Source organism: Christiangramia echinicola DSM 19838 (assembly GCF_000423065.1).
Classification (GTDB): domain Bacteria; phylum Bacteroidota; class Bacteroidia; order Flavobacteriales; family Flavobacteriaceae; genus Christiangramia; species Christiangramia echinicola.
Genome location: NZ_AUHG01000011.1, coordinates 403,700 through 461,370, shown reverse-complemented (window position 1 = coordinate 461,370; position 57,671 = coordinate 403,700). Strand labels below are relative to the sequence as shown.

Here is a 57,671-nt window from a genome sequence, read left to right as displayed (position 1 = left end):
ATAGGCACGCATGCACTTCTGGAAGACAAGGTGAAGTTTAAAAATCTTGGGCTGGCCGTGATCGATGAACAACACCGTTTTGGAGTGGCGCAAAGAGCCAAACTCTGGAAGAAAAATCATATTCCGCCTCATGTTCTGGTTATGACAGCTACTCCTATTCCCAGGACTCTTGCGATGAGTTTGTATGGAGATCTTGACATTTCGGTCATAGATGAATTACCACCGGGAAGAAAACCGGTTAAAACTGTGCATAGGTATGATAGCAACAGGCTCAAGGTATTTGCATTTATAAGAGACGAGATTAAAAAAGGAAGGCAGGTCTATGTGGTCTATCCACTTATCCAGGAATCAGAAAAAATGGACTATAAAGATCTTATGGATGGTTATGAAAGTATAGCTCGCGAATTTCCTGACGAACAGATCTCTATTGTTCACGGACAAATGAAGCCAGCAGATAAGGACTATGAAATGGACAGGTTTGTTCGCGCTGAAACCCAGATAATGGTCGCTACCACTGTCATTGAGGTTGGAGTAAATGTACCCAATGCCAGTGTAATGATCATTGAGAGTGCTGAAAGATTTGGTCTGTCCCAACTACACCAATTAAGAGGAAGAGTAGGCCGTGGAGCTGAACAGAGTTTTTGTATCCTGATGACCGGGCATAAACTTTCTAATGACAGCAAAACCAGGCTGGAAACTATGACTTCAACAAACGACGGTTTTGAGATCGCTGAAGTGGACCTCAAATTGAGGGGACCCGGTGACCTTATGGGAACTCAGCAAAGTGGAGTGCTTAACCTGAAAATTGCTGATATCGTAAAGGATAATTCCATACTCCAATCTGCCCGTTTTTACGCCTCTAAGATTCTTAAAGAGGATCCAAACCTTTCTGAAGATAAAAATCTGGTCATCAAAAATGCCTATTCCAGGCTGGTTAAGAACAATACCATCTGGAATTATATCAGCTAGCTAAAACACTTTCAGTCAGTAATATAAGTCCTACATCGTTGAAAGATATTCTTACATCGAAAAGTTGGATTAAAAAATAGGGGATATCCCCCATTTTCATAAATTCATCTTCCTAGTTTTTTAAAAACCAATTAATTATGAAGAAAATACTTTTCCCAATAATGCTAATTTTTGCATTTTATGGATGTAGCGTGGAATCACTAGAATCTAGTGAAGAAATTTTTACTGTTGATGCCAAAGGAAAAAATACTGTTCAGTCCGCAGATATTAATGAATTTGAGTATCCAACCGAAGATGTATGTGTAGATTCAGAAGCAACATTTACTTTTAACGTTCCCGTTGGTACAAATATTCAAATTCAGGAACTTATAAGTGGAGAATGGATACAGGTAACCCAGGATAATGGTACTACTACCAATCCTCAAATTTATACTATGAGTTGGAATGTACCAGGTGTACATTATTTTAGGTATAAAGCAGGCTCTGGAGGATTTACTGAAATTGCTCCTATTACGGTGGTTGACTGTTCTGAATGTGAAGAAAGTTTTAGCCATGAAACTAACCCGGACGGAAGTTATACATTTACATATATACCTGCTGATGACCTGGAAAATGCCGAAATTATATTCACTTTTGCTCAATCTGTAGTTACAAATTGGGTTGAAAGCAGTCATGAAACAGTATGGGATCATAGAGGAGTAACTGAACATGCCTTTTTAGATCTTGTTGCTTGTGAAACTTACCAATGGCAGGTTATTTTAGATAAAAATTGCAGTGGGAATTCTCCAAATAGTAATGTTTGGACAGACTTCAAAGTAAATGACGTCTCTAAAAAGACCGAAAATACTCCTAATCTTACTCAAAGCTGTAATTAATTAAGGTTAAACATTTTTATTTAAAGGGCTTCGGCCCTTTTTTTTATTTTTTGATTATCAGTCAGTTATAATTTTTATGTATCTTTAAGCTATCCGAAAAAAATAAATTACTTCCATGATTCCCGTCTTTATCAAAGATGAAAGGATAGTCATATTACACCCCAAATTTGATTGAACCTTATTTTATAAGAGGAATTTTGCAGTTTGAAACAACCAAATAATAACTATAAATCAATAACTATGGGTATTGTATTCCACAAATAAGATGATTAACATAAAGAATACCTGGTTACATACAAGGATATGAAAAAGAAGGATTAATATTTCTAACCAGCCTGAAAAAGGAGAAAGAAGCTTCTTTCTCCTTTTTTAAAATCACAAAAAAAAGTGATTTAAACTTATCGTTATCTAAATATTACTCCTTTAAAATTGAAAAATCTCCTACAGTTTAGCAATTTTAATTTCATTATTTGATATTTCAAAAAGTGCCCCGTTTAAAATTCGAACCAATTATTTAAATATTTATAAAAACGAAAATTATGGGTGCAATTATTAAACTTAGATGGAGTATTAGCTTATTATTAATATGTTTTACTACTTCCTTAATGGCTCAAAAAGGCGAGCAGGACATGACAGATAAACTTTATGAAGCCTATAAAGATAAAGGTGCGAAAGAAGCTCTGAAAGTTTATGAGAAGAACAATACAAATAAGGAATATGAAGGGATGGCTGAACCCTTAAATGTATTAGCTTACCGTTTAATGCAGGATGATAAGGATCTAAAAGCAGCAGAGGTTCTATTAAAAGCTCAAATTGAGGAGTATCCAAACGAAGCAAATCCTTACGATTCCTATTCAGATGTTTTACTGGAAATGGGTAAAAAAGAGGAAGCTAAAAAGCAAATTGAAAAATCCATGCAGCTAGCTTCTCAAAAGGATAATGAAGAAAACCAGTTGGTAATTCAGGCAGGGAAGGCAAAGATGGCCATGCTAGAAAACAAGGATAAGCAATTAAATTTCCTGGTAGGTAATTGGGAGAATGAAACCAAGACCTACCAAAACGGAGAGGAAGTTGATAGTTCTGTTAGTTCGAATAATGTAACCTTTGACTCCAGTGGCTCCATAATGATTGTAGATCATGATGATTCTGGGAAAGATCCATGCTGTAAGCGGGTTATGGTTTACAATCCTAACGAAGATGAATTTGATGTTTCTTATATGCGTAGAAACCAGCCTAACGGTATCTATAGCTCTAAAATGAAAGTTAAGGAAGTAGGCACAGATCATTTTGAATTAATGGAACAGTATACCAATGACGACAACGAAGAGGTGCAGGTTAAGCACGATATCGTTAAAAAGCCTAAAAATGTTGAGTGGACAACCTATGCATCTACAGATGGTAACTGGGAGAAGGTAAGGAGTATGACCTTAAAGAAAAAGGACTAAGTAATCGATATTTTTCGATCTATATAAAAGAGAGGTTTAATCACCTCTCTTTTTATTGTAATACAAACAGACAAAATTATTTTTGAGATTATGACAAAACCATTCGTAATACTATCTTTGCCAACTGAAAAAGATTATTCATGAAGATTTCCTATAACTGGCTGAAACAGTTCATTAAACTACCTGAAAACGCTGAAAAAACCGGCGAATTATTAACCGATCTTGGTCTTGAAGTAGAAGGTATCGCTAACTTTCAAAGTATAAAAGGCGGACTGGAAGGTATTGTGGTTGGCCACGTATTGAGTTGTGAACCTCATCCTAATGCAGACAGGCTTCAGCTTACCAAAATTAACCTTGGTAATGGTGAAGAGGTACAAATAGTTTGTGGAGCCCCAAATATTGGAGCAGGTCAGAAAATTCCCGTAGCAACAATTGGTACTGTACTTTATGATGAAAAAGGAGAATCCTGGGAGATCAAGAAAGGTAAGATTCGCGGGGAAGTTAGTTTTGGAATGATCTGTTCTGAGAAGGAACTTGGTTTAGGACAAAGCCACGAAGGTATCATGATCATGGATAATGAATTGGTCCCAGGAACGAAGGTAGCCGATATTTTTGAAGTTGAGAATGATGAAGTCTTCGAAATTGGTCTTACTCCTAACCGTGCAGATGCAATGAGCCATTGGGGAGTTGCAAGGGACCTGAAGGCTGGATACCAGCAACAGGGTCAGCAACTTGAACTTATCACACCTTCGGTAAGCAGTTTTCATGTTGATAATCGTAGTTTAAAAATTCAGATCAAGGTAGAAGAGTCTAACCTGGCGCCAAGATATTGCGGAGTTACTCTATCTGATGTAAAAGTTAGTGAATCTCCAAAATGGCTTCAGAATAGATTAAAAGCAATTGGTCTTACCCCAAAAAATAATATCGTTGATGCAACCAATTTTGTGATGCATGAGCTGGGACAACCTTTACATGCTTTTGATGCCGGAAAAATTGCCGGTAATGAGATAAATGTAAAAACTCTTAAGAAAGGAACTAAGTTTACTACACTTGATGACATAGAAAGAGAATTGCACGAGGAAGATCTTATGATCTGTGATGCTGAAAAACCTCTTTGTATAGCCGGAGTTTTTGGAGGAATTGGAAGTGGTGTGACTGATTCTACTACCAAGGTATTCCTGGAAAGCGCTTATTTTAATCCTGTAAGCGTTCGTAAAACAGCAAAAAGACATGCCATAAATACCGATGCTTCTTTCAGATTTGAAAGAGGAATCGATATTAACTCGGTAGAATATGCTTTAAAAAGAGCAGCGCTATTGATCAAGGAAATTTCTGGTGGAGAAATCACTAGTGATATAGATGATCTTTACTTTAAAAAGATCGAAGATTTCCAGGTTTTTCTAACCTTCAAGAAAGTAAATAAACTCATAGGTGAGAACCTGGAAGAAGAAACCATAAAATCTATTCTAGCCTCTCTGGAAATTCGTGTGAACAATGTTACCGAAACAGGAATGGGACTTACAATTCCTTCTTACCGTGTAGACGTTCAGCGAGAATCTGATGTGATCGAAGAGATCCTAAGAGTATATGGCTATAACAACATTAAGTTTGGAGATAAGCTTAGTCTTTCTGTAGCGAATTCTTCAAAATTTGAAGATTATAAGATCCAGAATCTAATTGCAGGACAACTAATTGGCCAGGGATTCTATGAGACGATGGCAAATTCTCTCACCTCAGCTAATTATAATAAGCTTAGCGAAGAACTTAAAGATGATTATCAGGTAGAGATGCTAAACCCATTGAGCCAGGATCTTTCAGTCCTTAGACAAACTATGCTTTTCTCTGGTCTGGAAGCGATTAGCTATAACATTAACAGGAAACGTAATAACATCAGGATCTTTGAATTCGGAAAAACTTACCATTCCTATGTTAGTGGAAGAGAGGAAAACAAGCATCTGAGTCTTTTTATAACTGGTGAAAAAACTGCAGAAAGCTGGAACAAGGCAGCTGGAAAAGGGAATTTCTTTTATCTGAAAGGTGTTATCAATTCAATATTTGAAAAACTAGGAATTAAAGATCTTAAAGTTAAATCTGGAAAGAGTGATCTATTTTCGGAAGGAATTTTATTAAGCTCTAAGAAAGCAAAGCTTGTTGAATTTGGTGTGGTTAAGAAATCTATTTTAAAGAAAATGGATATAGACCAGGAAGTGATCTATGCAGACTTTAATTGGGACGAAGTGATAGAAATGGCTAAGCAGCAAAAAACTAGCTTCACCTCTATTCCTAAATACCCGAGCGTGAGAAGAGATTTCGCGCTCTTACTGGACGAGTCTGTAACTTATGATGAAATAGAGCAGATTGCCAGACAAACAGAAAAGAAGGTGCTAACCAACATTAATCTTTTTGATGTTTACCAGGGTAAAAACCTACCTGAAGGTAAAAAAAGTTATGCGGTTAGTTTTATCTTTCAGGATGAACACAAGACCCTTACCGATAAACAGGTAGATAAAATGATGAATAAACTTCAGCATCGATTTGAAAAAGAGCTCAAAGCTGAATTGAGATAAACAAAAAAGCCGGGTGATATCACCCGGCTTTTTTATTTCAAATATTAATGACAGTTAAAACTGATCTTTAAATATCTCATCTATATATTCTCTAATTTCCCTATCTATTCTTTTAGTACCAATAGTTTCATTCGAAGTACCTCTCCATAAGATCTCATTGCTACGTCTGTCTATTAGATCAATAACAATAGATCTCTCACGGTATGGAACCTGATCTACTCTGGGACCGTTTAAACGTTGAATAGTAAAATAATTATCATACATTGCTTCCTGATAGTAAGGTCCTACATATAAGCCAGGACGATAGTACGCATAATTTGTATAGACGGGATTTGCATTCACTGCAACCTTTTCATCAAACATAGGATGATAATGTACTAATACATCTGGATTTCTTTTATCCATTATAAAACCATTCTCCTTCATATTAGCCTGTATAGTACTTACAATAACTTCCTGAATAGCGTCATTATCAAAATCACGGCTTATGATGGTATCCTTATTAGGTAAAAAAGCATACGATTCATAAGACTTTAATTTCTTATGATCATCCTTTGAAGTAGGTCCACTAGACCCGCAGGATGTAAGCAATATACTTACAAGAAAAAGGAAAGAACTTATTTTAATAATTTTCATAGCGATTGAATTTTTCATTTTTATCAAAGTAACCTGAATGTTTAGTCACTTCAAAAAACTGCCAGGTAATTTGACTTTTATTTAACTAGAAAAAGCGGCAAAAGGCCGCTTTTCATAAAATGTGTTTAAAAAACAAAACTATTTTGAAGGTAGCACCACCGTATCAATTACGTGGATAACTCCATTAGATTGATTCACATCTGCAATTGTAACGGTTGCTACGTTTCCACCAGCATCTTTCAATTTCACTTTATCACCGTCTAGCATAGCATATATTTCAGATCCATTAACGGTAGTAAAAGTTGCTTTTCCATTACCTTTCTTTATAGCAGCAACAATATCTGCAGCCTTATAATCTCCTGCAAGTACGTGGTATGTTAGAACAGACTGTAATTTCTTCTGATTTTCCTTCTTCAATAAGGTTTCTACAGTTCCAGCTGGTAAAGCTTCAAAAGCAGAATTTGTTGGAGCAAATACAGTGAAAGGACCTTCACTGGCAAGAACCTCAACTAGATCTGCAGCTTTTACTGCGGCAACTAAGGTTGTATGATCTTTAGAATTGATGGCGTTCTCAACAATATTTTTTGAAGGGTACATTTCTGCGCCACCTACCATTTTAGTTTCAGAATTACCGTTTTGAGCAATCGCATTTGTTCCAATAAAAAGGAACATACTTAATACAGTTAAAAGTCTTAGATTTTTCATAATTAAAAGTTTGATTATTTATATAGAAAATTACGAGGAAGGCCATTAGACGGTTTTAAAATTGGGCTCAATTAGTAAACAATTAACTTTTGTAGAGTTGTCTCCGGAAACTAAAAACACTGCTTTTGATAGTTTTTAGATTGTATTTCTAAGGTCAATTGTCTAATTTAGTGGAGTTAAAGAATAGAAAATGAAGCTGAAATTTCCCCGCACCAATATAGAACACCAATTACTTAAAGTTCGAAATAAAAAAACTACAGAAGACCAGATCCTGAACGAAGTGAATCTTATTCTGGCGGCTACCGAAAGAAAAGACGATCTGGTACTAAAGGAAATTCATCAGGGAAAAAGTATAAATAAAAACGAATTTGATCCTGAGCTTTTAGAGACCAACAGAATTTTTCATATTAATGACATCTATAGAATTTGTGTAGATTATCGTTTAAGATTCTTAGATTCTAAATTTTTCAAAGCTAAAATTCCTTACGAAGCATTGATGCAAATAAAAGCAATTGAAAGGGATCATGATACAACATTGAAAGGATTTAAAGTGGTGGCTCCATCTAAATTATTCAAATTAGAAAATGCCGATGATCCGCTTCTTTTTGCTCCTATCGGGAATGATTACTTCTATCTAATCCATAAATGGGGGAATGATCTACATCCTTTCAGGAAAATATTAATGTGGCCGTTCAAATCTCTTGAAAATTTTGTGTTGCTCCTTCTGGCTACCAGTTTTCTAACCGCGCTACTGATACCTGACGGACTTTTTTCCCAGCAACAAACCACGACCGAATTTTTTATGGTCTTCTTTTTTATTTTTAAGTGGTTTGCCGGGCTATCCATATTCTATGGTTTCAAAATGGGGAAAAATTTCAATACCGAGATCTGGAATAGTAAGTTCTACAACGCCTAGAAAGTTAATTTCCGACTAAAAAACTGAGAATACATCTTCCTAATTCGTAATTTAGAGTGATAAATTACAAATATGAGCGAAGAAGAAAATTATAAGAGGGTTTATACCGGTCCTGAAACCAATGTACAGTATCTCCAGGAGTTATTCGAGAAAGAGGGAATCCATTCCAGAGTTAGAAATGATTTCGATTCTGGTTTAAGAGCTGGGTTTGGCGGTGGTCTTCCAGGCCAGGTACTATTATTCGTCTGGGAAAACCAATATCAAAAAGCGGTAAAGATCGCCAGAGAAACCTTTCCCAAAGATTTCGAAAATGAATAACGAAGAAATAAGTACTCAGGAGGAAAAACCCAAAAGAAATATCTGGAACCTGGTTCTGGGTATAGTATTTATCGGGTATGGTAGTTTCAGACTATATCAAAAGATGCAAACTTCAGAGCCTGATTCTTTTGGACTGATTCTGGCCATAGGCTTTATTGCTTTTGGAATCTATGACCTCTGGAAATATTATAAAGGAGTATAAAAAAAGGCCCTCGAAAAAGGGCCTTTAAATTTTTACCATTTCATTATCACACTCCCCCAGGTAAACCCACTACCAAAAGCAGCGAGTACAACCACATCTCCTTCTTTCACCTTTCCTTCTTCCCAGGCTTCAGTTAAAGCGATTGGTATAGAAGCGGCCGTTGTATTACCGTATCTCTGAATATTATTATAAACCTGATCATCTTTCAACTTGAATTTCTGTTGAACAAATTGAGATATTCTAAGGTTTGCCTGGTGAGGAATAAGCATATCGATATCTGCTACCTCTAATCCATTTTCCTTTAAGCCTTCATTGATCACTTCAGAAAAACGTTGAATAGCATTTTTAAATACGAATTGTCCATTCATATATGGATAATATGGAATATCATCTCCCTGCGGATTCTCTGCAATGATCTCCGGAACCCAGTGATTTGTACTTGGTCCTTTTAAAGACAATTCTAATGCGTGTTTACCTTCAGAATGTAAATGAGTAGAAAGTATTCCCTGACCATTATGATCGCTTCGGGTTAATACTGCAGCTCCTGCGCCATCTCCAAAAATCACAGAAACCGAACGACCTCTGGTGGTAAAATCAAGACCTCCACTGTGATTCTCACTACCTATAACTAAAATATTCTCATACATTCCAGTTTTAATGAATTGATCTGCGACTGAAATTGCATAAACAAATCCACTACACTGGTTACGTACGTCTAATGCCGGACAGGTATCTATTTCAAGCATTTCCTGAACCTGCACGCCGCATCCAGGAAAATAATAATCTGGACTAAGGGTTGCGAAGACAATAAGATCTATATCATCTTTAGAGATCCCGGAACGTTCTATAGCAATTTTCGCTGCTTTAACCCCCATCGTGGCAGTTGTATTGCCATCCCCTTTCTTAATATGTCTACGTTCTTTGATCCCGGTACGCTCGGTGATCCATTCGTCATTAGTATCCATCTTTTTAGACAGATCATCATTCGTGACAACATTTTCCGGGACATATTTTCCTAATCCTGCAATTTTTGTTTGATACATGGACGATTTTTATGATATTAAAAATATTTCTTATTAAATTTAAGCAAATTGCTAAAAAACGGATGCGCAATATAAGAAACATTAACATTCCTTATATTGCTAGTTTCATTAAAATTTCAACTTAAAATTTATTTATGAACCGAATTATTTTGTGCCTTTCGGTGATATTCCTATTTGTCTCAGGAATGATCGCCCAGGAGAATTTAGATTATCAAAAACCACCGCAGGAAATCCTTGAACTTATAGATGTTCCATTGGCTCCCGCCACTATCATTGATAGTAATGCCGAAATGATGATCTTTCTTTATAGAGATCAATTTAAAAGCATTGCCGAGCTAAGCGAAAAGGAAATGAGATTGGGCGGACTAAGAATTAATCCTGTTACCAATATTAATAGCCGGGCCCGTTATTATAATGATCTAAAGGTAAAAACAATAGATGCTGAAAATGCTCAGGATATTAGTGGACTGCCGGAAGCTCCCAGACTAACAAATTTTAGCTGGTCACCAGATGAATCTATGATCGCCTTTACACATACTACTGAAACTGGAGTTGAACTTTGGGTTTTAGATATCAAAGCTGCCACTGCAAGAAAACTCACAGAAGGTAATTTAAATGCGAATATGGGGAGTACAATAAATTGGTTCAGAGATAATTCTGCCTTAATGGTTACAATGTTGCCAAAGGATAGAAAAGAATTAATAGATACAGAAACTTCAGTTCCAACGGGGCCAACCATATCTGTAAGCGATGGTAAGGAAGCTCAGAATAGAACCTATCAGGATCTTCTTAAAAACCCTAATGATGAGTATAATTTCGAACAACTCGCAAGATCTGAACTGGTTAAGGTTAGTTTAGATGGCACGCAAACCAGATGGATGGATGCGAAAATGTATAGCGATATTTCCTTCTCTCCAGATGGAAATTATGTGATGGTTACTAATATTAAAAAGCCATTTTCATACCTGGTACCCTATTACAGATTTCCCTCAGAAGTGAATATTTATGATGCTTCAGGAAACCTGGTTAGCATGATAAATGAAGTTCCATTGATCGAAGATCTGCCAAAAGGTTTTATGGCAGAACGTGAAGGTAAGAGAAATTTCGAATGGCGCTCAGATAAGCCGGCGAGCATGGTGTATACTATGGCCCTTGATAAAGGTGATCCTGAGGTTGAAGCCGATTACAGGGATGAATTTTTTCAATTAGAAGCTCCATTTAAAGGTGATGGTACTTCCTTACTTAAGGTAAAAAATCGTGGTAGCAGAATTCTTTGGGGAAATGACGAAATTGCTGTTGCAACCGACTACTGGTGGAATGACAGGAATACAAAGACCTATGTTTTTAATCCTTCAGATAATTCAGAAGAACCTGAGATCATCTTTGACAGAAACTATCAGGATGTGTATAGTGACCCGGGGAATTTCGTAACCAGGAAAAATGATTTTGGCAGGTATGTATTAAAATTAGATAATGAAAATGCATTTCTAATGGGATCTGGATATACAGAAGAAGGCCAATTCCCTTTTATAGACCAAATAGATCTGGAAGATGGTGATACTAGAAGACTCTATCAATCTAAATTGAAAGATAAAAAAGAGACTCTTGTTGAAGCACTGAATATTGAAAAAGGAGAGATCCTGGTAAGAATAGAATCTTCAACAGAATATCCAAATTACTTTATACGCGACATTGATTCTGAGGATGACCTAAACCAGATCACTTCCTTTGAAAATCCATTTAAAAGCCTGGAAGAAGTTAGTAAAGAGGTGATCACTTATAAAAGAGATGATGGCTTAGAATTGAACGCCACGCTTTATCTGCCGGCCGGATATGATACTGAAAATCCGGAGAAACTTCCAATGTTCATGTGGGCTTACCCTCGAGAATTTAAGGACAAGAATTCTGCTTCTCAAAATACTTCAAATGCAAATGATTTTACCTATCCATATTACGGATCTCCTATTTACTGGGTGAACCGAGGGTATGTAGTACTGGATGATGCGTCATTCCCAATCGTTGGTGAAGACGAAGAAGAACCAAACAATACCTTTAGAAAGCAACTGGTTGCTAATGCAAAGGCTGCGATAGATGCCGTTGATGAAATGGGTTATGTAGATAGAAATCGTGTAGCTGTTGGCGGTCATAGTTATGGTGCATTTATGACGGCAAACCTTCTATCTCATTCAGACCTTTTTGCTGCGGGAATTGCACGTAGCGGTGCCTACAACAGGACACTTACTCCGTTTGGTTTCCAAAGTGAAGAAAGAAGTTACTGGGAAGCGCCAGAGGTATATAATACCATGTCTCCATTTATGCATACAGATAAGATGAAGACTCCGCTCCTTCTTATTCATGGGGAGGCAGATAATAACTCTGGAACTTATCCTATGCAAAGTGAGCGTTACTTTAATGCTTTGAAAGGCCTCGGAGCAACTGCCAGATTGGTAATGCTTCCAAAAGAAAGTCATGGCTACAGCGCAAAAGAATCTGTGCTACATGTATTGTGGGAACAGGATCAATGGTTAGAAAAATATGTAAAGAATAGTAAGAACGAAGAAGAGGTCGAAGATAATTCTAAGGATGCTCCTGGAAACTAATCAATAATCTATATAAAAATAATATCCCCGGCATTTACCGGGGATTTTGCTTTAAATAAGGAAGCGCAACCGATTTGGATCGACCACGCTTCCTATCAACCTAACCAATAAATCAACCATTAGAGATACACTCTAAAATTTTGAATATCTACTTTCGCTTTAAGATCATGTAATAGATTGTAGAGGCCAAAAAAGGTCCTACTCATATAGAGAAAGTGTCTACTTCCCCTATTTCCGTTCATTCTTCGTAATTCAGGGTCTTTAGAATATTTTTCACTTAATTCAGTAAGATGCTTCCAGAATTTCTCGTCTGTAAAATCAAATCTTTCAGATTGATATGGGGTAGAAAACATCGTAAACATCTCATGAAACATTGCCGAAAAGAATTCTTTTTCTTTTTCAGAATCTTTTTTATTCAGAATTTCCAGCTCATAGAGCTTATCATAAAAGAATTCCTTATTGTTTAAATTTTCTCTATCTGTCAACGAGAAATATGGCTCGTAAAAATCTTCGGGAATCTGTTTAATACAACCGAAATCTATCGCAATTAGATTATTTTCTTTATCTACCAGGAAATTTCCAGGATGAGGATCTGCATGTACCTGTTTTAAACAATGGATCTGGAACATATAAAAATCCCACAAGGCCTGCCCTACTTTATTAGCCAGTTCTTCATCCTCATTTTGCTTCGCGAACTCACTTAAATGAATTCCCTCCATCCAATCCATAGAAATTATACGCTCACTTGAGAGATCTTCGTAATACTTCGGAAATCTAAGATTTGGAATATGTGCGCAAGCTTCAGAAATTTCCTTACTCTGTTTTACCTCCAGTATATAATCTGTTTCCTCTAATAACTTCCCTTCGACTTCCTTGAAATACTTTTCAGAATCTTTCGCCTGTAGATTGAACATTTTCAAAGCTATAGGTTTTACCATAGCAAGATCTGAACTGATACTGTCTGCAACCCCCGGATATTGGATTTTCACAGCAAGTTTTCTCCCTTCTTTTGTGGCCTTATGCACCTGTCCGATGCTAGCCGCATTTACCGATTGGGTTGCAAACGTATCATACAGTTCTTCAGGATATGCTCCGTTATATTTTTTAAATGTTTTTCTTACAAGTGGTGCCGACAGTGGGGGAACACTAAATTGTGCGAGACTAAATTTCTCTACGTAAGCTCCAGGTAAGAGGTTCTTTTCCATAGAAAGCATTTGAGCTACTTTCAACGCACTACCTTTCAGGCTTTTTAGACCATCATAAATATCTGTAGCATTATCTTCATCAAGCTCATCTCTTGTTAGCTCAGGATTAAAGGCTTTTTTACCGTAATACTTCAAGTAATTCCCACCAATTTTCACTCCGGTAGAAACCAGTTTTCCGGTTCTGCCTATTTTTCCCGTTGGTATTTTATCTATGGTTTTCATCTTTCTTTTTTTAGGCTTAAGCCATCCTTTCTTTCCACAGAAATTTTCCCAGATCCACTACTCTTTCTAAAGGAGTATTATCAAAAAGATCAAATACCGTGTTTACCGATTTCTCTATTGCTATATCTGTACTTTCAAATGCCGGAGAATTATCATCCATCCAGAATTTCAGGAGAAATAAGAATTGTACCCATACTCCTTCTGAAAAGATCATTTCATTTTGTTGAAATAATTTCATAGACTTTTCACTATTCCTGTCCTGTATTAAGGTCTTAGCATAGGACCTGATCCTCTTCCTTAAATTTTTCAACTGGTCTAAGCCTTTCAAAGATTGACCGTGCTCGTTAAGAGCATATAAAACGTAACTTCTGTTCGCAGTTAGAACTTCGAAAAAGGTGTAGAAAAATGTAAGCAGCTTTTCTCTATTTTCGAAAGAAGCATATTCATTAGATTTTTCCATAACGGTCATGCTATTCTCAAAAAATCTATCCCATATTGCCTTTCTCAATCCTTCGAAACTGCCAAAGTACTGATAGAAATCCTGCTCGGTCATATCATTCTCCTTAGCGAACTTATAAATGCTCTTTGGAGTTTTTTCATGCTCAAGAACGTAATCCATATATATAGCAATAAGCTTATCTGCATCTGGTTTCTTCTTCACTTTACTATTTTCTGTCTTCTTTGCCATAACTTTTAATTCTGATATAAATTTACAACTTTGTTTATGTTTTCAAGCAAAACTTTAAACAAAATATTGTTAAATATTTCCCTGCCTTCCAAACGACTGAATTTTAGACGGACTAAGAAAGGATTCATTACAAACCGTGTCAGTTTGACAGCAAATCACTAATGGTATTTTTTTTGAAAACAGAAGAGGGAATCAAAATTTAAAATAATAAATATGGCAACCGGAAAAATAAATGTATCTGTTGAAAACATTTTTCCGCTCATCAAGAAGTTTTTATACAGTGATCATGAAATCTTTTTGAGGGAGCTTATATCAAATGCAACCGATGCTACTCTTAAATTAAAACACCTTAGCAGTCTTGGCGAAGCCAACGTAGACTACGGTAATCCAGTTATTGAGGTAAAAGTCGACAAAGAGAACAAGACACTTCATATTACCGACCAGGGTATTGGGATGACCAAAGAAGAAGTTGAAAAGTACATTAATGAAGTAGCTTTCTCTGGCGCTGAAGAGTTTTTACATAAATATAAGGACTCCGCCAAAGACAGTGGAATAATCGGCCATTTTGGCCTTGGATTCTATTCTGCCTTTATGGTGGCTAATAAAGTTGAGATTCGTACAAAATCTCATACAGATGCTCCGACAGCACATTGGGTATGTGAAGGTACTACCGAGTTTACCCTGGAAGATGGAGATAAAAAAGAACATGGTACAGAGATCATACTTCATATAAATGAAGATGACAATGAATTCCTTGAAGAGAATCGTATTCAGGAATTATTGGTGAAGTATAACAAATTCATGCCTATCCCTATCAAATTCGGGACTAAGGAAGAAACGCTTCCTCTACCAGAAGATGCAAAGGAAGATGCAAAGCCAGAAACTCAAACCGTTGATAATATCATCAACAACCCGGAACCAGCGTGGACTAAGCAACCTACAGATCTTGAGGAGAAGGATTATAATGATTTCTATAGAGAATTGTATCCTATGCAATTCGAGGAGCCATTATTCCATATACACCTAAATGTGGATTATCCTTTCAACTTAACTGGGATTCTATATTTCCCGAGAATGGCTCAGGATATGAACATTCAGAAGGATAAAATTCAGCTTTATCAAAACCAGGTATTTGTTACTGATAATGTAGAAGGTATTGTTCCTGAGTTTTTAACTATGCTTAGAGGTGTTATAGATTCACCAGACATTCCTTTGAATGTTTCGAGATCCTACCTTCAGGCTGATGGTGCTGTGAAAAAGATCTCCAGCTACATATCCAGAAAGGTGGCCGATAAGTTAAAGAGTCTTTTCAATAACAACAGAGAAGATTTTGAAAAGAAATGGAACGATATTAAGATCGTTATCGAATATGGAATGCTAACCGAAGATAAATTCTTTGAGAAAGCTGACAAATTCGCTCTCTATCCGACTACTGAAGGCGACTACTACACCTATGAAGAGCTAGAGAAGGCTATTAAGGATACGCAAACCGATAAAGACGGTAATCTGGTGATCCTATATGCTTCTAATGAAAATGAACAGCATAGTTATATTGAGGCAGCTAAGGACAAAGGTTATAAAGTACTGCTTCTGGATTCACCAATCATTTCTCACCTGCTTCAAAAGCTTGAAACTTCAAAGGAAAAGATCTCATTTGTACGTGTAGATTCAGATCACGTAGATAATCTTATCAAGAAAGATGAAGAGAAGATCTCTAAACTTTCTGATGAAGAAAAAGAACAACTTAAAGGTGATTTTGAAAAGGTGATCCCTTCGGAAAAATATACTATTCAGATGGAAGCGATGGACAGCACTTCTGCGCCATTGATAATCACGCAGCCGGAATTTATGCGTAGAATGAAAGAAATGCAGCAAACCGGTGGCGGCGGTATGTTTGGGATGGGTAATATGCCAGAGATGTATAACCTGGTAGTAAATACAAATCACGATCTTATCAATACGATCTTGAATACCAAAACTGAGAAAAAACAACAGCGTTTAATAAAACAATCTTTAGACCTGGCTAGACTTTCTCAGAATCTTCTTAAAGGTGAGGAATTAACAGCCTTTATCAAGAGAAGTTTTGATATGGTAAAATAATTGAATTTCCATAATTAAAATTTGACCGCTTCCTCATTGGGAAGCGGTTTTTTATTGTAACCATTAATATTTGTACTTTTAAAAAAATCCCTGCTATGAAAAAATTGAGTTTATTATTCGCATTTCTCTTATTGATTTCCTGCAAACAGAATACCTCTGAAGAGAAAATTCCTGTAGAACCGGACAATGGAATTGGAGATGGTGCTACTCCCCCTCCTGTCTTTTCATTTTCAGAAAATATAGAAGAAGCGCACAACAAGACGGCCTTTATGAATAAAGAGGCTATTTCTTTTGATATAAACCTGAAGTTTGGAGGGAAAACCAGACTGGATGGGAAAGTAAGTATGATTACGAACTCATCTAAGGTAAGAGTCGATAAATCTGACGGAACATCTATAATTTACGACGGCAAAGAAGTTTTTATAACTCCAGAAACAGCCAGTAATGATGGGGCCAGATTTGACATTTTTACCTGGCAGTATTTTTTTGCTATGCCATTTAAACTAACAGATCCTGGTACAGTTTGGAAAAAAGAAAAAAACCGTATCCTGGACAGTATTCAATATGAAACCGCCAGGCTAAGTTTTGAATCCAATGTTGGTGACTCTCCAGATGACTGGTATGTTGTATATAAAGATACTGAGACTAATAGGTTGAAAGCGGCGGCATATATTGTCACTTTTGGTAAAGAACGCGATAAAGCAGAAGAAGACCCACACGCTATAGTTTACTCTGATTATAAGAATTTCGAGAATGTTGATCTGGCTACAACCTGGTCTTTCCATAACTGGAATGAAAAAGAAGGTTTTGGAGATAAGCTGGGAGAAGCTACCTTAACTAATTTCGAATTCTTCGAGCCAGAAGATGGATATTTTGAAGCTCCGAAAACGTCCAAAATAGTAAAGAAGTAAGTTTTAGGCTTTTTCTGTTAACCTTGAAAGACTTAGATTTTTATAGACGATCTGGTAAAATTGCTGTACATCATAAGGTTTTATAATAAACCCGCTCATACCAGCTCCCTGGATCTCCTCTCTTATCTCTTCAACCTCAACAGCGGTAAGAGCGAGAATTGGAATATCCTTATTAAACTTTCTTATTTCTTTCGAAGCCTCGAGTCCAGAAATTCCCGGCATGTTAACATCCATTAATACCAGGTCAAAACTTCCAGTTTTGACCTGCTCTATGGCTGAAAGACCATCGCCTGCTACTTCGCAATCAAAATCTTTCTTTTCCAGAATTCTTTTAGTGACCACCTGGTTAATTCTATTATCATCTACAATCAAGATCTTCTTCCTACCAATATAATCTGTAGCATAAGTTTCTACTTCAACCTTTTCAACTTCCTTAATAGTATTATCAACATTGAAATCTATTGAAAAACAAAAGACTGAGCCTTCCCCTTCCTTACTTTCAAGTTTGATCTTTGAATTAAATAACTTCAACAACTTTTTAACTATAGGAAGACCAAGGCCTGTTCCCTGATAATTATAATTCGAATTTTCAAGTTGTGAGAACTCCTCAAATATCACTTTCTTTTTACTTTCTGGTATTCCCGGGCCGTCATCTTTAATTTCAAAATAGATAGAGGATTTTCCTTCACTTGTATTTGTTTGTTTTGCCAGGATATGAATATTCCCCCTTTCAGTGAATTTCATGGCGTTACCTACAAGATTCATAAGAATTTGAGAAAGCCTTACAGAATCACCGATAAGAAAAGAAGGGATTTTTGGGTCAATATCCAGAACGATATTGTTTTTATTCTGGACTCGGGTAAATTCAAAACTGTTTACAATACTTTTCATTAAGTCCTTCAAACTGAAAACCACATTTTCCAGTTTCACCTCGTTGGACTCCATTTTATTCATTTGAAGAACATCATTGATAAGAGCTAATAAATAATCTGCAGAGAATTTTAAAGATTTAAGATCTCCTTTATGTTTATTAAGGCTCTTGTCTTCAAGTAGAAGTGAAGTTAAACCAATCACTCCGTATAAAGGAGTTCTAATTTCATGACTAACAGTGCTAAAAAACCTGGTTTTTAATAAAGATAATTTTTCGGCTTCAATTTTTGCATCTCTGTATTGAACGTTCTTAACTTTTAGCTTCTCAATTAAATTCTGCCTGTCACGGTTTACTTTATATAAAAACACGAGAATGAAGATCATTCCAACAGAAGAAAAGACCATGACAACCACTTTCTCTTTCGACTTTGAAATTATGTCATTCTGATACATCTGTTCCTTCTCGGCGATCAGCAGATTTTTTTTATACTGGTTGAGATTATATTTTGCATTAGCAATCTCTGTTTGCTTTAACTTCTCGCTTTCAAAGAACATAGACTTATAGTCAATGAATTTCTGTTGAGCTTTGTAGGCTGCTTCATAATCACCCTGCCTTGCCAGCATTTTAGAATACTCATCATAAGCTTCTGCTGCCTCAAAGATCAAACTATCATTTTCTGCTAACTGTATAGAGGTCTCAAAATAATTCTTAGCGGTATCAAATTGATTTTTATGAGAATAATACCTGCCGTGAAGCATATAAATTGGTGAATAGAAATAATCAATTTCTTTAAGATATTCTGGTTTCGCCTGAACCAGTGAATTCATTAATTCCAGGGAGCCATCGATATAAGGATATGCTTTTTCAAACTGACCGTCATCCATATAAGTCCAGCCGATATTTGTTTTAGGAGCAATAAGTTCTGAGGTGGCGCCAATTCTATTGGCTATATCAATTACTTTATTATAATAAGCAATTCCTTTTTCTTGTGTTTCAGGAATCTCAGAATAAATATTTCCCAGATTGTTATAAGAATGCATTAAAACCGTATCATTCTTACTTAACTGAGCATATTCCAGACCAAGTGTATAATTTTTACGAGCACGGGCACTATCTTCCTGATCAGTATATGCGTGACCTAAATAATTATACGCCTTAGTTACATAATAGAAATTCTCTTGCTGTTTTGCCAGACTTAAAAGGTTATGAGACTGCTCTATAGCTTGCTCATAGTGGTACTTCCCCATCTGGTCTGAAATATTTTCTGATATAACTCTGAGTGAATCTTCAGAAATCTCACGAGACGACTGTGCCTCGGAATAATTCCAGAGAAAAAAACACAATAAGAAGTAAAGAAAGTAATTTCCTTTCAAAAGTAGATGAGGTTAATAGTTAGATTTCGGGTGATGAAATTACTCTATTTAAAGTACTTACGCAACATTTATTTTTAGACCAGACAGTTTTAACAAATTTCGTTTGGTTATAATTTCTATTATCTTCATCGAAAATTACTCTATGACCTATCCCTGGCATCTTTATTTCATGTCTGCGATGTATATAATCGCAGGATTTTTTCATTTTATAAAACCAAAAATGTATATGCGTGTGATGCCGCGCTACCTCCCGGTTCATAAACCATTAGTTTACATAAGCGGTTTAGCAGAAATAGTTCTGGGTATTGGCCTTCTTCTGCCGGCTACAAAAGACCTGGCCATATATGGATTAATATTAATGTTATGCATATTTTTCCTGGTACACTTCTATATGCTTTCTTCCAAAAAGGCCGGAGCAGGCTTTCCGAAATGGATTTTAATTGTAAGAATAATCCTTCAATTTGTTTTGATCTGGTGGGCCTGGTATTATCTTAAATATTAGTGATGAAAAAACATACTATCCAATTAAAAAATGCTGAAATTGAATATTATCAGGGTTTTCTGAAAGAAATAAGAGCTAATGAATATCTCAAAAAGTTGCTACAGCTAAATAGCTGGCGGCATGAGAAAATAAAGCTTTTTGGTCGCGAAATATTTCAACCGCGTTTAACCACACTATTTGGAGAATCTGGAAAAAATTACACTTATTCCGGACTGGAAATGACACCTGAACCTTTTACACAGGAGCTAATTGAGATTAAAGATCTCTGCGAAGAAATTAGTAATACTAATTATAATGTATGCCTGGCCAATTTATATAGAGATGGTAAAGACAGTATGGGTTGGCACTCTGATGACGAAAAGGAATTGGGAAAGGAACCCGTAATAGCCTGCGTTAGTCTTGGAACAGAAAGAATATTTCATTTAAAGCACAAAAAAGACCAAACGGCTAGGTATAAAATAAAACTGCATCACGGCAGCCTTTTAGTTATGAAAGGGCCTACTCAGGAGTTTTGGAAACATCAACTTCCTAAAACCAAGCAAACAGTACGCCCCAGAATAAATCTTACTTTCAGAAAGATCTACTAAATCAAGATTTTTTCTCCCCGTAAATATCATTCAGGATCCTGGCCAGACGTAAACCGCCTTTTTGCAACTGGTCCAGAACAGCTGGCATATGCTTGTACATATAAGAATAACCCAATTTCTCACCATTTTCTACCCCTGCATATAGATCTTCTGCCATTGCTCTGGATTCATATACCCAATCCAGTAATTTCCCATTCTGGATATTCTTGATCTCCTTTTTAGAAAGTTCCTTTGTATTTAATGCAAGTTCTGTATAGCTCATCTGGTAGAAATCTATCATTTCACTATCCCACACCCGATGAATATTGGAACCGTCATTAAACCAACGAACCTGTATATCGTTTCCACCTTTATCTTCAGAATGCCCGGTATGAAAAGGCTGGTGAAGATCTCCAACGAAATGAACAAGCATTTTTAAATGAAATTCTTTATCTTCCTGTGGAGCTTTCTTATCTTTTAACACCTCGATACATTTTCTAATTGCCTGGACAAGATCACCTCTATCACTAGCTTCTTCTAAAACATACTCTTCAGCATCTGGTTCAATATTCACATAATGCCATGGCCCATATTGTCTAAATGCAGGATCACTCTTTATATCATCGGCATAATTGGCAACGAATGCCAAACCATAACCATTTAAAAGTTCATTAATAGCTTTTTTAGCCTTATCGCTCAAATGACCTTCGGCGATCTCAGCAGTAGCTCGATGACCGGTTTTACCCCAGTCACCGTTGGAAGCAGAAACAATATTCGTTGATAACATTATAACTGCGGCAATTAAGAAATTCTTCATTTATCTAGTATTTCCGGCAAATATAAAGAAGCCCGGAAAAAATAACTGTTAAGAATACAGAATATTAAAATTTAATATTATATATTTATGATATCATTTTAATATCATATTATTTTCAATCATGACACAGGAAAAATTAAGCAAGCCATTTAATGGCTACGTAATGTTATTTGCATTTCTAATATTATTAATAGGCAGTGTAATCGCAATTCTAACTACCGGTAATCCAATAATGGCCCTTGGAGTCTTAATTGCGTTTTTCATCCTGCCCGGGCTCATTCTTGTAAATCCCAATGAATCCAGAGTCTTATTATTATTTGGTGATTATAAAGGAACTGTAAAACAAAACGGATTATTCTGGGTGAATCCATTTTATACAAAAAAGAAGATCTCCTTAAGAGCAAGAAATTTTGACAGTGAACGTCTTAAGGTAAATGACAAGCTGGGGAATCCTGTCATGATTAGCACAATTCTCGTCTGGCGGGTAATGGACACCTTCAAAGCTTCTTTTGATGTGGACAATTTTGAAAATTTCGTGGTAGTACAAACCGATGCTGCCGTAAGAAAACTTGCCAGTCTTTACCCTTATGATAATTTTGCTGATGAAGGGCTGGATGAAGATATTACACTAAGATCCAGTGTTAATGAAGTTAGTGATGCCCTGGAGAAGGAATTGGAAGAACGCTTAAATATCGCTGGGATAGAAGTTCTTGAAGCCAGGATTGGATATTTAGCCTATGCAAATGAGATTGCCAGTGCAATGCTTAAGAGACAGCAGGCAACAGCCATAGTTGCTGCCAGACATAAAATCGTGGAAGGTGCAGTAAGTATGGTAGAAATGGCATTGGATGAATTAAGCAGGAAACAAGTTGTAGACCTTGATGGCGAAAGAAGAGCTGCGATGGTAAGTAATTTAATGGTTGTATTATGTGGAGATAAAGATGCTACACCGGTTGTAAATGCAGGGACACTAAATCATTAATGTATGCGTGTATTTTCTGAAATTCAGGCTTTCAAACAGTGGTGGCTTTGGGCACTCCTTGTTATCACACTTCTCATAAGCTCGATTCCCTTATTCAGTATCGGAGGATCTTTTAATAATATTCAATGGAATTTAATAGGATTTATCCCGGTACTCTTAATTATAGTTATGTTTCTGGTTCTTAAACTTGAAACCAGAATAGACAGGAACGGGATCACTGCAGAATTTACTCCTTTCAGAATATTCAAACGACATTATCACTGGAATGAAATTAGTAAATGTTACGTAAGAAAATATTCGGCAATCTCTGAATTTGGCGGCTGGGGTGTTAGAGGATTTGGCACAGCTAAGGCCTATAATGTCTCTGGAAACAAAGGCATACAAATTGTAACCAAAGATGACAAGAAATTTCTGATAGGAACTAATAAACCTGAAGAAGCGCAAAAGGTAATTAAACGCTACCAGGACAATAAAGATGAAATATGAAACAAATATTAATTGGAATTACATTCCTATTTATTAGCTATTATGGTTTTAACCAGGAGGTTAATTATAGTGAAAAAGAGATTTCTATCAGCAAATATACTGATGGAACGCTGACTCTTCCTAAATCTGGAGAAGCAGAAAGCCTTATCATTTTTATCCAGGGATCTGGTCCTACAGATAGAAACGGCAATCAATCCATGATGAAAAATGATGGGATGAAAAAGATGGCTCGTGAACTGGCAGCCAATGGAATTGCTTCATTTCGATATGATAAAAGAGTCCTTAAAATGGAGGAGTTAAAAATTAAAGAAGAGGACCTGAAATTTGATGATCTTATTATGGATGCAGTGAGTGTACTGAACTATTTTGAGGAAAAAGATGAATTTGACAATCTAATTTTTGCCGGCCACAGTCAGGGTTCTTTAGTTGGAATTCTTGCCGCTAAAGAAAACGCAGACGCCTATATTTCTCTTGCCGGTGCTGGTGAACCAATAGATAATATTATCGTAGATCAGGTTAACAAAATGGCTCCACAGTTGGGTGAAAATGCCAGGATTGCTTTTAATGAAATAAGAGAAAAGGGCAAAACGACCAATTACAACCCAATGCTGGAATCGTTATTCAGATCTAGCGCTCAACCTTATATGTACAACTGGATGCAATATGACCCGGCGAAAGAGATAGCAGATCTGGATATACCAATCTTGATAATAAACGGTTCAGCAGATATCCAGGTAGAGGTTGAACAAGCCCATATGCTTAAAACGGCTAATGAAGATGCACAATTGGTGATCCTTGAGAATATGAATCACATATTTCGTGAGATCAAAACTGAAGATAGATTGGTAAATACAAAAGCATATAATGAACCTAACAGGCCGTTACATCCTGAATTGATCCCGGTAATCACCGATTTTATCAAAGAACTTGAGTAAATTATGGGCAAGAAAAAAGCATTCGCCTTAAGAGTAGATGAAGATATGCTAAAAGCTATTGAAAAATGGGCTTCTGACGAGTTTAGAAGTACCAATGGGCAGATCGAGTGGATGCTAAACCAGGCCCTAAAAGATGCTAAAAGACACCCTAAAAATAAAAAGCAGGAAGAATAATGTTCAAGATAATATTTTCAGACATTGATGGCACTTTACTTAATGCCGAAAGAGACCTTTCAGAATACACCTTAGAAACTATAAAGAAACTTAATGATTCCAGTATACCCTTCATTCTAATTTCTTCCAGGATGCCGGCTGCCATGAGGCATCTACAACAAAAGATGAATATTGAGCATCTGCCACTTATCAGTTATAACGGAGGCTTGATCCTTATAGATGGCAAAGCGGTTAGTTCTACAGAAATCCCTATTGAGTTACTTCAACAGTTATCAAATTTCAATCAGGATCTTAAGGTACATTTAAGTTTATTTCATAATGATGAATGGTATGTTCCCCAGAATGATTTCTGGACGAGGAGAGAGATTAATAATACTAAGGTATATCCAGAATTTGAAAGCAATAGCAATGTTATCGAAAAATGGAAAATTGAAAAAAAAGGCGCACATAAAATAATGGCTATGGGTGAAGAGGAAAACATAGATAAGATCAGAAATTTCCTTTTAGAAAATTACGCTGAAGATCTCCATTTATACAGGTCTAAACCTTCTTATCTTGAAATTGCACCCCGCTCAATTTCCAAATTAACTGCGGTAAAACATCTCCTGGATAATCATTTTCGCCTTCCACTTTCTCAAAGCATGGCTTTTGGTGACAATTACAATGACATAGAAATGCTTAAGGGAGTAGGTATGGGAATTGCCGTAGGTAATGCTAAGCCTGAAGTTCTTGAAATTGCACATATGATAGCCTCCTCAGGTAAAGAAGATGGGGTTGCAAAAAGCATTTCAGAATTACTTAAAATTTAAGTGAGTCCCGCCTTGGAGTTGGAAACATAAAAATTGTATTTTGCCGGCAACCTAGTCAAATTTTTATGGAAGAAAATACTCTATTCACTAATGACGCAATAGTCTTTGGTCTTTTAATGCTCGCATTGGGCTTCGTTTTTTACACCTCATCTAAAAAAGAAGGTTTTTGGGGAAAATTTTATAAGATCGTACCGGCCTTATTGATGTGCTATCTTATTCCCGCAATTTTCAATTCTTTAGGATGGATTGATGATGGTACCTCTGAACTATATTTTGTTGCAAGTAGATACCTTCTACCCGCCGCACTGGTTTTGATGACCCTAAGTATAGACCTTAAAGCAATATTTAATCTTGGCCCCAAAGCCCTGATCATGTTTTTTGCCGGAACTATTGGAATTGTACTGGGTGGTCCTTTAGCCATACTTATCATGTCTTTTATTTCCCCTGAAACTTTAGGAGGGATTGGTCCAGATGCGATATGGAGAGGTTTATCTACCATTGCAGGAAGTTGGATTGGTGGTGGCGCTAACCAGGCAGCTATGCTGGAAATTTATGAATACAACCCAGAATTATATGGCGGGATGGTACTTGTAGATATCGTAGTAGCGAATTTATGGATGGCAATAATATTAATGGGGATAGGAAAAAATGATTCAATAGATAGATGGCTTAAGGCAGATAATTCTGCTATTGAAGAATTAAAAGTAAAAGTTAGTTCTTATGCTGAAAGCGTAGTTAGAAACCCTACTTTACCAGACTTTATGATCATGTTAGCCCTGGCTTTTGGAGCAGTAGGTTTTGCTCACTGGGGTGCAGATGGTATGTCTGAATATCTGCTGGCGAATTTTGAAATCTTCAGTGATTCTAAAAGCGCGCTCTCCTCCTTCTCTTCTCAATTCTTCTGGATGATCACCATTGCCACGGCTATTGGTATCATACTTTCATTTACTAGAATGAAAAAATATGAAGGTGCAGGGGCCAGTAAGATTGGAAGTATTTTCATTTACATACTAGTAGCAACTATAGGTATGAAAATGGATCTGGGTAAGATATTTGAAAATCCGGGGTTATTAGGGATTGGCCTTATCTGGATCTTGATCCACGTAATTGTTCTTATCTCTACCGCAAAACTAATAAAAGCGCCTTATTTCTTCCTGGCTGTAGGAAGTCAGGCAAACGTAGGAGGTGCTGCATCTGCACCGGTTGTGGCTGCCGCTTTCCATCCGTCACTTGCTACTGTTGGAGTGCTCCTCGCTGTGTTTGGATATGTTGTGGGAACCTATGGCGCGATCCTGTGTACAATTTTAATGCAAATAGCCGCCGGCAGTTAGTAATAAACAGAAAAATATAAGATATTTGCGCTCCCTTTAAAATCTGAATTCAAAAATGAAAAAACTAGCTCTTCTTTTAGTGATCTTAATAAGCATCACAGCTTGTTCTGAGAAAGAAAGCAACCTTATCGTAAGCGGAGAGATTAAAGGCCTGAAAAAGGGCACTTTATATCTTCAAAAGATAAGGGATACCTTATTGGTAAATGTAGATTCTGTAATTATAAATGGTGACCCTGGCTTTCGTATGGAAACCTATATTGAAAGCCCGCAGATCATGTATTTGTATCTTGAAAAGGTTGACAATAACAGATACGATGATCGTATAGATTTTTTCGCAGATAAAGGAGAGGTAAGCATCAAGACGAAACTTGATAAATTTGAAACCAGTGCAGAAATCGTTGGTTCGGTTAACCAGGAGAAACTGATGGAGTACCGTAAAATGATCAGTAGATTTAATGATCAGAATCTCGACCTTATCAAAGATAGTTTTGAAGCTGAAAAGGCTGAGGATGAAGAAAAACTGATGGAGATCGATAAAAAGTATGATAGACTTCTTAAAAGAAAGTATCTCTATACCGTTAATTTTGCAATCAATAATAAAGATCATGAAATAGCACCTTACCTCGCTCTTTCAGAAGTTTTCGATGCAAATATTAAATATCTTGATACTATCTACACTTCCCTTGCTCCCAAGGTTAAAAAATCTAAATATGGTGAGGAACTTAAAGATTTCTTAAAGGAACGTAGAAAACAGGAGAAGCTTGAAGAAAAAGTTGAAGACCAATCTGGGGAGGAAAATTCCTAAACCAGGTTTTACACTTATAATTAAAAGGAGCTCATTTAGCTCCTTTTTTCATTTATAACAGCTTCTTAATATTTTGTTAGGTCAATTTAGCTTTTGCTTTATCTATATTGAGGGAAAACCCAAAAATATGAATAAGACGAATAAAGATTATGATCTTATTTGCGTAGGTGGCGGAATCATGAGTGCCACTCTTGCCCTCATTCTTAAGCTCTGCGATCCAAAACTTAAAATATTAATTTTTGAGAGACTCCCTTCTGTTGCCGAGGAAAGCACTAAAGCCTGGAACAATGCTGGTACTGGCCATTCTGCATTTTGTGAACTAAACTATACACCTCAGGATGAAAATGGTAAGGTTGATATATCTAAAGCTTTAGATGTATTTCAGCAATTTGAAAAATCCAAACAATTTTGGTCTTACCTGGTTTCACAAGATTTAATTAAAGATCCACAAAGCTTTATTCACTCTATACCTCATCACGCCTGGGTACGTGGAAAAAAAGACGTGGAATTTCTAAAGCAAAGGTATGAAGCAATGACTTCTCATTTTATGTTTGAAGAGATGAAGTTTTCAGATCAACATTCAAAACTAAAAGAATGGTTTCCACTTGTCATGGAGAACCGGACTGAAGATGAGATCATGGCTGCAACAAGAATGGATCTGGGTACCGGTGTTAATTTTGGTTCTCTTACCGAACATTATTTCAGAATTCTAGAGAAGAAATTTGAGGTACCTGTTTTAAGAGAACATGAAGTTCTGGACATAGATCCTGATGGTCCTGAAGATTGGTCAGCCAAAGTTGAAAATCTTCAAACCAAGGAAATAAATTATTATGATGCCGAACATATTTTTATTGGTGCCGGCGGAGGTGCATTATCACTTCTGCAAAAAGTAGAAATTCCGGAAAAAGATGGCTACGGAGGTTTTCCAGTGAGTGGCCAATGGCTGTTTTGTAATAACCGGGAAATTATTGAAAAGCACCACGCCAAAGTATATAGTAAAGCAGGCGTAGATGCTCCGCCCATGTCTGTACCTCACCTGGATGCCAGGTATATAAATGGAAAGAAAGAATTGTTATTTGGCCCCTTTGCAGGTTTCAGTACAAAATTTTTAAAAGAAGGTTCTATTCTTGACCTTCCCAAATCAATTAACCTTGGTAATATACCGTCTATGTGGGGCGTTTTCTGGCATAACCTGCCGCTAACTTCCTACTTGATAGAGCAGGTGAAAATGGATCATAAAGACAGGATCAATGATTTGAAGGTTTTTATAAAAAATACAAAACCTGAAGATTGGGAATTAAAAGTAGCGGGGCAAAGAGTCCAGATCATTAAAAAAGACGAGGAACAGGGAGGCGTTCTTGAGTTCGGGACAGATGTAGTACATAGTAGAGATGGGAAGATCACTGCTTTATTGGGCGCTTCCCCTGGAGCTTCAACTGCGGTTAATATTATGTTGGAAGTTCTAAAAATTGCATTTCCGGAAAAGTTAGAATCAAAATTGCTACAGGAAAAACTGGAAATAATGATCCCCTTCTGGAACAGTGATGTTCGTACAGATGAAAAACGTTTTAAGCGAGTTCAGGAAAGAACTTCAAAAATCCTGAATCTCGAAGCTCTGCATTGATATTTATAAATTTCAATAGAACTTATATCAATAAAAAAAGCCCCTCCTTACGGAGAGGCTTTTTATTAAGAGCCGATGGAGGGACTCGAACCCACGACCTGCTGATTACAAATCAGCTGCTCTAGCCAGCTGAGCTACATCGGCAACTTATTAAAGCGCGTTCAGTTTCTCGATCAAAGCTTTTGCTTTAGTCTCAAGATCTGCCTGAACTTCCTTAAAATGTTTCTGTTTATTTTCAACATCACGACGGTTGATCTTAGTGATCAATTCATCATATTCTTTGATAGCCTCATCTACGATCGCCTCAGATTTCGCCGGGTCTTCTTTTGGATTAGCCATTTGGTGAATATAGGCAGCATCAATGATGTCCCCCATTACATAATTCACATCTTTTTTAAGCAATCTTTTACTCGCCATTATCAATAAATTTCGGCTGCGAATATTATTTATTCATAACCTGTTGTTTTATAGTGCTTTACAGACTTCCTTTGTGTGGTAAGTTCCAAATATATATCTTTATACCACACAAAATCAGGTAATTTAGATATCCAATGGAAATAACCGTAAAAACAAGAAGTGCTGACAAAGAACATTTTTACATTTACATCAATGTTCATGATGGTGGGAAATATCCCCTATCAAGAACCACAGTAAAGCGGGCCAAAATTAAAAAGAAAAATTGGAATCCCAATCACTCTGATAACAAAAAAAATTGGGTGAAAACTACAGAACCCAACTACAAAAAAATCAATGAACAAATACACAAGCTCAAGGTTCAATTAGAAGCTGAACTATTAGGACTCACCCCCAATGAGTTAACCCTAAAAAAAGAATCCAAAATCACAGGCGGTCACCTTAATTTCTTTAAATATGGATATAAAAGAAAAGACCAAAGATTTAATAATATCACCAAAAATAATGATGTTGCAGGTTTGAATAAATTTCAAGAGTTCCTTGAATCCAAAGAAATGCATTCCATCACATTCAAGGATATCACCCACACATTAGTAAAGGATTACCAAACATGGCTAAGAAAATCATTGGAAGAATCCACCACCAATACCTATATAAACAGAATCAAAGCCGTCTATAATGATGCACTGCAAAATCCTGATTGTTCCTTCAAAGAACCACAAACACATCCCTTCAAATATATCAAACGTCTTAAAGAGAAATTCAAAAATACCTACCTATCCCAAGATGAATTTCATAGATTCAAAATACTCAATGTTTATAATATGAAAATAAAGGGTGCCCGCAAAGATACCCATGATAGATACAATCACACGCAACGGGCATGGCTATTTCAATTCTGGGGTGCATTCAGGTTCATGGATGTGGTCATGCTAAAATGGGGGGATTTGATATACAATGATAAAGGCGTTGGAATGGATGTTTATACTAGCAAATCAGAAACAAGACTCCTTAGGATGTTCCCCATGTCACTAATGGAACTACTTATCAAACAACTGCCTAATAACAATGAATTCATACCACTTAAGGTAAAGCAATTGGATAAGGATATAAAACATTATCAAATCCAAATAGATAGAACACCTGATACCCATAACAAAATTGAAGATATCCCCAATGGTGTACTTATAGAAATTTTAGATTCAGGTAGAACCATCAAGGATATTCAAAAGGATAACAATAAAAAGCTAAGGCTCATTGAAAAAAGGGATTCCCTGATACAACAACGCATGGGATATCTTAGTTATCAAATACAAGTGGCTATCAAGAAGTATCCCGATGTATATGTATGGGATTTTGGTAACAATGCTAAATTAGGACCTGATAATAAACGTTGGGATGAAGCAGAAACTAAAAGGTATAATAGTATATCATCAAATAATGCTGCCACCCTTAAAAAAATACAGAAGCTTGCTAAGATAGATACCAATATCACATCACACGTAGCAAGACATACAGCATCACAAATGCTATTTGAGAATGGTGCCACCACCCATGCAACATCAGAATACCTTACCCATGCTTCCCTGGGCACAACGGAAAAGTATAGAAGACGTTCAGGGCATTTTGATTCACAAATAAGTGACTTTTTGGGAAATATGTTATTTTAAGAAAATGGTTTTCAAAAGGGGTATTATACCCTGTCATGGGTATTGCTTAAAATTTACTTTTATAAGATATTGTAAATCATAAAACTAACCATTATGAAAAATTTTATTTTAATCATAGCAATATTTATTTTTCCAACAATTGATTTGACCGCACAAGTGAAGAACAGTAATGAAAAGGTGATTGCTGAATTCTATGATGCAAAAAAGAAACGTGTTAATCTAGACGGTGGAAAAGTCTCCTTGGACATTAAACTCTTTGACTGGGAACGTGGATGGATTTATTCAAAATCTGATACAAGGTCTGCTATTAAAAACAATGCTATCTTTTTTAAGTTCGGTCTTACAAATACAAAAGATTTCTTTTCTCTAAATAACTTCGATTTTGAGAACAACAACGGTTTACTGTTTGGGTTAGGATTTCAGCACGGTTTTGACAGAGTGTTTTTAAATGATGACAATGAAAAAAATCCACTGAAATTGCAAGCAAATACAATTTCAATTACATATAAATATGACAAATTTAATAGTATCGAAAATTCAACTTCAAACATTTCCAAAGCAACTCCATCTATCTTAACAGCTAATATTGGGCATAGTTGGTATTTTTGGTTTTACAAAAACAATTATGCATTAAAAGGAGGTCTAGTACCTACTATAACCTTGACAGGAAATATCATTGATTATAACAAATCAGAATTACAGAATTACATACAAAGTGATAATTTTTCAACAATTAATAATTATGTCATTACTAGTAACAAATCATTTGATGGAAAGTTTGGTATGATAGATGAAACTGTAAGAAATGTTCAACTTGCATTTTCTTTACCATTCGTACCTGATTATGATTTCGAATGGTTTCCAACATTAGCCCCCATACCCTATGCAAGTTATTTAGTTGATTCAAATCAAAAGCCGATATTAAATGGTGGTATTGCCATAGGTTTTCTTGGTCAACCTCTTTTGGCTGATAAGATTGAAGATTACGATGGAGAAGGAAAGGTAAGAGAAGGTAAGTTTAGAAAATTTAATGTACCATCATTTTTAAGTGTCAGCGTTGATTGGAATTATCAAAACGGACAAGGAAGTAAACCAAATTACTTCATAACTGGCACCTTAGCTTTAAAATAGAGTATTAAATATATCTTGAATCGGTTTAACTGGCTCAATCACCTCTTGTCCATCCCTATGAAAATCTGTTTTATAAATATCGCTGCTTACGGGATGGGCCTTGAATTCTTTAGATGTAAACCCCGTTCTTACTAAATCATCAATTACACTTTTAGACTGGTCGGGTGAAATCCATTCCTTTACCAAATTATTATCCAAGACTAGTGGCATCCTTTTCTTGTTATTGTGAACTTCAGCAAAAAAATCATTGGCTTCAGTGGTAACCAAACTTACATAATAGTGGTCATCCACAATGCTATAAATACCACCAATTGATAGCAACTCTCTATTCTTATAATCACCGTCAGATGTTTCGGGAATATAGCAGAAATAGGGCTGATTTTGCTTTTTATCATAATGGTGGGGCTCAAAGAAACCATCAAACAAAATCACACATCTATGTTTGGGAACGTAATTCTTATAGGATTTGGTTTCATATAAATCTTCTCCTCTTGCATTGTTGGTATATTGCTTTCCTGATAAGAATTTTTTGGGGTCACTCATGCCCCAAAAAGGTATTAATCCCCATGTAGCTTCACTAATTATATTCGGTTCATCCTGGGCAACAATATTTATAATAGGATTTGAAAAAGCATTGAAATGGTAAGACTTATGTGGTATCCTAATTTTTTTAGATTTATCCTGTTGTTTTTGCAGATAATCAATTTTTGCTTCTTCTTTGCTAATACTTCCTTTATAACACATACTATTCTCTATTATGACTTAACAATTTACGAAGCATTTTTGTATTTATCTATAAAGTCATGAACCATCATTGGTGGAATGACAGCAGGCTCCTTATCCCTAAATCTCGGTGCTACATAGTAATTGTTGCATCCCCCGTAATCCACGCAATACCCTTCAATCCCAATTAGTTTATTAAACCTGTATTCCACACCATTGAGGGTATATCTGTTGCAAAGAATAACTGCTTTCATAAGTTCCCCGTAAGGCAGTTCATCACTGTAATGAGCGGGCATAATGTCACAATCAGAATCCTGCGGGATAATAAATACCTCACCACCAAACGTGATATTTGATTTGGGTTGATATAAGTCAGCCCAATCAAATGAACTTGTAGTTTGATTTTCAATTTGTAAGGGTGATTCAAAATCTAAAGTAATATCCAATCGCTTCATAATAAACTATCTAAAATTTCAATTATGCTAATATATGGAATATTTCCATATTAATGGATTTTATCCAAGTTAAATTTTAATGATTTATATATCAGCGATATACAATTAGAATTATATTTATCATATGAAATACCATATTGTTTTTCTAATGATGGTTGGCAGCATGGTTAATGCCCAGGATGCTATATTCACTTCCCCACTTACTGAATATGTTACCACACCTGCTGATGGCGAATTCTTTAAAAATATACATAGGGAAATAGTGTTGAAAGCTGATGTAATTGTATTAAAAACATTTAGAAATGAAGGTGATACAGATATGGAAATATGGGATTTAGTTGGGGGTGTGATGGATATGCAGTTAGTTGGAAAGAATATGATAACTTCTTATATGACATATTTGATATTCGATGGTGTGAGGGTAAATGCGCAGTGGGATATAATTACTAATGAAGATAGAAAGGTTGAGGTAATTGCCAGAACTATAACCAATGACCGTGGGGAGGAACCACTAATTACCAGGTATCATATAGAATAAAATGTGGATAAGCTGATGTGGCTAATAATGATTATTTACACGTCTTATAAGTTATCGCTTTGGATTTCGCTGTTTCCTCCTTAACATAAGCAACCAAGTCAGCAATTTCTTCTTGTGTCATTTCATGTGTAGGTTTTATCTGAAATACTTTTGAAGAATGTCTATTTTTTATTTCAGCAAGCCTCTTATCAAATTTCTCTCTATCAGTAAGAATTCTGCCCGTTGGTGGGTCACCTGGAAATATTTTAATGTTGTATCTAAACACAACCTTAATTAGTTGAAGAGGAATCAAAAAAATGAATAATAGCAACAACAGGGGGATAGAAATAAACATGCCCACAGCACCCAAATCCCACTTTATACTCTTCGCAGTAGGCTTTTTGAGTTTGGTTTCAGCACTTTTTACTGCACTTACCCATTTGGTCGCTTCCAAATTGTATCTAAGGTTCGTCAACGAACTATTATCGTTAGGTCTCCAGGTAAATTTGTTATTTGATAATGGCATAATCATCGGTTTAAAGAAACTACCATCAATTAACTATTAATCAATATTTTATACCAGTTTTTGGAGATAAAATTTTCTTAATTATCTGTCAGATATATATGTTCTAATAATAAAGTCAAAAACGTGTTATTACAATCTATTTAACTATCCTTTTTCGTACTAAAGGTGCCTAGTATTGACAGGGCCCCACTGAGAAAGGAGCTAAACCTATTATCAAGGATAATTATGTGGAATCTCAGTCATATCGCAGTGTTGGAACAAATGGAGTGATAGGGGAAAGCACTAAAATGCAGCTTACCATTCGAAAAGGATATCAAATAATGTCGCATCGATGTAAAAGACCTTAAAGAGCACTAGTGAGTAATGAAATCTTCCTTCTACCTACCGCCCACCCATAGGGGCCAATCGATATTATTTTTATTACATCTATCTAACTCAGCCTACTATCAAGGGGAATAATATTTCAATTTGGATTAATAGGATGCTACTGATAAATAGGTTATGATGTGATTCCAAGTAGAAAATTTGATAGATATAAGGATGTCTCTGATAATGAAGCTGAATTAATTATCGATGATGCAATGGCTTTGGCAAGATTGTGTCTGGACCAGGTTCAGTAACTGATAGGTGAAACAGTAAAATAGCTGAATAGGTGAAAAAAGAAAGACCAAGCTCTTGCCAGGTCATCCGTGTCTTTAAATGCTCTTAAAAAGCAAGTTTCAAATAATTTACAAGCTGAATCCTAAGAGGCTATCCTCCGTTGGAATTGCAACATGACCGTGCTTCCTGAATCGGTGGACACAGTACAGAACCGTAACTACAAAACACGCAGCAGTCACCCTCCAACGGTTTAATGATGGTTCCACAACTGGAGCATTCATGAAAGAATTGACAAGCATCTGTGGGCATAATTTCTTCCCTGGCATCCTTGCAACGAGGGCATGTCAAAATAGATTTTAAAATAGTTTCCATAGGTATAATTATAACATTGATGTGATATCCGAACCCATTGTGGGATAAGCATAAATCATTTTCTTTAAGTCTCGTACTGGTATGGCTTTGTATATCGCAAGTGAGAAAAAGTTAATCGTTTCTTCTACCCCTGGACCAATGAGATGAGCTCCCACCAAAGTACCTTTATCAGTGTCTATTATGGTTTTATAAGCATATTCCTGAACGTTAAGACGTTTAGCATTGAACCATTCTGGAACCGCTTTACTGTTCACTTTAATATTTAATCCAGCTTTCTCCGCTTCCACTTCTGTTAAACCTACCGCAGCCACAGATGGCAGGGTAAAGACAACTGACGGCATCGGTGGATATTCTGGTTTCTTATTATTACCCTTTAATATATTAGAAGCAATGACATGACCTTCATAAACAGCTACTGGGGTTAATGGAAGCCCATCGGTATCAGCAGCGTCACCAGCAGCATAAATGGATGGATTTGAGATACTTTGTAAGAAGTTATTGACCTCAACTCCTTTCTTATTATAATTAACAGATGCCGCCTTTAAGTTCAAGTCATCAATATGAGGTACTCTTCCCGCACTGTTGAAAACAGCTTCAGCTGTAAACTCTGTTTTGGAACCATTTGTTTCTCCAACTACCGTATAACCTTTTGTGTCTTGTTTGGTTCCCGTGACGTTGGTGTCCAGCACCAATCTTACTCCAAGTTTCCTGGTAGCCTCCGACAAATGGTGAACTATATCCTTATCAAAATTCTCCAAAGGTCGAGGTCCCCGATGTATGATTGTTACTTCAGCTCCACATCGTTTAGCTATGTGTGCAAACTCAAAGGCAATGTATCCACCACCAATGAAGATTAAAGATTTCGGCAGCTCCTTCAAATTTAAAAAATCTGTACTTGTCAATGCAAGGTGACCACCATCAAATTTGAACTGGCGGGGCCTTGCTCCAGTGGTAATGACAATTTTGCCTCCCTTTAAAATTTCCGATGCAATTTCGACTGAATCATTACCGATGAAGCGAGCAGCACCGTGATAGGTGTCAATACCATTGTGTTTGTATCCTTTTTCAATTTTTTCAGGCATTGCATCTACAAATTCCTGTTTAAACGCCATAATGTCCTTCCAGTCAACTTCAGGAACTGTATTAATACCCTTTCCTGCCAGACGTTGAGCAAAGTCTCTCACTTCGGTAGCACCAATAATTATCTTTTTCGGGTCACAACCACGTAGAGCACAAGTTCCACCATAAGGCAACTCATCTGTCACAGCTACTTTTAATCCTTTGGAAGCACACTTGTTTGCAACAGTCATACCCGACATACCTGAACCTATTATTATAACATCATATTTCTTCATGGTCTTTCTAATTTTGTGACTTTATATCCTGTCCTTTCAATTGCCGTCTTTACTTCTTCAACGTTTGTGTGGGTACTATCAAATTCGACTACTGTATTACCATCTTCGTAAGATACTTTGCAGGAGACAATACCATTTAGCTTGTTAACTTCGGATTTTATATGACCCTCACATCCAGCGCAGGTCATCCCGCTTACTAAAAATTCCATGGTTTGAATGTTTTTCTCCTGCACGAACACAACCTCCTTCTCATTGGAAGGATAAAAAGTTTCTGCATAGTAAGGGAATGCCAGACTCAGAGCAACAAAAACAGTTACTCCACCCAAAAATGTTCTGGATTGGAAGAAAGAAGGTTTGGATTTCGTGTCACAACCACAATCATCATCTTGTGTAGCCTTTAGGTTCAAATACCAAGCGAATCCTAAAGCTACCAATGAAACTATTACAAGAGGCCACCTGAAAGGCTCCAACCAATTAAATGCACCTGCAATGCCTCCCGTTCCAGCTACTATAGCAAGTAATGGAGTTATGCAACAAAGGGAACTGGCGATACCAGTTAAAATCCCCACCCCAAGTAGATTATTTTCTGCTTTCATATAGCTTCAGGTTGATGGTTCAATAAATTAAAAAAAGGAGTAAGAAGTTCTCTATGGTCATCTCGCAGTGAATAAAAGATGGTCTGACCTTCCTTTTCTGATTTCACAAAATCCCTATCCTTCAACTTTCGCAAGTGCTGCGAAACTGCTGGAATGGTCATATTCAGGATATCACTTAAATCACAGACACACAATCTTTCTTCTGCCTGAAGGACATAAAGAATCTTTAGTCTGGTGGTGTTACTTACTAATGAGAGCTTATCGGTTAAGGTGCCCACAGCCTCTTCGGCTTCGAATATTTGTTGTCGACACCGTTTGATTTGATTCAAATCTGCTTCTTTGCGTATGCAGCTATTTTCTTCTTCCATAAAACAAAAGTAATAAATCATTTAAGCAATTGCTTAAATATAATTGGAAAAAGTATGGTTACCCCCAGTTGAGGGTTCCAGAGCAAATTCTTAGTGTTTTCTGTGTTACTTATTAAGTGTGGTACTTTAACCTTGGAATGTGGTTCCACTCCTGATATTTTTCGTAGTACGTTTTTCCTTAGAATTTTTTTGATACAGTTCAAAGGTAAGATTCCGATGTCTACTTAATTTTTTATTAACCGATTTCACTTGTGAGCTTTTAATTAACTGTATTCATAATCTTAATTCTGCGAGACCTTAAGATTATATCTTTATCCAAATTAATAATGAAATAAATCATTTAAATTGAATGTCATAATTTAATAAAAGTTTTTAGGGTTAGCTGGAAGGAACCACAATTTGATATTTTGATGTAGTTGAAATGAAGATAAAAAAGAAATTATTTATTATTACTCTTTTACTGGCTGGTATTTGCTCCAATGGCCAATCACTTGAAGAAACCACAGATTGGATTATAAAACAGTATAACCAATATGAGAGGACCATCAATATTGATAATAATCTACTTATTGAGGAAGGAATTTTATTTTACAAAATGACTTTGTGGGACAATAACGGATTTTGGCATCAATTTCATCTGAAAGATGTAAAAGAAATCGAAATCACAAAGGAGTTTTATGATTCGGAGGAGAAAATAGCCTGGACAAATATTTACTTTTATTTTGACCCATATAAATCCAAAATTAAAGAATTCGATGAGACAGAATCTCTGAGTGAATATAATATCTCTGATACTCCAGGCTGTTACGTTATTTTAAATTCTCAATTCTGGGAGGATGGCATGGCTCCCCAGATGGAAGAAGCTTTAATTCGCTTAATTGAGTTCAGCGGTGGGTCTGCCGTGGTTATTAAAGAGCCCTATTAAAACCAATAAATTTTGTTGGCTCATTTTTTAGCTTCCGCTCTCGCTTTTGATATTTCTTGGCGAACCAGCATAACAATTGTCTGTTCTTCATCTGTTGGGTCTTTCCATTTCTTCTTGCGCTTTCTACCCATACCCTCACATTCCTTGTGAATAGCATCAAGACGAGCTTTGAATTCATCAACACTCTCATATGTACCTCTTCGGACTTTACCCGTGGGTTCGTCCCCTGGAAAAATTCTAATGTTATAACCAAAAATTTTCCTGATAAGTCTAATCGGTATCAAAAATATCATGAATATCAACAGCAATGGCAACTGAATAAGATTACCAACGAAATTCACGTCACCTATAAATGATTTAAAAGTCATAGGCTTGTGTCTCAATTCAGCACTTCTCACTGCTTGAACCCACTTACTAGCTTCGAGATTATAACGCAAATTTGTAAGGGCACCGTTATCGTTAGGTCTCCACTGAAAATTTGAATTTGACATTGGCATAACATATTGGTTTTAATTGCTTTCCGATATTCACAATTAATTAAATAACAGAGTTTTACACCAGTATTTAAGTATAATTGTTTCTTAAAGCTGGTCGAAGTTATAAACAGTTGTCACATCTTTTTTCAACTATTCCTTCTCCTAAAGCGGAATAAAGCAACTTTATTGTTCTTTTTTACATCTAAAAGGAAGGCATTTGACAGGGGAACGCTGGGAAAGATGGCTAAGGTGAAAAAAATTAATATTTGTTGCAAACCCAGTAAAAATGGGAGTTAGCATGCTTAGAGGCGGTGGGTAATGGGGTGAGGAAAGCTGGTTTCTTCTGAAAGGCCAGTATTAATTACTTGCCTAACGAATTAAATGAAAAATTGTCCATCTTTTTAGAAAAAACCTTTTGACTGATTTACAGGACAATACATCGATTTTCTATTCAGAGATAAGAGTTTAGTGATGTTTTTTTTTAAATTTCTTATCCCTACTATAAAGTCTTTAGTCATTTTAATCCTTTACCAATCAATTGGATTCTTTATTCACTCAACTATTTGAGTACATATACAAAAAACGACTTGAGTCCAGACAAACAGATTAAGATGGTTTTATTGTCAAAAAAGATGAGAGGTTTCTTCTTTCTACTGTTCAGTTTAGTATCGGTTATTGATGTCTTATCCCAAAAACTATTTATTGCGGATTTTGCCAGTGATGCTGACTTCAAGGTCATCATTGTAGAACAACCTTCACAAGCTGATTTGAAGGTTTACCGTGAAAAGATTGTTAGTCAAGCAAAAGGAAATAGAGGTTTTTGGTACTTCACTAAAATAAGAAGTGAGGCTAACAAGAAAATTCTCTTTGTAAAATATCTAAGTGAGGCAGATTTGAAAATCTACTTTGTAGATTATAAAAGTCAGGCGGGATGGATTAACGAAAAAAAGAAATATATACTAGAAAAAATAGAGGATTAGATTTTAGTTTAATGTAATGAAATAAACAAAAATTCCATGAAAAAGCCACTATCGTTTGTTTACCTACTCATCTTAATAAGCTGTCAATTTGGAGAAAATTCTCCTGTCTACAAATTTCAAGATGGGTCGAATAGCATAAAGGTAATAAAGTTAGAAAATTTTCTACCCTACGTAATGCGGGAAATCAACAAACAAACAAAAACACCTGCATATGCTTTAATGAGTGATTCTATTGTAAGATGGACCCAAGAATCAGAAGTCTTGATAGAAGACGAAGTGACAAAAAGCTGGAGCAAATACGGAGAAATTACTTTTATTGTAACAGATTTTTCTGATGATTCAGAAGTACCGATAAAAACGTGGATAATATATGAAGGGAGACCTATTGGTGATTTCATTGATGTTGAAATATCTATTATCAATTCTGAAAGTCCTGAATTAAAATTTGCAAGGAATGACATCCATAATTTTTTAGAAAAAAATGGAACCCTTTGGAGTGAAACTTACCAGTTCGAATATCCAGAGCGGCCTAGGATGGAATATGTAGAACTTGCGGCTAAAGGCAGCCTTAAAATTGACAATAAAAACGTTGAAGTTATAGAAAAGTATGGTTTTTCTGAAGAAGATTATAACCGCTCCTCTTACCAAATTTTTAAATTTCGTCATAGTTATAATCCCTATTACAAGGATTCCAGGGAAGAGCCGATATCACTTGTTGTTGATGAGTCAATTTTAGATGGCAATTATGATTCAAGGCCAAGAATAGAAGTCGCTGAACAAGGGGTAGACCCTCGGACAGGAAAGAAATATTATTTATCTCAAACTAATGCTGTTATAACTCCTTATGACTCTCACCCACACGACCATGTCAATGTTGTAAATGATTCTCAGAAGGAATTCCATAGTGAGGAGGAGACAGTGAAATTGGGTACTCAACAAAACTTGCAATCAGATTATTTGAACTACGGAGAAGTTAGAGGTACTCTATTAAACAGCGGATACTATAACATGGAGGAAATTTTAGGAGAACCAAATGAGAAATGGCAGAGGAATAGTGTGCTCACGTACCTCTATTATTTTAAGGTAGAAAAATTTGGGGAAATTGGTCATATTCGGGTTACCCATACCTGGGGACCCGATGTTATACACCGAATTGATTTCTTTGAACCTGGTGATTATATTCCAGTAAGTCCAGTTCAAAAGGTAAAATCTCCCCTTAGGGAATCTCAACATTATAAATCCGATTCTGATGGAGCAGAGGTCAACCCTGCTCATGGAGTTCCAGGACATGAATGTACCCTTGATTGTTTATCTATAATGTAGTTTTTGATAAGATGAGTTTGCTGAAATTTCAGAATATAGTGAATTAAAAATAATGAAAGTTTAAAAATTTCAAATTAAATCTGCAGATGAGAAACAGGGTAGTGTCGAATAGTAACATATTGAATAATAAAAAATGGAAAAATCTTATTTTATTAGCTTTTTTTATAACAAGTAATGTTATTGGACAAAGTTTGCCTAAAAGTGAAAATGTTAAATCCGTAGGGGGAATAGGTTTAGATGGGGATGGAAATTACAGACTAGCTGGAAGAAGAGCATTAAATAAAGAAAAGATTACCCCCCAATGCGGTGAATCTGGTCTTGTAGCAGTGTATATCGAAGTTGATACTTCTGGAAATGTTCTCAAGGCAATTCCAGGATATAAAGGCTCTACAACTAAGGCGAAATGTTTATTAGGACCTTCGGAACAAGCTGCTTTAGGCACAAAATTTAATACCGATTCAAATGCTCCCTTAAAACAGTCAGGAATTATTTTTTATAAATACGTATTTTCCGAGGAGATAAAAAACGACTTAGCACAGCATAATTTAAATGGTCAAGTTTGGAAAATTGATGAATTTGGCAGGAACGGGGAAAAACTTAATACTCGGATATATAACAGTCTTGGTTATCAGATTTTGCATAAAAATTTTATCGGCTATCCTACTACAAGGTTTTACTACAATGATGATAATAACGTTACTGAATCAAGATTATTTAGTGATAATAAACTTCTATATAAGCTTATTAATAAGATAAGTAACAAGAGGGTAGTTGAATCTAAATTTTTTGATGTAGAAGAAAAAAGAGTAATAGAAATTATTCAGTATAAATATTTGGGAGCTGACATTTCTGAATATAGGCATTTTAATCCTAATGGAGAAGTTCAAGGAATCGTGGAAGTGGAAAATTCAGGAGGGTTAGTGACTAAACAAACGGATAAGGATAATCAAGGGGAAATCCGATGGATAAAGACACTAGAAAGAAATGAAAAAGGAGATATAAGAAAAGAGCTGTTCGAAAATTTAGAATCTCCCAACAGTTCTCATAAGTATTCCTTCGAATATGAATATGATAGTAATAATAACTGGATTAAGAGGTTAAGATATAGCGAAGAAGGTATACTAAAAGAAACAACTCATCGGAACATCGTGTATTTTTCAAATGATATAAATAAAGAATTCTTTATTGAAAAATGGTTTTCAGATGAAAAAGTTTTTTTGGAATTTTTTGACGAAGAAGGTTATCGAGCATACACTGATAAAATTGATGGCAATGGAGGAACCTGGGACTTAGATACTAAACAGAATCTATTAATTTTAGATGCTTATGGGGTAAAAGAATTACAGAAATTCAAATATCAGTTTGATTATGATGGAAAATTAATAGTTCAGCCCTTACAAGGTCAAGAAAAATATGAACTGAGATTGTGATATCAACTTTCTTTAACTCTTTGATAATCCTATTCTTCTCATTCAACAAAGATTATCTAAAGGTCCTATGATGAATCTTTAGAAACTATATTTTGATACTCAAATACCCATTTTGCATAGCTAGGCATAAAGGGACAAATAAAAAAACTTCATTTCTCCAGAGCCGCCTTTACTCGCTGTACAGTACCAACCCCAACCTCTGTAATTTTCGCTATTTTTCTTACGGGTAAATTCTCATGAGCTCTTATCTCTTTGACAACATGGGAATACTTCAAAAGAAAATCTTTTTTGGACATTGATGAACCTCGAACCCGCCCTTTGTAAACTCCCTTTGCTTTGGCGATAGCTATTCCTTCTAATTGTCTTTCCCGCAAGTTTGCCCGCTCCATTTCTGCCACATTTCCTAATACGGATAATATCAATTTGAATACGGGGTTTGGCTTACCTCCTATCATTGACTCTATACCCAAATTGTCAACACGAAGAACCACTCCCTTACTTGTAAAATACTCCAGGGTATTTATCAAATCAGATAGATTCCTTCCCAGGCGGTCTACTGCAGCAACAGAAACGAAAATTACTTTACCATCCTCAATGGCTTTTATTAATTCCTTCCCCTTGTCCCGATGCTCAAAAGCGATTGCACCACTAACCACGTCATTATATATAATTTCATCGGGGTGATTCCGTTGAAGCTGTCTTTCTAGTTTTTGGTTAGGACTGGAAATCCTGTTGTACCTGGCTCTTTTCTTCATAATAATATGATTTATTTCAAGATAGAAATAACATCATTCCAGTGCCAGCTTAGGATGGTGGTTTTGGAACAGTTTAACAGTAATGAAACCGTTTATCTGGAATTTGCATTCTGTAGTCCAAATAAGCTCTAGTCTAATATTGAAAACCCAACATAAGTCACCTTTTCTTTGGGGACTTTATTTTTTAAAAAGATAGAATTACAAGCTATCCCAAAATTCTGGGTTTTGTTGGTCCAAATCTAAATTGTCGTTATAATGTGCATTTGAATGATAGCCACTTGATTTTTCTTCTTCGAATTCTAAACCTTCAAAATACTCTTCTTCCTTTAACTCTAGCAAATATTCTAGGTAATCTTTTACTATATCATTCACTTCATCTTCAGTTTTATCATCTAAAAATGAATAAACCAAATCGATTGGGGAGCATTTTTTATCTGTTGCATCTTTAACCAGAAAAGACTTTATAAATTTGTTTTCAGCCCTGGTTTTTGTTTTTTCACTGTAACCATATTTTTCACCAACTTTGAAATATTCGTATTCAACTTCTGGCTCTAGATGGTCAAGAATTGCCATAGCTCTAATTAATTCCCAATCTGGCATTGCCTCAAATAATATAACACTTGGAATTTCCAAATTTTTATCATCTTCGAAATGGACTTCTATCTTGGCTCTGTAGGTGTTTTTTATATCATTCCAGAAGTTATATTCTACAATCTTCTTTCCGTCTCCATCTAAATCTAGAACAACATCAGAATCTTCTATATCTACTTCCTTTTCCCCCTGGATATAGATTTCAGACCTATCTATATAATCCTCAAAGCGATAATCAATATGATTTGGAAGAATTATCGAGTAGATTTTATTAAGTAATATCATATCCTAAATATTATACCATCAAATTTTCTAACCTATCCTTAGTTTCCCTCCAATCAGGAAACAACTTATCTAACAACCCATAAAATGCCGAGCTATGATTCAGGTGAGCAAGGTGACACATTTCATGTATAATCACATATTCAATACAGACCTTAGGGGCTTTAATAAGTTCCAGGTTGAGGTGTATGGTACCGTTACGGTCACAACTTCCCCAACGCTTTTCCATCCAACGGTATTTAAGTGTTGGTGATTCGTTAGTCAAGCTATTAGTGACATGAAGTTTCTCCTTAAATAGTTGGTTGAAGTGAATCTCAGCTTTTGATTTGTACCACGACCTTAGTAAACGTTTCACACGACTTTTTTTCGACTTATCCTTTAGAGAGACTGTAATCCATCCAGCACTTAGTTTTACGGACTCCTTATCGGAATCAACTAACTTTAATCGATATTGCTTACCCAAATACAAATGTGTTTCTCCACTTACGTATTTACGTGGTGGAGTTAAAGGGTGAAATAATAAGAAGAAATCCTGTTGCTTTAGTATCCAGGCCGCTTTTGAAAGCACTTTTTCTTTTACATCTTGCCCATCCGAATTTATAGGAGCGGTAACCTGAACGCTTTTATCTGGATGAACTTTTATTCCCAGTGTCTTTCGTTCACTAAAATCCAGGTCATACTCAATGGTAGAACTCCCGTATTGAATTTTCTCTTTGACCATTATTTATACTTTAATATTGCAACTTTGATGTTCTCTTCAATTAGGTTATCAATCTTATCCCAATTGGTATCCATGTCATACTTCTGAAGAATCTCATATAATGCATCACCCAAAGCGATATTGATTTTACCGACAACATCATCATCCTTATGCCACTCAACCATTTTCTTGTCGTTAATATAGATGTGGTCTTTCACGGTCTTATCGGTGGCAACACTGGATTCGATATGAAAGGCTTCAGGGGTTCCATTATCATAAATTGACTTACTGAAGTTATAAAATGCCATGGCAGCATCATTATCAGCTATAGCTTCTGGAGCATCTTCTGAACGACCATTAAAGAACTTATCTTCATATTCTTTGGTACGTTTCAGAAATTCAGCCTCAGTGATACGTTTTTGATGGTATTCAGCAATGGTTTCCTTTATTAAGTCTGCCAGCTTTTTATAGTAAACAGGGTCTTCCTGCATCTTAACGTTGATAGCTTTAATAGTCCTACTTGCAATATGGTCAGCTTGCGCTGCCTTACCTGTAATCTTTTCTATTTCAGCCTGGCGTTCTTCTTTATCAAATACGTTAACCAGTTCAGTTACCTTCATAATATCTCCTTCAGTAGAGATATGTTTATTAATTAATTTCTGAATCTGGGGTTCAAACTCACGATAAGAAAGTTCATCATTAAACCTTCGCTTTACATCTACCCGTAACTTTAAAAAGAAATTAGCATCAGCCTTATATTTATTAATCTTTGATTCATCAGTGTTGCGAACAAAATCTATTGAAGATAAAGCCATCTTCAGAACACGGGAGAAGTAACTCAGTTTTTCATAAAACTTGTTCCTGATATCGTCTGGCTGTAATAACTCTTCGTATACAGTTGGTTCAACATTTTTATCCTTCAGGCTTCTGAATATATCCCAAAGTTCTGAATGAGCCTGAGGCAACTTCTTAATCTCCTCACTGATTTGAGTCAGAGTTCCTTCGATTTCTTCTTCATTGAAATCTGATAAACCAGAATACGTGCTTAGAGCATTATCGAGGTTCTCAAGGTTACCATAATAATCTATGATATAACCATAATCTTTACCTGGAAAAACACGATTTACTCTCGCTACCGCCTGGAGCAAAGTATGTTCCTTTAATGACCTACATAGATAAAGTACCGTATTGTTAGGAGCGTCAAAACCAGTCAAGAGTTTCATCACCACAATTAAAATTTCAGGATGTTCACGCTTCTTAAACTGACTAATAACACTTTTTTCGAAAGTGTCAAGGTCACCATACTTATCCATCATTGCATCAAAGTACTTATCTTCACGTTCCTTATCTGGGTTTACGTTGTGGAAGCCGTCATCAGCCCCTTCACGCTGGTCACTACGTGTTACAATAACCTCACTGGAAACCATATCGATGTCATCCAGGTATTCCTTATACAGTAAAGCTGCTTTGACTGATGGGGCTACAAGTTGAGCTTTAGGTTTGTATTTGTCTCCATTGGTCTGGAAAAACTCTGTATAATGTTCACTGATATCCCAGGCCCTTGCATATATTACCTGCTCAGCCTTATTTAACTGGTCGATAGTATTGAACTTCCTTTTTAAAGAAGCTTTACCATAATCGCTCAGAGGTTCTGAAACCTTATCAAAATATCTGTTTATAGGGTCCTCATTTAACTTAATTAAGTTATGCCGACCTTCATAGAGCAAAGGAACTACGGCACCGTCTTCAACTGCATCTTTAACCGTATATGGAGTGCCGATATAGCCACCAAATTTGTTAGCAGTACTCTTTTCCTTTTTCATCAATGGAGTTCCCGTAAATGCCAGAAAACAAGCATTGGGAAACACTCGTTCCATACTAACATTGAAAGTACCATATTGGGTTCTATGACCTTCATCAATAAGAATGAAAATATTAGGTGATTCAAATGGTTTCTTCGTCTGCTTTACCGCAGCCTCAAATTTGTTTATTATGGTAGTGATTATAGCATCGCTATTATCATGTATAAGTTCAGTTAAATGAGAACCCGTTCTGGCCTGTTTAACTTCCTTCTGACATTTTTTAAATGTATCCGAAATCTGGTCATCAAGGTCAACCCTATCAGTAACCAGTAGTATCTTTGGATTCGATATTCTATCATTGGAAGCAATTAACTGAGCCAACATGACCATGGTTAAAGATTTTCCTGAGCCCTGTGTATGCCATATAACGCCACCACGTCTATTACCACTATTATCAAATCCAGTAACCCTTTTCAAAGTATGATTAACTGCAAAATATTGCTGATAACGTGCTATCTTTTTAATCCCATCATCGTATAAGGTGAAGTTCCTGATAAGGTCTAAGAAACGCTCTGGCCTACAAATACAGTAAAGCAATTCATCCTGTTTAGTAGTGCTTCGTTTTTCAGATTCCAGGTTATCGAAGTAGGTTCTTACATATTTGAACTTTTCAGAAAATAAATCATCCTTTTGCTGAGTGGTTAAGGGTTGATTCTTCAACTTGCCTAACTCTGACTTATAATTACTTTCGGACTCACTGTTTGGAAATTGTTCCTTCCACTTTGCCCAGAACTCTTTACTGGTTCCTGTTGTGGCATAACTACCATCATTAACAGCGAGACTCATAAGTAGGTTGGAGTACACATATAATGACCGAATACCTTTTTTACCGAAGTTTCTAATGTGTTGTTCTATTCCTAACTCAGTTGGAGACTTAGTACTGTTTAAAGAAGGACTTTTACATTCAATGATTCCCATTGGAATTCCGTTAACGAACAGAACAATATCAGGACGGTAATGGTCGGTTCTACCTTCACGGGCCACAGCATACTCCTCAGTCACGTGGTACACATTATTAGAAGGTTTGTTCCAATCCACGAAATGTAAAGTATGACTCTTCTTATCACCATCAATACTTTGTTCAAACGCTTTACCCAGTGTAATCAAGTCGTAGAATGCGGCATTAGCATTAATAAATCCATCCTGAATAGGCAAATCTTTAATCGCCAGAATCGCTGAGCTAATATTGGAATCAGAAAACTCATATTCCTTGCCCTTACGCTGTATGGTATTAATCTTTTTCAATTGCTGCCGAAGAATATCTTCGAAAAGTACATGGGAAGTTTTATCACCACGCCAGGATAAAGCTTTTTTTGGTGATATATAATCATAGCCCAAATTAATCAACATTTGTAATGCTGGAATCTGGGAGATATGGTCTTCTAAAAATGATGGTGTTTTCATAATGGAATGATTATTAGAATCGGGTACTGCATTCAGCACCCGACTAGACTTACTTTAGCTGTTCACTTCTTCCTCTACAGCTATCCTATATTCCTTCTCATTTTTGTATTTGTAAAGCTCCAGAATCCTTCCCTTTACTTTATCGGTATGTGCGTTTTCGAAGTCGAATGTCACTTTAAGGAAAACTTCACCCAAAAGATTCATGTTTACCGTTGCTTTGTTTCGAGACCCCGTTGGGAATCCTGACTGGCTTTTACAAAGAGTATAAACCTCCTGAATATCCCTTCCGAATTCAATTCTTTGGTTTTTAGTAAGATTATCTAATATGTCAAATTCTTGTTGCATTAGTTTTAGTTTATAAGGTTGAAAGTAATTCTCAGGTCATCAGAAAAGTCAATATCCATTTCGTCACCTGAATATCTCCATATGGTCCAGGAATCTTCATCAAAGTGTGTATTATCACCTTTAAGAGTCAAAATTTCCAGTATGGGTAAATCAACATCGGTTTGCTGGTTCAAACTGACTTCAGCTACCAATCCGCTCGACTTTTGAATTACTTCAAGATTACCTGTTTCACGGATAAAAATTCTATCAATAAAGTCATTGGGCTCAGCATCCCATCTCCCAATAATATCTTTAATTTCAATATCATTAATATGTTTTCTTTCTATACTCATCTATTTTTACTCGTTTTTTTCCAGTTAACAACTCCTGCATTAATCCTTTTTTCTGTGACTTCAAAGATTTCAAATAATTACTCTGAAGCCTTATTTCCTCTTCGGCTTCATCCAAAACCGAAACAATTGCTTCTTGCTCTTGCAGTTTTGGCAATTCAACTTTTAATTTCAGAAAGGATTTATAATTGAAAGTCATTTTTTCAATGTGAACACCATAACTCGAAATGTATGTCTGATGGTAGAATTTGGGCAATTTACTAAGCCAACTAAAAAATTTCATATCTAATTGGTTTTCATTTTTCGCCCTTAAGGCTAAATATGAACCTGAAATTTTCATATTGTCAAATTTGGAAGTGACTAAACCCGAGGCACCATGAACAATTTGCATTTTAGAAATTAAAAAATCTCCCTCCTTGGCAATCCTAAGATTTTTGGTTTTAATCTCCTTCCCAAATAAACTTTCTCTTTTAAATAGCCCACCAGACCTTCTTCTAACACTGATTAATTGGTACAGTTCTTCGTCATCCCAGGTAATTGGTCTTTTCACTTCCTTTAATATTGATTTATAAGAATATTCTTCCCATTTTCCATTAAACCCAGGCAACCTAATTTTAGCAGAAAGCAACTGCTGCATCAAACCTTTTTTACGAAATTGGAGTTGGTCAATAAGCTTTTGGGTTTTTTCAATAGCCGTGTCCCAGGTTAAGAGAATTTCTGCGATTTTTTCTTGTTCTGACTTTGAAGGTAATAGAATTTGAAACCTACCTAAATCTTTTAAATTAAGAACTGGTTGCGCTCCACCAACTTGGTTAATATGTATTAGTTTATCTATCTGATTTTTCAAATAGTAACTTAGGTATAATGGTTCACACTTCTCCTTATCTAAGCTGATTCTTGCAACCGAACGGGAAATATTTGCACCGTCCAGTTTCTTAGGTAATACCTCAATTTTTCCAATATTAGCCCCTACTACAGTCAATAAAACATCCTTATGTCGCACTCTTGAACGTTGGTAAGGTTTGTCTACCGTCATACTTACCTTGTAAAGAGTCTCTATACCATTCCACCCTTTTGAATAATCCTGACTTCTTATCATTACAACTCCATTAGGGTCATAAGGACCAGGTTGAACTATTCCGTAGGTAATTTTCCTTCCTTTCGACAATAGATTCGAAAGTTTTGTCTTACGCATCTCCATACTAATATCCTAATTCGATTAAGTAATTAGACATTGTATTTTCTACCTCTGAAAGTTCATTCTTTAATCGAGATATTTCCTGTTGGGTTTTTTTTATATCCACAGGCTCCTCCTCTTCAAAAGTATCCACATAGCGAGGGATATTCAGGTTGAAATCATTCTCCTTAATCTCATCAAAGCTGGCAACGTAACTGTATTTGTCAATAGTTTCCCAGTTCTGGTAGGTTTTAACTACGTTTTCAATATCAGAATCTCTTAATCGGTTCTGGTTCTTCCCATTTTCAAACTCGTTACTGGCATCAATAAAAAGCACATCAGTATTCTTACCCTTGTTCTTATCAAAGATGAGAATGGTTGCAGGAATGCCTGTTCCAAAGAACAAGTTGGCAGGTAAACCCACTACGGCTTTCAGTAGGTTCTCCTCTATAAGTTGTTTACGTATTTTACCTTCAGAACTTCCTCTGAATAAAACACCGTGAGGTAAAATAATACCACCACGACCATGTTCATTTAGGGTTTCAATCATTTGAGTTATAAAAGCATAATCCCCTTTACTTTTCGGTGGGATACCACGATGGAATCTATTATAGCGGTCAGCCGATGCATCTTCAGCTCCCCACTTATCCAACGAAAATGGTGGGTTCATGACGATAGTATCAAACTTCATCAGGTTATCTCCCTCACGCAGCTTTGGGTTATTTATTGAGTCTCCCCATTCTATAGTCGCATTATCCATCTCGTGTAAGAACATATTCATCCTGGCAAGAGCCCAGGTGCTTCCATTCACTTCTTGTCCATATAATGAAACATTTTTGGAGCCTATTTCATTAGCAACTTTCAGAAGTAACGAGCTTGAGCCACACGTCCAGTCTGCTACACGGTCACCTTCTTTTGGCTCGACTAATTTGGCTAATAAAACCGACACCTGCGATGCCGTATAAAATTCACCAGCCTTTTTACCCGCATCAGAAGCAAAGTTTGAAATAAGGTATTCATAAGCATCCCCAATAACGTCATTTCCAGCCAAATTAGAAGGTCTTAGGTCCAGACTAGAGAAATCAGTTAAAAGATGCTTTAAACGTCTGTTACGGTCTTTAGTTTGACCCAAATTAGCTTCAGAGTTGTAATCTATGTTACGAAATACCTTCTCAAGTTTAGAACGGTTAGCGTCTTCTAAATCCTCTAATCCAATATTGATAAGTTCACCAAGATTCGACTCATTCCTATGCTTATAGAGGTAGTCAAAAGAACTATTCTCTGGCACCTTGAATCGTTCATGCTTCATCGCACGTTCCACACGTACCTCATCACCATTGTATTTCTTAAGATACTCTTCCTTTTTCTCTTTGTGCACATCGGTTATATACTTTATAAAGAGCATGGTTAGGATGTAGTCTTTATACTGACCAGCATCAATAGTTCCTCGGAATGTATCACAGGCATTCCATACCTTTTTGTTAATAGTATCTTGTGTTAATTTATCACTCATAATAATATTTTGATTGAGAGGAGGTGACTTAACACCCCCTCATGTTAGTTAATCTAATTTTAGCCCCTTGGTGGGAATTTATCATTTCCATGGGAATCCTTTCGCTGAATCTTACCATCCTTACCATGGATGAATAACTCAGAACCTTCCTTGCGGGATAGGTCACGACTATACTTTTCAGCATCTTTCTTGGTGTCAAAGTGTTTGGAAGCTCTTTCAGAACCACCTTTTTTTGAATCCCAGCCACCATCGGAATTCGGTATTACGTGTCTTGAATTAGACATAGTTAATCAATTTTAATGAAGCATCCAATCTAATAACGGTGTAGGATGTTATTACCGAGTCAAGCTACCAGGATTTGGTTGGTAACTATAGTTGGTATACTTTTGTTTTGCGAAACGGTGAGTATCAGTTAGGTGACAAGCCGCTGATGACTCCGATACCAATAAGGCCTCTGGATTGACTAAATCCTGAGGCTTTGTTATTTTTGGTCAGGTTTTGGTTTTATTGGTTAGTAATTCATTTACAACCCCACGTTTGAGGTTTCGTTTTGCTTTAAGTAATTTATCTGTAAGCTCTATATCCTTATCGAGAAGATTATATACCTCTAAAAATTTCTTCTGCTCTTCTATCAGTGGTACAGCAATCTCAAGTTCTTGAAGTTCTTTTTTAGGTATAGAAGTAACTGTTACACCAGCACCGATGATTTCAAGCTGGTGTTGTAAAACTTCTGAGTTTAGAACAGCAGCCAGGTATTTTCCAATTATTACATCCGTAGAAGCCCGTAGAATATAAAATAAAGAAGAAGGTATTACTGGACCCATTGATTCATCATTAGCCCACGCAAACGTTCTATGTCCCTTTCCAGCTAGGATTACGTCATTGGATTGAAGAATAAATTTTTTCAACTTCTCATTACCTTTTACAAAACTATCATTAACCTCAATTGGAGTTATATTCTCATCAAAATGACTTGCCAGGAGATATCTAATATCACCGTCAATATCTGGTTTTATATATGGTCCAAATTGTATATCGGCAATATCACCAATTCTTTTGACTTCAAATTTTTTCATTTGTATATCGTTTCGGATTCAAAGATAAAATCTTTTAGATTCATGGCAAAATATTTTTGTATTAACTTTCGGATTTACACAAATTGTTGATTTAGTCATTGCTCCAGGGTGTATCCCTGAATTCTTATTACAATACATCATAATTCCTCTGTGGATGAAGCTATTGCCCATAGCTCCAAATAAACCCATAGTAGGTTTTAGCATATCCTAGGCAGGCCTGGGTAACTCCATTTGGTTTGAATCCATCAACTTTAGTCTCTTGAGCATAGCCGTAGGTATTTATCAGAATACCATCAAGGGTATATTGATAGATTTTCTTCCTTACCTTAAGCCGCCCTCTTTGGAATGCTCCCCGATGTGCCATATTCTCTGCATGGGTTACCCATTCCAGATTCAAAACGTCATTATCTGTTCGAATTTCATTTATGTGATTTACGATATTCCGATTTTTGGGATTATCAATGAAATGTATGGCTACAAGTCGATGGACTGTAAATCTTTTTACTTCACCATCTTTGCACAACCAAACGTTGATGTAACCGTTGGTTTTGTTTGGGGACAATTTCAACATCCTTTCTTTCACGGACCTCACTCTCCCGTTCCGACATGTGATTCTTCTTCCCAAGCTTCTAACTCTTCCTCTATTACTCACTTGATAATACCCTTCATAGCCTTGTATTGGTTTCCATTTTTCATTTTTCATATACTTATCATTTATAAATAAGTATAGAGGAGAATCGAAAAAAGTAAAGTTTAATCCATCATCGTATAGTTAATTGCACCTCTCTTGGTTAAGCTTCACATATAAGTCCTACAGGAATTGATACAAGACGCTGGCAGTTATACAGGTACTCAAAAGTGGACCCTTATTACCCCCTCCCTGGGGTTACAGCTCCCTGGCGGTATCCTTTGTCCTGAGGACCCCCCTGGGGGTATTTCAAAAAATTACATGCAGGTTAGGTGAAAAATATTTTTTAAAAAAAACATAGATTTAATTATCATGGAGTGTTTTAACTTAAAATTTTATTTACGGGGTTTCCTCCCATGGCATGAATCCTCCATATTGAAATAATTCATAATCAACTTTAGCCTCTGGATTTTGGTTATTCTGGAGTCAAATATTGTGTGCAATGTGCACACATAATTGAAAAAACTATAAATCACAAAACCCCAATGAATATGGGGGTTTATAGTGAATTCCATAAGGTATGGGTTTGGTTTAAATCTATTAAAGTAACACCTATCTGAAACCATACCTGTACTAACCAGTTTTTTGGTAATTACTCAATATCCTCTCAAGAGATGATTGATTTTTATCCCTGCTTTCCAACTTCATTACTAATTCATTAAAAGTAGGTTCACTTTCAATGGGTTTTGGTGATTTCAACTCAATTTCCATCTGCTCTTCTCCTTCCAGTTCTACTGTTTTACAATGAAAGTTATCTTTACAATTAAAATACGATATATCAAATCTAAACCCATTAAATAATGCGGGTAAGGCCTGACCTTTACATTCCCATGCAGGCAGAATTAAGGCATCATGAAATCTCAGAGAATTTATTTCTAAATGCTGGGCCAACATGCTCATTAGATTATCCTCAACTTCTGTCATTTTTTCAAAAAAAGTACCCCTTTTCACATCTGCAGTTACTTTTGCTAGCATTAAGGCTTTACTATCAGGGTATTTGCAAATATCCTTGTAAAAGGTACGGGCTTTTTTCTTACTAAAGCGGTGATTATTTAAATAGGTAGAGAAAAGGGTTTTTGCTTCTTCTCTGCTTACTCTCATATTCTTCATGATATTCTTATATACCTGAAAAGCAATTGTGGTATCATATAAATAATCAATTGCCTGGGGATTTGCACTAATCATATCGAATTCAATAAATTTTAATGGAACCAGACATCTTAATTTTTTCGCTACTTCGGTTATCGCTCCATATTCCCTGTTACCTTTACGTACATTCGCATATTTGCCATCCCCCATATGCAGTAGCTGAATAAGTAAATTGATTACCTTATTGTGTTGGATGGAAACCTTCTCCATGTTGGTATATTTTCCTTCCTGGGCTACTTGCTCCTCCTTGATTTCAATATCTTCCCGCTCCACTTGTTTGCCATCTATACGTTTGAAACTCCTTTTAAGGACCTTATTAATAAGGTCTTTATCCTGTTGGGTAACGTTTTTGTATTTATTTTTCACAGCCTTTTCCACCTCCCTTGGAGCTAAGGTCATACGATGTGATTTGTTGTGGTGAAATTTTTTGATAATCTTCTTATTCCCTGCCATTTCAGCTATTTTAAGATAACGTTTTATTTCAGGGTCATAATTACCTACACTAACTCTATACATTGCGAAAAACATATGCCAATCTATTACAATTTGGTCATCCAAGTTGTGGGGCAGAACTACCCTATATGGCTTGAGTTGCTCCACTTGTTTAGGGGTAAGTTGCTCAATGAGATAATCCATCGGGAAATTCAGTCTGAGCCACTTATCCAATGTACTGTATAGGCGAAGAGGCTCCATTTTTGATTTATTCAAGATTTCTATACAAGGTTCAATCTTAAATTCCTTAATCAAATGAATACTTAAATACATAAGCCCCAGAGCAGGAGTGAAACCTGGTTTCTTTTTATATCTAAGGTTTTGCTTTATGGTAAGATATTTCCAATAAAGATAATTTTTCGATTGGTAAAGATTCTTGAGTTGCTGGGCAATCTTTGGTCTAGGAATCTTTTCGTCATTTCTTTCCTTCCCCTCATAATCATACAGTTCGAAGTTATAGGATTTGAATAGCTCAATTCTCTTATCCTCATTAAACTGATAATAATCATGCACCGCTTGGAGGGTACTACTTCCAATCTCTCCTCTATTTACATAACCTTCTGTGGTGGCGTATTTTACATCGTAAACTCCAAACCTATTAATTTCATCCTTTACGTGCTCAATTTTATAAAAATACCTATCGATTTCATTTAGCACCTCATCTTCCGATGTGAAACAATTAATTTTTTTTCCTTCAATATCATAATCAGCGGGCACGTTGATATAAAGTGCCTCATATACCCCCTGTCGACATCTTCCATAAGCCTGGACACAATCATTGATATTTATTTTAGTGTGGGGGCTTTTTTGCTCTGAGATAACAACAACGCTGCATTTATCATCAATGTCATAACCTGTAAAAAAAGCACTACTCAGATTTCGCAGTCTCGGTTTTTTAACATCTTTATTACCCCTATCGTAGGGTAATAATTTAATAGCAAGGTTGTCCCCCACCAAATTTACAATCTCATCCTCTTGTAGGTTAGGTGGGATATAAGTATGTATATCTTTATTGTTGGAAAAAACACAAACTGACCGCCCCTTCTCTAATTCAGAATTTATAAATGTTTGGTAATCATGTAGGTTCTCGCTATAACCCAATCTTTTTAAAGCGATATCAGAACGGCTAATTTCTACTAGCTGAAATTTAAGGTCCTTAGGAATATCAAATCCGTAAGGGATTGGTGTTGCCGTACTTCTAACTATTTGGCCCGTGAATTCGTTATATATTAGCTCTAAAGCCTCTCCTTGAGGACTTCTATAGCTACTATCCCCTACGTATTGATGAGATTCGTCAATAAAAACATTGAACTTCCTTAGAAGTTCCCATAATTCCTGATTTTCTTTGGCTTGTATCAACCATTCAGCATTTAAATTGACAACGGCATTTTGAAGGGGTCTAGGAGTTGTAGTTAGATATTCAAAAAGTTCATCCAATTTATACTGTAGTCCACTCCCGCCTATCGAAAAAAACTTCCCACAATTATATTTACCCTTCCCTTTATCCCAAATCATACTGTTATTCGGAGAAAGAATTACTAGATTTCCTCGGTCATAGTTACACATAGCATGAGTAAACCCTAAGCCTGTGCCTTTTTTGATTAGTTCTTTGTTATTGTCAAAGGAATATAAAAGCTCTCTTATTTCCTGGTTTTGACTTGCATGTTTTTCAGCAAATTCAATTCGTTTAGTTTCATCATTAGTAATCACTTTAAAAAATGATTAACCACTATTTATATGCGTAGACATAAAGGCGTTGGTATGCCTTTTCCTTATTAATTGGGATATTACACATCCCAGGCATTGGGGGTCCTCGCCCCCTTTGCTTTTATTTCACTACCAAATATTGCTCGTAAAGTCCTATTAGATGTTTTTTTCTTTGGACTCTATGATTTATACGGCCATAGTAGCTTTTATCTTGGCGGGAAAGTATGGGTAGAGTTTGCGATAAATACTCTTGAACCAATTGATGTTTATCAACTATCCCCGTCTTTGCACAAAGAGATACTAAAAGAAGTAATTGCTCCTTATGTGTAACCAAGAGATTAGAAAATTTCCTTTCATCTTTAATCTCCAAGGTCATTTTAGAAATTTGTTTCATTTGTTATATGTTGTATAACATATATATATGGTATTTCTAAATTGTAAAGTTTTTAAGCCAGTAGATTTGAAAAAAGTGTTTTAAACACTGAAGCTTAAATATTAACAGCCCGCAATCATCTCCATTTCTTATTGAACAAACTTAGGAGCAACTGTTTTAAATAAAAAATTTTATTTGCGCTATATTATTATTAAATTTGCATTAATAAAGGTAATGATATGATTACTATGTATTTTTTTAACATTTTTTAATTAATTAGGTGATATTAATTCAATTTTTTATCATCCCTTCGAGTAGGTAATTTTTAAAAAAAATTCCTGTCCAATAAAAATTATTACCTAATGTAAATTGTCTAATAATAACTCTCTCATTAATATTTACGAAGATATCTGGCGGGGCTATGGGACCCATTATTACCCTTAAGCACTCAACGAATTCTCCAAACAAAAGCAATTTCTCAATCACCATCTAACACATCCTCAACTATCTATGGATATAACCCCAATATTTTATATAAGGATTCTTGGAAAAGGGTTGAAAAATTGTGGATAACTAATTATTCCCATATTTACCCACACATTTACCACACACTAGTGTGTTACTCGATTTAAAACCCTATAAACATAGGGTTATACAGCAGGTTGTAAATTTCGGCTGCGAATTTAAACT

Annotated in this window: 56 protein-coding genes and 1 tRNA gene (1 of these 57 cut by a window edge); 27 read left to right on the top strand and 30 right to left on the bottom strand. The window is 35.9% G+C overall.

Going from position 1 to position 57,671, the window contains the following annotated elements; all coding sequences use genetic code 11:
• The 4 genes from recG to pheT all read left to right on the top strand — a co-directional run.
• On the top strand, nt 1-969 hold the 3' end of the coding sequence (gene recG / locus G530_RS0107240) for an ATP-dependent DNA helicase RecG (protein ID WP_026933889.1). It extends 1,131 nt beyond the left edge of the window; only the last 969 of its 2,100 coding nucleotides appear in the window; the start codon falls outside the window, past its left edge; the stop codon is at nt 967-969.
• A 137-nt stretch (nt 970-1,106) separates the two neighbouring features.
• Entirely contained in the window at nt 1,107-1,844 is a 738-nt protein-coding gene (locus G530_RS17295) for a hypothetical protein (RefSeq protein ID WP_156888605.1), read from the top strand.
• Between the two features lie 539 nt (nt 1,845-2,383).
• Nucleotides 2,384-3,289 carry a tetratricopeptide repeat protein gene (locus tag G530_RS0107230; protein ID WP_026933887.1) on the top strand — a complete coding sequence of 302 codons (906 nt, stop codon included), beginning with the start codon at nt 2,384-2,386 and terminating at the stop codon, nt 3,287-3,289.
• Nucleotides 3,290-3,429: 140 nt separating this feature from the next.
• Nucleotides 3,430-5,856, top strand: a complete 2,427-nt coding sequence (pheT, locus tag G530_RS0107225; protein WP_026933886.1) for a phenylalanine--tRNA ligase subunit beta — start codon at nt 3,430-3,432, stop codon at nt 5,854-5,856.
• Nucleotides 5,857-5,910: 54 nt separating this feature from the next.
• Here pheT and G530_RS0107220 read toward each other — a convergent pair whose 3' ends face one another.
• Both G530_RS0107220 and G530_RS0107215 read right to left on the bottom strand, forming a co-directional pair.
• Entirely contained in the window at nt 5,911-6,492 is a 582-nt protein-coding gene (locus G530_RS0107220) for a DUF4136 domain-containing protein (protein ID WP_026933885.1), read from the bottom strand.
• A 138-nt stretch (nt 6,493-6,630) separates the two neighbouring features.
• Nucleotides 6,631-7,197 carry a fasciclin domain-containing protein gene (locus G530_RS0107215; protein ID WP_026933884.1) on the bottom strand — a complete coding sequence of 189 codons (567 nt, stop codon included), beginning with the start codon at nt 7,195-7,197 and terminating at the stop codon, nt 6,631-6,633.
• Between the two features lie 190 nt (nt 7,198-7,387).
• Between G530_RS0107215 and G530_RS0107210 the strand changes: the two genes are divergently transcribed.
• The 3 genes from G530_RS0107210 to G530_RS0107200 all read left to right on the top strand — a co-directional run bounded on the left by G530_RS0107210 (nt 7,388) and on the right by G530_RS0107200 (nt 8,633).
• Complete coding sequence (locus tag G530_RS0107210; protein WP_026933883.1) at nt 7,388-8,113, top strand: hypothetical protein; 726 nt, start codon at nt 7,388-7,390, stop codon at nt 8,111-8,113.
• A gap of 72 nt (nt 8,114-8,185) precedes the next feature.
• Complete coding sequence (locus G530_RS0107205; RefSeq protein WP_026933882.1) at nt 8,186-8,431, top strand: putative signal transducing protein; 246 nt, start codon at nt 8,186-8,188, stop codon at nt 8,429-8,431.
• Nucleotides 8,424-8,633, top strand: a complete 210-nt coding sequence (locus G530_RS0107200; protein ID WP_035715992.1) for a hypothetical protein — start codon at nt 8,424-8,426, stop codon at nt 8,631-8,633. Before G530_RS0107205 ends, G530_RS0107200 begins: the two co-directional genes overlap by 8 nt.
• A gap of 32 nt (nt 8,634-8,665) precedes the next feature.
• Here G530_RS0107200 and G530_RS0107195 read toward each other — a convergent pair whose 3' ends face one another.
• A complete protein-coding gene (locus G530_RS0107195) occupies nt 8,666-9,676 on the bottom strand; it encodes a 3-oxoacyl-ACP synthase III family protein (protein WP_026933880.1) in 1,011 nt (336 codons plus the stop codon).
• A gap of 134 nt (nt 9,677-9,810) precedes the next feature.
• On the opposite strand from G530_RS0107195, the gene G530_RS0107190 reads away from it, so the two are divergent.
• Nucleotides 9,811-12,276, top strand: a complete 2,466-nt coding sequence (locus tag G530_RS0107190; RefSeq protein WP_026933879.1) for a S9 family peptidase — start codon at nt 9,811-9,813, stop codon at nt 12,274-12,276.
• A 119-nt stretch (nt 12,277-12,395) separates the two neighbouring features.
• On the opposite strand, the gene G530_RS0107185 is transcribed toward G530_RS0107190, so the two are convergent.
• Nucleotides 12,396-13,703: an ABC1 kinase family protein gene (locus G530_RS0107185; RefSeq protein ID WP_026933878.1), complete on the bottom strand. Its 1,308-nt coding sequence runs from the start codon at nt 13,701-13,703 to the stop codon at nt 12,396-12,398.
• Nucleotides 13,704-13,719: 16 nt separating this feature from the next.
• Nucleotides 13,720-14,391 (bottom strand): TetR/AcrR family transcriptional regulator, encoded by a 672-nt coding sequence (locus G530_RS0107180; protein WP_026933877.1) that lies wholly within the window; start codon nt 14,389-14,391, stop codon nt 13,720-13,722.
• 213 nt (nt 14,392-14,604) lie between these two features.
• On the opposite strand from G530_RS0107180, the gene htpG reads away from it, so the two are divergent.
• Both htpG and G530_RS0107170 read left to right on the top strand, forming a co-directional pair.
• Nucleotides 14,605-16,491: a molecular chaperone HtpG gene (htpG, locus tag G530_RS0107175; protein WP_026933876.1), complete on the top strand. Its 1,887-nt coding sequence runs from the start codon at nt 14,605-14,607 to the stop codon at nt 16,489-16,491.
• A gap of 95 nt (nt 16,492-16,586) precedes the next feature.
• Entirely contained in the window at nt 16,587-17,402 is an 816-nt protein-coding gene (locus G530_RS0107170) for a DUF6503 family protein (protein ID WP_026933875.1), read from the top strand.
• Nucleotides 17,403-17,405: 3 nt separating this feature from the next.
• Here the strand turns inward: G530_RS0107170 and G530_RS0107165 are convergent, their stop codons facing one another.
• Nucleotides 17,406-19,520 (bottom strand): tetratricopeptide repeat-containing hybrid sensor histidine kinase/response regulator, encoded by a 2,115-nt coding sequence (locus G530_RS0107165; RefSeq protein WP_240472136.1) that lies wholly within the window; start codon nt 19,518-19,520, stop codon nt 17,406-17,408.
• Between the two features lie 268 nt (nt 19,521-19,788).
• On the opposite strand from G530_RS0107165, the gene G530_RS0107160 reads away from it, so the two are divergent.
• Both G530_RS0107160 and G530_RS0107155 read left to right on the top strand, forming a co-directional pair.
• Nucleotides 19,789-20,148 carry a DoxX family protein gene (locus G530_RS0107160; protein ID WP_026933873.1) on the top strand — a complete coding sequence of 120 codons (360 nt, stop codon included), beginning with the start codon at nt 19,789-19,791 and terminating at the stop codon, nt 20,146-20,148.
• Between the two features lie 2 nt (nt 20,149-20,150).
• Entirely contained in the window at nt 20,151-20,735 is a 585-nt protein-coding gene (locus G530_RS0107155; protein WP_026933872.1) for an alpha-ketoglutarate-dependent dioxygenase AlkB family protein, read from the top strand.
• A 1-nt stretch (nt 20,736) separates the two neighbouring features.
• Here the strand turns inward: G530_RS0107155 and G530_RS0107150 are convergent, their stop codons facing one another.
• Complete coding sequence (locus G530_RS0107150) at nt 20,737-21,531, bottom strand: S1/P1 nuclease (protein WP_026933871.1); 795 nt, start codon at nt 21,529-21,531, stop codon at nt 20,737-20,739.
• Between the two features lie 121 nt (nt 21,532-21,652).
• Here G530_RS0107150 and G530_RS0107145 point away from each other — a divergent pair, with 121 nt between their 5' ends.
• The 8 genes from G530_RS0107145 (at nt 21,653) to mqo (ending at nt 28,677) form a co-directional block, all read left to right on the top strand.
• Nucleotides 21,653-22,513: an SPFH domain-containing protein gene (locus G530_RS0107145; RefSeq protein ID WP_026933870.1), complete on the top strand. Its 861-nt coding sequence runs from the start codon at nt 21,653-21,655 to the stop codon at nt 22,511-22,513.
• A gap of 3 nt (nt 22,514-22,516) precedes the next feature.
• Nucleotides 22,517-22,999, top strand: coding sequence for a hypothetical protein (locus G530_RS17815; protein ID WP_026933869.1), 483 nt, complete (start codon nt 22,517-22,519; stop codon nt 22,997-22,999).
• A complete protein-coding gene (locus tag G530_RS0107135) occupies nt 22,996-23,934 on the top strand; it encodes an alpha/beta hydrolase family protein (protein ID WP_026933868.1) in 939 nt (312 codons plus the stop codon). The genes G530_RS17815 and G530_RS0107135 overlap by 4 nt, the downstream gene beginning before the upstream one ends.
• Before the next feature lie 3 nt (nt 23,935-23,937).
• Nucleotides 23,938-24,108 (top strand): type II toxin-antitoxin system antitoxin, encoded by a 171-nt coding sequence (locus G530_RS17495; RefSeq protein ID WP_084519424.1) that lies wholly within the window; start codon nt 23,938-23,940, stop codon nt 24,106-24,108.
• Nucleotides 24,108-24,917: a Cof-type HAD-IIB family hydrolase gene (locus G530_RS0107125; RefSeq protein WP_035715987.1), complete on the top strand. Its 810-nt coding sequence runs from the start codon at nt 24,108-24,110 to the stop codon at nt 24,915-24,917. The genes G530_RS17495 and G530_RS0107125 overlap by 1 nt, the downstream gene beginning before the upstream one ends.
• 65 nt (nt 24,918-24,982) lie before the next feature.
• Entirely contained in the window at nt 24,983-26,248 is a 1,266-nt protein-coding gene (locus G530_RS0107120) for a DUF819 family protein (protein ID WP_026933866.1), read from the top strand.
• Nucleotides 26,249-26,303: 55 nt separating this feature from the next.
• Nucleotides 26,304-27,053 (top strand): DUF4369 domain-containing protein, encoded by a 750-nt coding sequence (locus G530_RS0107115; protein WP_026933865.1) that lies wholly within the window; start codon nt 26,304-26,306, stop codon nt 27,051-27,053.
• A gap of 127 nt (nt 27,054-27,180) precedes the next feature.
• Entirely contained in the window at nt 27,181-28,677 is a 1,497-nt protein-coding gene (mqo, locus tag G530_RS0107110; RefSeq protein ID WP_026933864.1) for a malate dehydrogenase (quinone), read from the top strand.
• A gap of 70 nt (nt 28,678-28,747) precedes the next feature.
• Here the strand turns inward: mqo and G530_RS0107105 are convergent.
• Together G530_RS0107105 and G530_RS0107100 are read right to left on the bottom strand one after the other, a co-directional pair.
• A tRNA-Thr gene (locus tag G530_RS0107105) sits at nt 28,748-28,821 on the bottom strand.
• Between the two features lie 6 nt (nt 28,822-28,827).
• Nucleotides 28,828-29,094: a hypothetical protein gene (locus tag G530_RS0107100; protein WP_026933863.1), complete on the bottom strand. Its 267-nt coding sequence runs from the start codon at nt 29,092-29,094 to the stop codon at nt 28,828-28,830.
• 134 nt (nt 29,095-29,228) lie between these two features.
• On the opposite strand from G530_RS0107100, the gene G530_RS0107095 reads away from it, so the two are divergent.
• On the top strand, nt 29,229-30,761 hold the full coding sequence (locus G530_RS0107095; RefSeq protein WP_026933862.1) for a phage integrase SAM-like domain-containing protein: 1,533 nt from the start codon (nt 29,229-29,231) through the stop codon (nt 30,759-30,761).
• A 93-nt stretch (nt 30,762-30,854) separates the two neighbouring features.
• Nucleotides 30,855-31,892, top strand: a complete 1,038-nt coding sequence (locus G530_RS0107090) for a hypothetical protein (RefSeq protein ID WP_026933861.1) — start codon at nt 30,855-30,857, stop codon at nt 31,890-31,892.
• On the opposite strand, the gene G530_RS17290 is transcribed toward G530_RS0107090, so the two are convergent.
• Entirely contained in the window at nt 31,884-32,636 is a 753-nt protein-coding gene (locus G530_RS17290) for an SOS response-associated peptidase (RefSeq protein ID WP_051199729.1), read from the bottom strand. The genes G530_RS0107090 and G530_RS17290 overlap by 9 nt on opposite strands.
• Before the next feature lie 26 nt (nt 32,637-32,662).
• Nucleotides 32,663-33,070, bottom strand: coding sequence for a hypothetical protein (locus G530_RS0107080; protein ID WP_026933860.1), 408 nt, complete (start codon nt 33,068-33,070; stop codon nt 32,663-32,665).
• A 124-nt stretch (nt 33,071-33,194) separates the two neighbouring features.
• On the opposite strand from G530_RS0107080, the gene G530_RS0107075 reads away from it, so the two are divergent.
• Nucleotides 33,195-33,608, top strand: coding sequence for a hypothetical protein (locus G530_RS0107075; RefSeq protein ID WP_026933859.1), 414 nt, complete (start codon nt 33,195-33,197; stop codon nt 33,606-33,608).
• Between the two features lie 31 nt (nt 33,609-33,639).
• Here G530_RS0107075 and G530_RS0107070 read toward each other — a convergent pair whose 3' ends face one another.
• The 5 genes from G530_RS0107070 to G530_RS0107055 all read right to left on the bottom strand — a co-directional run bounded on the left by G530_RS0107070 (nt 33,640) and on the right by G530_RS0107055 (nt 37,404).
• Nucleotides 33,640-34,113 (bottom strand): hypothetical protein, encoded by a 474-nt coding sequence (locus G530_RS0107070; protein ID WP_156888604.1) that lies wholly within the window; start codon nt 34,111-34,113, stop codon nt 33,640-33,642.
• Nucleotides 34,114-34,863: 750 nt separating this feature from the next.
• The gene (locus G530_RS17810; protein WP_084519422.1) at nt 34,864-35,085 is read right to left on the bottom strand and encodes a GDCCVxC domain-containing (seleno)protein; all 222 of its coding nucleotides are present in this window, start codon (nt 35,083-35,085) and stop codon (nt 34,864-34,866) included.
• 8 nt (nt 35,086-35,093) lie between these two features.
• Nucleotides 35,094-36,440, bottom strand: a complete 1,347-nt coding sequence (locus G530_RS0107065; RefSeq protein ID WP_026933857.1) for a dihydrolipoyl dehydrogenase family protein — start codon at nt 36,438-36,440, stop codon at nt 35,094-35,096.
• Complete coding sequence (gene merTP / locus G530_RS0107060; RefSeq protein WP_026933856.1) at nt 36,437-37,036, bottom strand: mercuric transport protein MerTP; 600 nt, start codon at nt 37,034-37,036, stop codon at nt 36,437-36,439. The genes G530_RS0107065 and merTP overlap by 4 nt, the downstream gene beginning before the upstream one ends.
• Nucleotides 37,033-37,404 (bottom strand): ArsR/SmtB family transcription factor, encoded by a 372-nt coding sequence (locus G530_RS0107055; protein WP_026933855.1) that lies wholly within the window; start codon nt 37,402-37,404, stop codon nt 37,033-37,035. Before G530_RS0107055 ends, merTP begins: the two co-directional genes overlap by 4 nt.
• A 421-nt stretch (nt 37,405-37,825) precedes the next feature.
• Between G530_RS0107055 and G530_RS0107050 the strand changes: the two genes are divergently transcribed.
• Nucleotides 37,826-38,329 (top strand): hypothetical protein, encoded by a 504-nt coding sequence (locus G530_RS0107050; RefSeq protein ID WP_026933854.1) that lies wholly within the window; start codon nt 37,826-37,828, stop codon nt 38,327-38,329.
• 20 nt (nt 38,330-38,349) lie between these two features.
• Here G530_RS0107050 and G530_RS0107045 read toward each other — a convergent pair whose 3' ends face one another.
• Nucleotides 38,350-38,826 (bottom strand): hypothetical protein, encoded by a 477-nt coding sequence (locus G530_RS0107045; RefSeq protein WP_026933853.1) that lies wholly within the window; start codon nt 38,824-38,826, stop codon nt 38,350-38,352.
• 566 nt (nt 38,827-39,392) lie between these two features.
• Between G530_RS0107045 and G530_RS16645 the strand changes: the two genes are divergently transcribed.
• The 3 genes from G530_RS16645 to G530_RS17285 all read left to right on the top strand — a co-directional run bounded on the left by G530_RS16645 (nt 39,393) and on the right by G530_RS17285 (nt 42,538).
• Entirely contained in the window at nt 39,393-39,785 is a 393-nt protein-coding gene (locus G530_RS16645) for a 7(1) septoil knot domain-containing protein (RefSeq protein ID WP_240472135.1), read from the top strand.
• Nucleotides 39,786-39,821: 36 nt separating this feature from the next.
• On the top strand, nt 39,822-41,108 hold the full coding sequence (locus G530_RS0107035; protein ID WP_156888603.1) for a hypothetical protein: 1,287 nt from the start codon (nt 39,822-39,824) through the stop codon (nt 41,106-41,108).
• Nucleotides 41,109-41,194: 86 nt separating this feature from the next.
• Entirely contained in the window at nt 41,195-42,538 is a 1,344-nt protein-coding gene (locus tag G530_RS17285; protein ID WP_051199727.1) for a hypothetical protein, read from the top strand.
• Nucleotides 42,539-42,687: 149 nt separating this feature from the next.
• Here the strand turns inward: G530_RS17285 and G530_RS0107025 are convergent, their stop codons facing one another.
• The 13 genes from G530_RS0107025 to G530_RS17615 form a co-directional block, all read right to left on the bottom strand.
• Nucleotides 42,688-43,293, bottom strand: a complete 606-nt coding sequence (locus G530_RS0107025) for a recombinase family protein (RefSeq protein ID WP_035715984.1) — start codon at nt 43,291-43,293, stop codon at nt 42,688-42,690.
• A gap of 198 nt (nt 43,294-43,491) precedes the next feature.
• Nucleotides 43,492-44,169, bottom strand: a complete 678-nt coding sequence (locus G530_RS0107020) for a hypothetical protein (protein WP_026933850.1) — start codon at nt 44,167-44,169, stop codon at nt 43,492-43,494.
• A gap of 10 nt (nt 44,170-44,179) precedes the next feature.
• The gene (locus G530_RS0107015; RefSeq protein ID WP_035715982.1) at nt 44,180-44,887 is read right to left on the bottom strand and encodes a M48 family metallopeptidase; all 708 of its coding nucleotides are present in this window, start codon (nt 44,885-44,887) and stop codon (nt 44,180-44,182) included.
• On the bottom strand, nt 44,887-48,132 hold the full coding sequence (locus G530_RS0107010) for a type I restriction endonuclease subunit R (RefSeq protein WP_026933848.1): 3,246 nt from the start codon (nt 48,130-48,132) through the stop codon (nt 44,887-44,889). Before G530_RS0107010 ends, G530_RS0107015 begins: the two co-directional genes overlap by 1 nt.
• Before the next feature lie 54 nt (nt 48,133-48,186).
• Nucleotides 48,187-48,477, bottom strand: a complete 291-nt coding sequence (locus tag G530_RS0107005) for a hypothetical protein (RefSeq protein WP_026933847.1) — start codon at nt 48,475-48,477, stop codon at nt 48,187-48,189.
• A 5-nt stretch (nt 48,478-48,482) separates the two neighbouring features.
• The gene (locus G530_RS0107000; RefSeq protein WP_026933846.1) at nt 48,483-48,809 is read right to left on the bottom strand and encodes a hypothetical protein; all 327 of its coding nucleotides are present in this window, start codon (nt 48,807-48,809) and stop codon (nt 48,483-48,485) included.
• A complete protein-coding gene (locus G530_RS0106995) occupies nt 48,784-50,001 on the bottom strand; it encodes a restriction endonuclease subunit S (protein WP_169514034.1) in 1,218 nt (405 codons plus the stop codon). The genes G530_RS0107000 and G530_RS0106995 overlap by 26 nt, the downstream gene beginning before the upstream one ends.
• 7 nt (nt 50,002-50,008) lie before the next feature.
• Nucleotides 50,009-51,496 (bottom strand): type I restriction-modification system subunit M, encoded by a 1,488-nt coding sequence (locus G530_RS0106990; RefSeq protein ID WP_026933844.1) that lies wholly within the window; start codon nt 51,494-51,496, stop codon nt 50,009-50,011.
• A 59-nt stretch (nt 51,497-51,555) separates the two neighbouring features.
• A complete protein-coding gene (locus G530_RS0106985) occupies nt 51,556-51,780 on the bottom strand; it encodes a DUF2188 domain-containing protein (RefSeq protein ID WP_026933843.1) in 225 nt (74 codons plus the stop codon).
• A 207-nt stretch (nt 51,781-51,987) separates the two neighbouring features.
• Complete coding sequence (locus tag G530_RS0106980) at nt 51,988-52,572, bottom strand: restriction endonuclease subunit S (RefSeq protein WP_026933842.1); 585 nt, start codon at nt 52,570-52,572, stop codon at nt 51,988-51,990.
• A 160-nt stretch (nt 52,573-52,732) separates the two neighbouring features.
• Complete coding sequence (locus G530_RS16635; RefSeq protein WP_035715980.1) at nt 52,733-53,275, bottom strand: NUMOD4 domain-containing protein; 543 nt, start codon at nt 53,273-53,275, stop codon at nt 52,733-52,735.
• Between the two features lie 558 nt (nt 53,276-53,833).
• On the bottom strand, nt 53,834-56,611 hold the full coding sequence (locus G530_RS0106970) for a hypothetical protein (RefSeq protein ID WP_026933841.1): 2,778 nt from the start codon (nt 56,609-56,611) through the stop codon (nt 53,834-53,836).
• Nucleotides 56,612-56,729: 118 nt separating this feature from the next.
• The gene (locus tag G530_RS17615; RefSeq protein WP_156888602.1) at nt 56,730-57,002 is read right to left on the bottom strand and encodes a hypothetical protein; all 273 of its coding nucleotides are present in this window, start codon (nt 57,000-57,002) and stop codon (nt 56,730-56,732) included.
• Nucleotides 57,003-57,671 lie beyond the last annotated feature (669 nt).

What these genes read in the sequence shown, in the direction of transcription:
- G530_RS0107065 (WP_026933857.1), bottom strand. Translation starts at nt 36,440, where the DNA reads ATGAAGAAATATGATGTTATAATAATAGGTTCAGGTATGTCGGGTATG.
- G530_RS0107035 (WP_156888603.1), top strand. Translation starts at nt 39,822, where the DNA reads ATGAAAAAGCCACTATCGTTTGTTTACCTACTCATCTTAATAAGCTGT.
- G530_RS0107010 (WP_026933848.1), bottom strand. Translation starts at nt 48,132, where the DNA reads ATGAAAACACCATCATTTTTAGAAGACCATATCTCCCAGATTCCAGCA.
- G530_RS0107185 (WP_026933878.1), bottom strand. Translation starts at nt 13,703, where the DNA reads ATGAAAACCATAGATAAAATACCAACGGGAAAAATAGGCAGAACCGGA.
- G530_RS0107115 (WP_026933865.1), top strand. Translation starts at nt 26,304, where the DNA reads ATGAAAAAACTAGCTCTTCTTTTAGTGATCTTAATAAGCATCACAGCT.
- G530_RS17295 (WP_156888605.1), top strand. Translation starts at nt 1,107, where the DNA reads ATGAAGAAAATACTTTTCCCAATAATGCTAATTTTTGCATTTTATGGA.
- G530_RS0107000 (WP_026933846.1), bottom strand. Translation starts at nt 48,809, where the DNA reads ATGAGTATAGAAAGAAAACATATTAATGATATTGAAATTAAAGATATT.
- G530_RS0107025 (WP_035715984.1), bottom strand. Translation starts at nt 43,293, where the DNA reads ATGAAGAAAAGAGCCAGGTACAACAGGATTTCCAGTCCTAACCAAAAA.
- G530_RS0107015 (WP_035715982.1), bottom strand. Translation starts at nt 44,887, where the DNA reads ATGGTCAAAGAGAAAATTCAATACGGGAGTTCTACCATTGAGTATGAC.
- G530_RS0106990 (WP_026933844.1), bottom strand. Translation starts at nt 51,496, where the DNA reads ATGAGTGATAAATTAACACAAGATACTATTAACAAAAAGGTATGGAAT.
- G530_RS17495 (WP_084519424.1), top strand. Translation starts at nt 23,938, where the DNA reads ATGGGCAAGAAAAAAGCATTCGCCTTAAGAGTAGATGAAGATATGCTA.
- G530_RS0107020 (WP_026933850.1), bottom strand. Translation starts at nt 44,169, where the DNA reads ATGATATTACTTAATAAAATCTACTCGATAATTCTTCCAAATCATATT.
- G530_RS0107095 (WP_026933862.1), top strand. Translation starts at nt 29,229, where the DNA reads ATGGAAATAACCGTAAAAACAAGAAGTGCTGACAAAGAACATTTTTAC.
- G530_RS0107165 (WP_240472136.1), bottom strand. Translation starts at nt 19,520, where the DNA reads ATGGGGAAGTACCACTATGAGCAAGCTATAGAGCAGTCTCATAACCTT.
- G530_RS0107075 (WP_026933859.1), top strand. Translation starts at nt 33,195, where the DNA reads ATGAAATACCATATTGTTTTTCTAATGATGGTTGGCAGCATGGTTAAT.
- G530_RS0107230 (WP_026933887.1), top strand. Translation starts at nt 2,384, where the DNA reads ATGGGTGCAATTATTAAACTTAGATGGAGTATTAGCTTATTATTAATA.
- G530_RS0107180 (WP_026933877.1), bottom strand. Translation starts at nt 14,391, where the DNA reads ATGGCAAAGAAGACAGAAAATAGTAAAGTGAAGAAGAAACCAGATGCA.
- G530_RS0107210 (WP_026933883.1), top strand. Translation starts at nt 7,388, where the DNA reads ATGAAGCTGAAATTTCCCCGCACCAATATAGAACACCAATTACTTAAA.
- G530_RS17815 (WP_026933869.1), top strand. Translation starts at nt 22,517, where the DNA reads ATGCGTGTATTTTCTGAAATTCAGGCTTTCAAACAGTGGTGGCTTTGG.
- G530_RS0107125 (WP_035715987.1), top strand. Translation starts at nt 24,108, where the DNA reads ATGTTCAAGATAATATTTTCAGACATTGATGGCACTTTACTTAATGCC.
- G530_RS0106985 (WP_026933843.1), bottom strand. Translation starts at nt 51,780, where the DNA reads ATGTCTAATTCAAGACACGTAATACCGAATTCCGATGGTGGCTGGGAT.
- mqo (WP_026933864.1), top strand. Translation starts at nt 27,181, where the DNA reads ATGAATAAGACGAATAAAGATTATGATCTTATTTGCGTAGGTGGCGGA.
- pheT (WP_026933886.1), top strand. Translation starts at nt 3,430, where the DNA reads ATGAAGATTTCCTATAACTGGCTGAAACAGTTCATTAAACTACCTGAA.
- G530_RS0106980 (WP_026933842.1), bottom strand. Translation starts at nt 52,572, where the DNA reads ATGAAAAAATTTGAAGTCAAAAGAATTGGTGATATTGCCGATATACAA.
- G530_RS0107080 (WP_026933860.1), bottom strand. Translation starts at nt 33,070, where the DNA reads ATGAAGCGATTGGATATTACTTTAGATTTTGAATCACCCTTACAAATT.
- G530_RS0107055 (WP_026933855.1), bottom strand. Translation starts at nt 37,404, where the DNA reads ATGGAAGAAGAAAATAGCTGCATACGCAAAGAAGCAGATTTGAATCAA.
- G530_RS0107200 (WP_035715992.1), top strand. Translation starts at nt 8,424, where the DNA reads ATGAATAACGAAGAAATAAGTACTCAGGAGGAAAAACCCAAAAGAAAT.
- G530_RS0107100 (WP_026933863.1), bottom strand. Translation starts at nt 29,094, where the DNA reads ATGGCGAGTAAAAGATTGCTTAAAAAAGATGTGAATTATGTAATGGGG.
- G530_RS0107120 (WP_026933866.1), top strand. Translation starts at nt 24,983, where the DNA reads ATGGAAGAAAATACTCTATTCACTAATGACGCAATAGTCTTTGGTCTT.
- merTP (WP_026933856.1), bottom strand. Translation starts at nt 37,036, where the DNA reads ATGAAAGCAGAAAATAATCTACTTGGGGTGGGGATTTTAACTGGTATC.
- G530_RS0107205 (WP_026933882.1), top strand. Translation starts at nt 8,186, where the DNA reads ATGAGCGAAGAAGAAAATTATAAGAGGGTTTATACCGGTCCTGAAACC.
- G530_RS0107070 (WP_156888604.1), bottom strand. Translation starts at nt 34,113, where the DNA reads ATGCCATTATCAAATAACAAATTTACCTGGAGACCTAACGATAATAGT.
- G530_RS0107145 (WP_026933870.1), top strand. Translation starts at nt 21,653, where the DNA reads ATGACACAGGAAAAATTAAGCAAGCCATTTAATGGCTACGTAATGTTA.
- G530_RS0107220 (WP_026933885.1), bottom strand. Translation starts at nt 6,492, where the DNA reads ATGAAAATTATTAAAATAAGTTCTTTCCTTTTTCTTGTAAGTATATTG.
- G530_RS0107005 (WP_026933847.1), bottom strand. Translation starts at nt 48,477, where the DNA reads ATGCAACAAGAATTTGACATATTAGATAATCTTACTAAAAACCAAAGA.
- G530_RS0106995 (WP_169514034.1), bottom strand. Translation starts at nt 50,001, where the DNA reads ATGCGTAAGACAAAACTTTCGAATCTATTGTCGAAAGGAAGGAAAATT.
- G530_RS0107045 (WP_026933853.1), bottom strand. Translation starts at nt 38,826, where the DNA reads ATGCCAATGTCAAATTCAAATTTTCAGTGGAGACCTAACGATAACGGT.
- G530_RS0107160 (WP_026933873.1), top strand. Translation starts at nt 19,789, where the DNA reads ATGACCTATCCCTGGCATCTTTATTTCATGTCTGCGATGTATATAATC.
- htpG (WP_026933876.1), top strand. Translation starts at nt 14,605, where the DNA reads ATGGCAACCGGAAAAATAAATGTATCTGTTGAAAACATTTTTCCGCTC.
- G530_RS17285 (WP_051199727.1), top strand. Translation starts at nt 41,195, where the DNA reads ATGAGAAACAGGGTAGTGTCGAATAGTAACATATTGAATAATAAAAAA.
- G530_RS17615 (WP_156888602.1), bottom strand. Translation starts at nt 57,002, where the DNA reads ATGAAACAAATTTCTAAAATGACCTTGGAGATTAAAGATGAAAGGAAA.
- G530_RS0107135 (WP_026933868.1), top strand. Translation starts at nt 22,996, where the DNA reads ATGAAACAAATATTAATTGGAATTACATTCCTATTTATTAGCTATTAT.
- G530_RS0107155 (WP_026933872.1), top strand. Translation starts at nt 20,151, where the DNA reads ATGAAAAAACATACTATCCAATTAAAAAATGCTGAAATTGAATATTAT.
- G530_RS17810 (WP_084519422.1), bottom strand. Translation starts at nt 35,085, where the DNA reads ATGGAAACTATTTTAAAATCTATTTTGACATGCCCTCGTTGCAAGGAT.
- G530_RS0107050 (WP_026933854.1), top strand. Translation starts at nt 37,826, where the DNA reads ATGAAGATAAAAAAGAAATTATTTATTATTACTCTTTTACTGGCTGGT.
- G530_RS17290 (WP_051199729.1), bottom strand. Translation starts at nt 32,636, where the DNA reads ATGTGTTATAAAGGAAGTATTAGCAAAGAAGAAGCAAAAATTGATTAT.
- G530_RS0107150 (WP_026933871.1), bottom strand. Translation starts at nt 21,531, where the DNA reads ATGAAGAATTTCTTAATTGCCGCAGTTATAATGTTATCAACGAATATT.
- G530_RS0107170 (WP_026933875.1), top strand. Translation starts at nt 16,587, where the DNA reads ATGAAAAAATTGAGTTTATTATTCGCATTTCTCTTATTGATTTCCTGC.
- G530_RS16635 (WP_035715980.1), bottom strand. Translation starts at nt 53,275, where the DNA reads ATGAAAAATGAAAAATGGAAACCAATACAAGGCTATGAAGGGTATTAT.
- G530_RS0107215 (WP_026933884.1), bottom strand. Translation starts at nt 7,197, where the DNA reads ATGAAAAATCTAAGACTTTTAACTGTATTAAGTATGTTCCTTTTTATT.
- G530_RS0107195 (WP_026933880.1), bottom strand. Translation starts at nt 9,676, where the DNA reads ATGTATCAAACAAAAATTGCAGGATTAGGAAAATATGTCCCGGAAAAT.
- G530_RS0107190 (WP_026933879.1), top strand. Translation starts at nt 9,811, where the DNA reads ATGAACCGAATTATTTTGTGCCTTTCGGTGATATTCCTATTTGTCTCA.
- G530_RS0107090 (WP_026933861.1), top strand. Translation starts at nt 30,855, where the DNA reads ATGAAAAATTTTATTTTAATCATAGCAATATTTATTTTTCCAACAATT.